We start from the raw sequence: 57,671 nt of genomic DNA on the forward strand, positions 1-57,671 counted from the left end.
TTGCCCCATTCGAGCACCGTTGGTGCTTTCCGGTGGAATAACAATCTCGTGTTGAAGGCGGCTGTCGTCGGGCACTACCATGTTAAAGCCTTGCTCTACAAAGTAGCGCCCGACAATGGGCTCTTCTCTTGGCTCTATCACTTGAGTGATAAAGGCTTCTTTGCGGCCTCTGCGGTCAGTGCCGCTGACTCTGGCTTCTACAATATCATCGTGCAGGAACATGCTCATTTGTCCTGCGCTTACGAATAAGTCGCCGCTTTTATCTTCAGGTCGCAAGAAACCAAAACCGTCGCGATGACCAATAAGTCGGCCTTTAAAAATTTCATCACGGTTTTGAAGAATGTACTTTTTCTGACGCGTAAACTGTACCTGCCCCTCGCGCTCCATGGCGCGAAGTCGTCGTTGAATACCAATGCGGGCATCTTCGTTTTCAGCATTTACTTCGGCGCAAATATCGAGAAATGACAAGGGTTTGTCATGCTCTTTCAATATGCTCATCAAATGTTCTCGGCTAGCTACCGGGTTTTCGTACTTTTCTTTCTCGCGCTGATAATGCGGGTCGTCACTCATGTATTTGTAAATTACCTTTTGTTTATTTGGTTTTGTTTTTCAATATCATTTCTAAAAAGCGGATATTTCAATTGGCTTTGCGTGATTGCATAGTGTGGAGTTTCATTCCGAAAACTATTTTGCTGTCATGTCATCACTGCAACCGCTTTGCCAGTTGGTTGTTTGATGCACAGTATAACAGTATTTATCACAAAAATATTGCGCTCAAGTGACAGCCCGATGCAGCGTGAGTTACCCAAGTAGGTACGTCACTTCTTTTCCTTAGTATTGACGACCAATACACCGTTGCATTTAAGCAGTTCATTGGTGATGTGACTCATTCATCTTGCTCACTACGCCAGCTATTGTGCCTGTCTTATTTGTTATGTTTTATGCCTGTCTCATTAGTAGTATGTTTTATGCCTGTCTCATTAGTAGCGATTGCGAAGCATTGATAAAAAAGTGAAACCTTCATGTCATATAGCCCCTGTATAACCGAGAGAGTTAGCTTTTCGTTAGCTGTAGTTGGGAGCTCTTAAGGTTGGAAGCACTTGCGCAGAAGAGAGCAATTACGTGGAGGCGCCGCTGTTTAGACACGTTTGTTCTGAAACGTTATCCCCAAAAAAACTGCAGTATTGATATATCACTTACTCTTTTTGGAAAACCAGGCACCATGGATAGAAGAAAATTTATTGCATTATCATCAGTTGCTGGCGTGAGCATGGCAATATCAAGTGGTCTAGCGGGCTGCGTTTCAAACGCTCGCCCATCAAGTAATGCCACTTTTACACATGGCGTGGCAAGTGGCGATCCGTTACAAAGCGCTGTTATCATTTGGACGCGGGCAGTTCCAGCAGATAATGCCTATTTAGCCGACGTTATTTGGGAGGTAGCCAGCGACAAAGCATTCAAGAGTCTTGTAGCCAGCGACAAAGTATCCGCCAAAGCATCGCAAGACTATACCGTTAAAGTTGACGTAAAAGGCCTATCTCCTAACAGTCAATATTATTATCGCTTTCGAAGTGCTGACAGCGTAAGTGCTATTGGTGAAACCCGAACTCTACCTTCCAATGACGTCAGTGAAGTGACTTTTGGGGTATTTTCTTGTTCTAACTATCCAGCAGGCTTTTTTACGCCTTATATGGAGGCTGCCAAGAACTCAAACATTGACTACGTACTTCATTTGGGTGATTACATCTATGAATACGATAGCGAAGGGTATGCCACAGAAAATGCAAAACAAATTGGCCGTACGCTTGAACCTGACAACGATACCGAGCTCTTTACTCTTAACGATTATCGCCGTCGCTATGCGCTTTATCGAACAGATAAAGGTTTGCTCGCGTTGCATCAAAATAAACCCTTTATTGTGGTTTGGGACGACCATGAAATATCAAATGATACTTACAAAGATGGCGCTCAAAATCATCAGGACGATGAAGGCGACTTTTTCAACCGCCGGGCAGCAGCGATACAAGCCTACTACGAGTGGCTACCGATAAGACCCACCTTTGGTGAGGCGCGTATGGAAATTTATCGACAGTTTACATTTGGTAAATTGCTTGACCTCTACATGTTAGATACGCGGGTACTCGCTCGCGATAAGCAGCTTGAATATGCTCATTACAGAGACAAAGATACCAAGGCGTTTAACCAAACGGCGTTTACTAAAGATATAAGTAACCCGCAGCGAGGTCTGCTTGGGGATGCGCAGCGTAAATGGTTGAACGAGACAATGAAAAACAGCAGTGCAAAATGGCAGGTGTTAGGCCAACAGCTTTTGATGGGTCGTATGCTGTTTCCGGTGTCTATATTTAATGGCGTGCCGCGGGAGCAAATTCCGGCTCACGTTAGCAATCTTGCCGATATAAAGCGTAAACAACAGCGCGGAGAAACGCTAAGCGAAAAAGAGCTGCAGCTAGTGGCCTCGGTTATGCCATACAATCTTGATGCATGGGATGGCTACCCCGTTGAGCGAGAGCGTTTGCTTACGCAACTAAAGCAGCTTAATAAGCCAGTCATAGCCTTAGCTGGAGATACACACAATGCGTGGCACAATACCCTTACTCTCGCTGATGGAACAAACGTCGCCGTTGAGCTTGCCACTCCAGGAGTCTCTTCGCCAGGGATGGAGAGTTATTTATCTATGGATAATGAAGCTGCCAAGGCAATGGCGAAGGACTTACCCATGCTTATTGACGACCTTCAATACTGCAACCTTCATCAGCGCGGATTTCTTACACTAAACGTTACCAGTGAAGAAGCGAATGCTACATGGCACTTTGTTGATGCCATTTTGACTGAGAGCGGAAAAGTAAGCCAAACCCATTCCATAACACTAAAGGCTTAGCAGTAAGGCTTTTAAAGCCTTTGGCGTAAAAATAAAAAAGGGGCAGAGTAAAAACTCTGCCCCTTTTTTTGTTTATTTAATGCGGTTCTGACGCCATTTGTTTAGAACTCGTAGTAGACGCGAACGCCGGCTATTCTTGGCATGCCGCGAACATTGGTAGGAATACCAAGGCCGCCGCCGGTGTTACCTGCATCAATTAAATACTCTTTATCGAACAGGTTATTTACGTACAGCTCGTAGGCAAACTGGCTGTCATTTTTATTCAACTTAATAGAGACATCGGTGAGTGAATACGTATCTTGCGATGAGCCAGGATAATTACTGCTTTCAAAGAACACGGAAGACTGAAAGCTCGTTAACCAATTCACATCAACAGTCCACGCATCTACATAAAACAGTTTGTTAATGTTAAATGCCCCACTTACCTCTGGCGCTAAGCGGAATTTGTTGCCTCCATACTCAAAGGGAGAGCCGTCTGCCGTATCATTTGCGAACTCAGCGTCAAGAAATCCTAAGCTACCTGTGAGCGTTAAGGTGTCGCTATAATTATAAACCGCCATCCCCTCAATACCTGACATAGTCGAGTCGCCCACCGTAACGGTGATCGATTGCAATGTTTCAGGGTCGGTAAAACTTTGCTGATAATTGCTATATTCGTAAGTAAATATGGCGCCAGTAAACATAAAGTTAGCGCTTTGATATTTAACACCCACATCAAAACTATCCACTATTTCAGCGTCGGTAATATTCACACCACCAGCATTAGCATCTACCACAGGAGAACGACGGCCCCGTGCGTAACTTGCGTAAACATTCCAGTTGTTTTGAATATCATAACTTGCTGCAAAACGAGGAAGGGTATCGCTAAAATCGCCCTCGCCTTCAAACGTAAATGGCCCATTCGCAGTGGCAAAGGTATTGCGCGTGAAGCGAGTCTCATCAATGTAGCGCATACCCGCAGTAATATTAAATTCATCAGTCACAAAGTAAGAAAACTCGGCAACATACGACCTAATATCTAATTCAGCCTCAAATACAAACGGACCTTGGATAACCGTAGAAGGAAAATCGGGATTTGAAATTGGCGTTCCGTCAGCATTAAACAACGCCGATACCAGCTGGCTACGAAGTGCTTGTATTTGCTCAAGTGATGCGTCGGTCGCTATATTTTGATTAAGCGGAATATCCGATGACGCCTCTAATTGAGCCTTTACCGCATCGAATGTACCGCGAACAAATGGGTCCACCATGATGTAAAAAGGCAAGATGGAATCGTCTTGCATAATAGACGCACCAACAAACCCAGAGAGCTTCTCACCAGAATCATACACTAGACGCATAGAGCCGCCTTTTAATGTGGCGTCGTTATCAAAATAAGCATCTTGAATTCGAAGTGCTGAACCATCAGCGTCAAAACCTTCGCTTACTTCGACATCTTTGTAAAAGCCATCTGCATGAAAACGCAGCGTGTCGTTGATGTCATAGTTAATCGTGAGATCATAAGCATACAAAGAACGTTCGATGCCCAAATCACTCCCCATACTAAATTCAGCTGCTGTGTAAGGGCTAGTATCACCATTTTTAGGTGCGATAGAGCCAGACTTAAAAGCAATGCCAGGTTGATCATTATATTCCATTGAAGCACGAGCAATAATTTCTAGTTGGTCATAATCTGCCTTCCACGTAGCGCGTAATGCCTGAACCGACACCCCCTGTAAATCTTCACCGCTACACGGAACGCTATTCCCTAGGTAGTTGATAACATTAGCTTTACCATAAAACGCCTCGTCGCTACAGGCTTTATTTTCCACAATGCCATCCATTTCCCGATACAACCCTGCAATGCGAAAACTATGGTTATCGTTTACTGGTTTGTTGTACATAAAGTCGAGCTCTCTTCCCTGCTCGCTGTTGTAGCCCAGCTGTACCTTACCTTCTTCTGTATCGGTAGGAAGCTGAGAGTGAATGCTAATAGCACCATTTGCCGCAGCGACACCGAAAAGAGTTGGCTGCGGCCCTTTAAGCACTTCAACTCGCGCAATATCGTAAAGCGCGACACTCGATACGGTTTTTTTACTGATATCAAACCCGTCTTGGTATACTGAAATTCGCGGTGTTGCAGAAACTGCTGACACGTCATCGGTGACACCGCGAATATTGAAAGACGGCAAACTCACCGCTTGCTCTTGAATTTGTACGTTAGGAAGGATGCGAGATAAATCGTCGAGTTCCATTATGTTGGTGCGTTCTAAAAACTCACTACCGATAACATCCATAGTTACCGGAACATCCATTACCGATTGCTCACGCATTTGGGCAGTCACGGTAATTTCTTCTATATAGTCATACGTATCATCTGACGTGTCTGGTGCCACAACACTAGACTCTTGTGCATTTGCTGACGCAAAAGCGGTTGCAGAGAGCGCGCATAAAACTGCGCTGGCTAACAATGAGCGGGGGTACATAGTTCATTCCTTTATGTGTGCAAGCTTTGTGTTTTTTGATTTCAGCGCTTATGAGTAAAGTGATTGATTTTTCTACGCTGGCGCTCATGAAGGTAGAGTGGATTTGAGACGTTTCGATGACACATACATGAAAGATAAAAGGCAGTTCTATGACAGTGCCTTTAACCATAAACTTTTGTAATTTATGTACATTATCATCTTGTATAGTAGTGCTATAAAAAGCATGCTAATCTGATAATAAGAACTATTCTCAGACGATTGGGCGAGCATTTAAAGCGTGTTCACGATTTACTAGGCTCGATGAATTTTCAGTAAAACCATTACCATGTTGAAGGAGAAACAATGAAAAAGGCGATAATGCTACTAACCGCGGTTGGCGCGGCCACACTGCTAAGCGCATGTAGTGCAGAGCACGGTACTACGATGTGTACAACGGCACCACAGGCAGATTGGCAAAATCAAGAAGCCTTTCAAGCACAACTTGTTGCGCAGGGTTATAAAATAAACGAGTTTAAAGTAACCGATGGTAACTGCTACGAAATCTACGGCTTCAACAAAGATGAAAACAAGGTAGAAATTTATTTCAACCCAGTAGATGGCAGCATTGTTAAAGAAGAAAGCCACTAACATTAAATCAAATACGTTGTAAGGTTTATATAAAAGCGCCACAATTATTATTGCGGCGCTTTTTTGTTTTCGACGCCGTGTATCCAAGCGAAGGCAAATGGTATGACAGAGCGCACAACACAACCTGTGAAAGATACACCACCTACAAATAACCACCGCAGTAATCACTACCCTAGAAATAACAATCATAGCAATAGCCTACAAGACATTAGTATTTGGGATGGTGTGGTAAGGCTATGTCACTGGGGCTTGGTTATCTGCTTTATCACGAATTACTTTATTGTTGAGCCAGGGCGTCTGTATCACGAAATTGCGGGTTACAGCGCCGTGTTTTTTATCGTCGTGCGCATCATTTGGGGATTCACACGCCCATCAGTAGAAAGTACTTATCAAGACAGGCATGTTTCTCATGCTTTTTATGACAGGGATATTTCTCATGACTGTCACAATACTTTTTATGACAGGCATAGCAGTGATGTTTATGACAGGCATAACAGTAATACTTTTTGTGACAGGCATAGCAGTGCTTTTTATGACAGGCATATCAGTAATACTGATAATCAAGGGGTCTGCGAGTCGAACTACGCTAGCTTTCGCACTGTTAACCTAAGTAGCCAAGCCTTTAAAGAACATCTACAGCACTTAAAACTTCGTAATGTGCCTGTCCAAACAGGGCATAATCCCTTTGGTTGGCTCATGATATTTGCGGTTATAGGTTTATTTTTTGGCCTCGGTATTACCGGGTTTCTGATGGAGGAAGTTGACGTCCTATTTGGCAATAGCACGTTGGAATGGGTGCACAGCATATTTGCTGATGTGTTATATGCGTGTGTATTGATACATATTGCAGCAGTGTTTTTTGTCCAATACAGAGGGCGCGTACAGTTACTGCGCCCTATGATAACGGGCTTACGGCGAAACTTGTCGCGAGATGATAAGTCTTAGGGCGTAATCTTTGCCGAGCATTTTCGCAACGGTCTTTGTGGTGTTAGACAAGGCAAATGATTGAAGGTCTAGTGGACTAAATCAAAACCATTTGACGCGGTATATACAGCACGCCAGCGCTACCCGAGAGGGGCTAAATTCCTATAGTAAAGGTTAACGTGCCTTAGCTATCCATAGGCCGTTTTGCAGCGCGAACTGCTTTGGGGTGCATTAGCGTTTCTAGTTCATCAAGGTAAGATGCTATTTTTTTGTGCTGCGCCTTGTCGTTAGTAATGGCGTTATGCAGCCAGTGGTAGGCATCTTCGTAATCATATGGACTACCGTAGCCAGCGAGGAACAGCTCTACTAATTGAATTTGAGCTTTTAAATTCTTAAGTGCTGACGCTTCTCGCAAATAAACAACGGCGCGCTCTTTATCTTCTTGTACCAGAGTTCCGTTTGCGTAATATCGGCCTAGCTGTTCTAACGCCGCGGGCAAGCCCTGGTTCGCCGCATCTTCTATATAGCCAATACCTCGTGCAGGCTCCTCATCAACGCATACTCCCCACGCCAGCATGTCACCCCAAAGAAACTGATAAGCTGGTACTTTTAGCACTTCCGCTCGCGCTTCAATATCTTGAACAAGCTGACAGCGATCGGCCAGCACTTTATCTAAATGCGTGTTTGCATTTATCATTTCAATAAGCGCATCTTGACTGTAAAGCTGAACGGCACGTATTTCTTCAATGGTTTCGCCTTCCAATGCATGAACACGCACAGAAAAATTAAGCAGTAAAAAAGTGATCGCGATAGTGATTAGAGAATATGGTTTCATAATTACGAATTCTAACAAAAGATAAAGCAAGCGTAGTTAAGTTATCGTCCAAGTATAGAATATCTTAACTACATTGCTTACTTCTTTGAAGCCACCACACTTTCCAAGCAACCTAGTTTAATGGCCACCTTTGGTGGAACATAAAGCAGACTGAATATGACGGGCGTGATCGGCGAGATCAATACCTAAATCGGTAAGATAACCTCCATCAGGCAGAGTGATAAGTCCTTTTGAGTATAATCGAGAGGCGGCGTTAACCATGGTTTGACTTGCGTCGTGGTGAATTTTTAAACCTTGTAGCAGGCTATTGTCGGGAAATTTGAGGAGTAAATTTAACTCGTCGAGCATGTCCTGATCGAATGTTGTCATACAACCACCTTAGGCAAAGGATTGAAAGTTATAGCGCTTATGTTTCTCTATTAGTTATAGCGCCATTTCCTATATCACACACAATTAATCGCACTGTCCAGATCATTTTCTCAAAATAACCACTATTAAACCTTTAATCTGGATTTCACACCGCGAACTGATCGGACTTTACCGCTAAATAGTATACTCTTGCCATAACATGAGTTCGTGGATGTGCAGCCCCAATGAAGTATAAAGATTTACGCGACTTTATTCGCCAACTAGAAAGCAAAGGCGAATTGGTTCGCATTAGCCAGCCGATTGATACCGACCTAGAAATGACTGAAATTGCCGATCGCACCCTGCGTGCCGGCGGTCCTGCGCTTCTTTTTGAGAACCCAAAAAATCATTCTATGCCTGTGTTGGCAAACCTGTTTGGTACACCTCAGCGTGTTGCGATGGGTATGGGTCAAGACTCGGTAGAAGCGTTAAGAGAAGTGGGTAAGCTTCTAGCCTATTTGAAAGAGCCTGAGCCACCAAAAGGATTGAAAGATCTGTGGTCAAAGCTTCCCGTGTTTAAGCAAGTGCTTAACATGCCTGCCAAGGTGGTTAGAAAAGCGCCCTGCCAGGAAGTGGTGCTAACAGGGGATGATGTAGACTTATCAAAAATTCCGGTTCAGCGCTGCTGGCCCGGCGATGCCGCGCCATTGGTAACGTGGGGGCTCAGCGTAACTCGCGGGCCGCACAAGAAACGTCAGAATCTAGGCATATATCGCCAACAGGTTATTGCTAAGAATAAACTGATCATGCGTTGGTTATCTCATCGCGGCGGTGCGCTGGATTTTCGTGAGTGGTGTCAGACTCACCCCGGCGAACCTTACCCAGTGTCAGTGGCACTAGGTGCCGACCCTGCCACTATTTTAGGTGCCGTTACGCCAGTGCCCGACACGCTATCTGAGTATGCATTTGCCGGGTTGTTACGGGGTGACAAAACGGAAGTGGTTTCTTCCATCAGTAACGACCTGCAGGTACCCGCAACCGCTGAAATAGTGCTTGAGGGGTATATTGCGCAGGATGAAACCGCGCCTGAAGGGCCTTATGGCGATCACACTGGTTACTACAACGAAGTAGACGAGTTCCCTGTGTTCACTGTAACGCATATAACCCACAGAAAAGATCCTATTTATCACTCTACCTACACCGGACGTCCGCCAGACGAGCCAGCCATTTTAGGCGTTGCCCTAAACGAGGTATTTGTCCCTATCTTGCAAAAGCAATTTCCAGAGATTGTGGACTTTTATCTGCCGCCTGAAGGATGCTCTTATCGAATGGCAGTGGTTACCATGAAAAAGCAGTATCCAGGCCATGCTAAACGCGTGATGATGGGCGTTTGGTCGTTCTTACGCCAGTTTATGTACACCAAATTTGTTATTGTATGTGACGATGACGTGAATGCGCGAGATTGGAATGATGTGATTTGGGCCATTACTACGCGTATGGATCCGGCCCGTGACACGGTATTGATAGAAAATACTCCTATCGACTATCTCGATTTTGCATCTCCAGTATCAGGGTTAGGATCTAAAATGGGAATGGATGCGACCAATAAGATGTTTGGTGAAACCGACCGCGAGTGGGGCGAGCCCATCGTTATGGATGAAGACGTTAAAAAGCGTGTTGATGATATTTGGGATGAACTTGGTATTATGAAATAATCAGGCTCAAGAGCAAAGGCGACACGCTAAACCAAAAGGTAAGAAGAGAATACATGCCACAGATTAATTGCAAGGTTGCAAGCATTACGCCTTTAACCGATGTAGTACAAAAAGTTGAGCTAACGTTACCAGAAGCAGTAGCGTTTAAAGCAGGTCAGTACGCCATGGTGGTGATGGGCGAAAAAGATATGCGCCCGTTTTCTATCGCTAACCCGGCCTACGACAATAACAGAGTAGAACTTCATATTGGCGCAGAGCCAGGTAACAGCTACGCTGGTGAAGTGTTAGCGCGCATGCAGCAAGACCGAGAAATAACGCTCAGTCTTGGCCATGGCGATGCATTCTTGCAAAGCAATGGTTTACCCATGGTGCTTATTGCTGGCGGCACAGGATTTTCCTACACCTACTCTATTTTAAAAGAGCACTTACAACGCGGCGATAAAACACCTTTAACGCTGTATTGGGGTGGTAAGCACGCAAACGACCTGTACTTAGCCAATGAGCTTAGCGCACTAGCCGAGGCAAACGACCATTTTACCTTTGTACCTGTGGTTGAGTTTGCTTCTGACGACTGGACGGGAAGAACGGGTTGGGTACACCATGCAGCAATGGCTGATCATGCCGACTTCGGTGAAATTCAGGTATATGTTGCTGGCCGCTTTGAAATGGCCAAAGTCGTTCGTGATGACTTCACGCAGCGCGGATTAAAGGTTGAGAACTTATTTGGTGATGCGTTCGCCTTTATTTAAAAACCAGCTACTTCTTTTAGTGTTTGAAAAGCCGACTGATCACTGTCGGCTTTTTTTGATTCCTTCAAATTCGATAACTAACTGCTGTACACGTTTACTCCAATTGTTCCTTTCTAACGTATCCGCTATGGTTGAGAAACTCTGTCACCTAGTGTTCAGTTAAAAGCACCCTTGGAGAAAAGAATGATAAAAAATATTCCTACAACATTTAAAAGCGTGGGTCTGTCTGCGCTTTCATTAGCACTTCCTATGGCAATTGTGAGTGCCACTACAATTGATAATGCTCATGCTGCAGACACCAAGCAAAAGGCAGCATTGTATGATATTGCCGCATCTATTTCACCAGAGAGAATAGAAGACGACATCACCACGCTGGTTAATTTTGGCACCCGCCACACCCTGTCTGAAACTGAGTCTGATACCAGAGGTATCGGCGCTGCAAGGCGTTGGATTAAATCTGAGTTTGAGAAAATTTCTGCTCAGTGCGGCGGCTGCTTAGAAGTATACTTTCAGTCTGAAACTATCAGCGGTGAAAAACGTATTCCTAACCCTACTGAGGTAGTCAGTGTTATTGCTATTCAGCGTGGCGCTACTGACCCTGGGCGCTATGTCATCATGTCTGGCGACATTGATTCTCGCGTATCCGATGTCATGGATTTTACGTCTGACTCTCCTGGAGCTAACGATAATGCATCGGGTGTAGCCGGTACGCTGGAAGCCGCTCGAGTACTGTCTAAGTACGAATTTAACGGCACCATTGTCTATGCCGCGCTGGCAGGTGAAGAACAAGGCCTTTTTGGCGGCCGTATTATGGCGAACCAAGCTAAAAAAGATGGCTGGCGCATAAAAGCGGTACTTAACAACGATATGATTGGCAATATTGAAGGGGTGAATGGGGTTATCAACAACACCACAGCCCGTATTTTTGCTGAAGGTACACGAGTTACTGAAACTGAAGCAGAAGCAAGACGCCGCCGTTTCACCGGTGGTGAAGTAGACTCGCCAAGCCGTAACCTGGCTCGCTACATCGACAAGGTGGCCGACCAGTATATTGAAAATCTCGATACCATGGTGGTATACCGTTTAGACAGGTTCGGTCGAGGCGGTCATCACCGCCCGTTTAACGACCTAGGCTATCCGGGCATCCGCATTATGGAAACCAACGAAAACTACACGCGTCAGCATCAAGATTTACGTGAAGAAGATGGCATTAAGTATGGCGATACCCTCGATGGCGTAAACTTTGACTATGCGGCCAAATTAACAGGCTTAAACGCCGTAACCTTGGCTTCTATGGCATGGGCACCTAACCCACCTGCAAACGTGTCGATAAAAGGCGCGGTTCAGCCTTCTACAACCTTGATGTGGGATGCGTTAAACGAAGCGCAAAACCCTCAGTTGAAAGGGTATAAAGTGTATTGGCGTCATACTGATGCGCCGCAATGGGAATTCAGTAAATTCGTTGGTGATGTTACTGAAGCTACCCTTGAGAATGTAGTGATTGACAATTACTTCTTCGGCGTTGCCAGTGTCAACAACGATGGCGTTGAAAGCGTGGTCGTTTACCCAGGCCCAGCCGGCAGCTTTGGTGAATAAAGTGCTAATATGGCCCACTGACTAAACTGGTCAAATAGCCACATGAGTAAAATAACAAAGCGCTGTGACTGTAATGAAGAGGCTTCATATCCACCTGTATTTAAGCCCCTCTTCACCAACGTGCAGCGCTTTTTTTTAAACATAGCTTTTAAGTCAGCCTTTAAGTCAGCTTTTAGAAAAGCCTTTAACACCTCCGCTTCGTGTACGCAGTGTTAATTGTCGTTAATATGACCGCGGTGGATTAAACTTTATATCTGCCTTAGAGTGTATAAACCATTATATCGGTCAAAGGGGAAAAATAACTTGCTCACAAAGCGTGTTAGTCGTTTTACGTTTACCACCACACTTGCATGTATCTTTTGCATGTCGGCCCTCTCTCACGTAAATGCCCAATTAGCTGAACAATCAAATGAAAAGCCAAATAAAGTCACTCTGGCCGCAGCCCCTTTCGAGAGTTACGTTAATGACGACGGTGAGCCTGCGAGAGTGAATGACCTAGTATTCACTGCGCTAGCGCAAAGTGGCACCGATGCTAATTTAAAAGTCATGCGTCAGGCTTTTTTAGGAAGCGCTGTTCGAGCAGGAAGAGTAGACGGTGAATATGCTTTTCTAAATATGGGCCAGCAAATAGAAGGCGTAATCACATCGAACGTGTTTTTACCCCTATATCTTTATGCCGCCAGTAAAGATGCCGAGGTAGAGCAAATCAAAATTTTTCAGCATTTGAAACGCAACCGCGTGGCGATTGAAAATCGCTTTGCAAACACCCCAAATTTCAGATTAATTAAAGACATTAAATGGTCGCGCAATCCGTCCACCTTTGACGCGTTTCGCCAACTTGCCGACGACAGAGCGCCCTATTTAATTACATCTGAGTTGCTGATAAGAGAGTTCAATACCTTACTCGCAAACGATAGAGAAGAAACTCTGCACTATTCTGCAAAGCCTTTGATGAAAAGTGGGTTTCAGCTAGCGATACGCGACGACGTGCCTAACGCGCAGAAGATTATTAACAACTTCAATACTGCTGTATCTGCCATGCAAACAAATGGGATGTATAATAAGCTCCTTCAAATAAGCTGGTTGCTTAAAGACATAAACCAAGACGGCATTGCCGATTACATTGGGCATTCCGATATTACCCGCACATCGAGCTTACTTAAAACCGCCTACAATCTAGATTCAACACCTGTTTCCAGAGATAGTCTATTTGTAATAGACGGCACCGTTTTTACCTCTAAAGCTGAGGCATTCAATGCGTTGCCGAATAGTGAAGAAAACGCTATTGAAGAAAACAGTATTGAAGAAGAAAAACGCGATGCAATGAACAAGGGAATTTCATTACTTGATGCGACTACCTACGAGACGCTTTTAAGGCGCTGGTAGTTTTTTGCGTTCTAGTGTTTTGCGTTCTGGTTTTTTCTTTCTGGATTTGTTGGTCACTTTAGAAAATGCCATCGCAATTGGCTTTTTAGAGCGCCGCAAGCCGTTTGATAACGACCCTTGGCGCCTACAATAGGGTTTCCCTACATATACATCTCTAAGATGGTGAGCAGCTCTTCGCCGTCAACAGGTTTAGATACGTAGTTATTAAAGCCCGCTTTCAGTGCTTTTACGCGGTCAGAAGTATACGCATACGCCGTCAGTGCTACTGCATTAAGTGACGATATTTGCGCAAACTCACTAGAGCGAATTTTAAGCACTAGCCCCAAACCGTCCAGCTCTGGCATACCGATGTCAGATAACACAAGGTCAAACGCCTCGGGCATTTCGTTAATCTCTTTCCACGCAAGCAAACCGTTTTTCACCACGTTAACCCGCGCACCGTTAGATTCTAGAAAGAGTTTGATAAAATCTCTGGCATCTTTTTCATCTTCGGCAACTAAAATCCGCAAACCGTTTAGTCGAAGCGATGGAGACAAGTCGCTTATTTCGGTGTTCTTCACCTCTATAATCTCATCGAATACATTTAGCGGCGCAATGGGCAGCGAGACAAAGAATGTTGTGCCGGTATCAGGACCGTCACTTTCTGCGTAAATTTCTCCGCCGTGCATTTCAACAAGGCTCTTCACAATAGAAAGACCTAACCCCAGCCCATTCTTGTTGTGCTCGTTTTTACCCTGATAGAAGCGCTCAAACACGTGAGAAATTTGCTCACGGGTCATGCCCTTTCCATTGTCTTTTACTTTGAAAAGGTAGTTTGAATGTTCCCGTCTACCTTTAATATGAACAGTGCCGCCTTTTGAAGTAAATTTAAGCGCATTACTTAACAGGTTATTAATAACCTGTTTAATCCGTAAATTATCACCGAGTATTTGCGTATGCTCATCCTCACAATTAATCGATAGCTGGATATTTTTGCCCGCGAATCCGGCTTCAAATGACTTAGCCACCTCTGAAATAGAATGAGTGATCTTTAACGAGTGAGTAGATAGCTTCATTGTGCCCGATATTATGCGCGACAAGTCGAGAATATCGTTTATCAATGCCGCTTGCGTAGACGCCGCGCGCTTGATAACACCTAAGGCATCCTTCATCCTATCGACGTTATCCACGTCCATCAGCGCCAGATCGGTCCAGCCTACTATCGAATTAAGTGGCGAACGCAGCTCATGAGAAATACTGGCTAAAAACTGGTCCTTTGCCTTATCAAGCTCTTCAAGCTTATTGATTTGCTTATCAAGAGACGATTTCAAACTTAACGCGTAAGGAATAAATAAGTGATCGAAGCCTTCAATAATTAACTTATCGTCTTCGGTCCAATCCATCGATTCATCTGCCACACTTTGCAAGTAAAGCTCAAAAGAGTTCCGAGGCGTTAGTGATTTCAGCTTGTCCTGTTTAGCGGCATCCCGACCTGCCCAACGAATAGTTTTATCCCGCTGCTCTCTGAACCACACCGTATAATAGCCAAGCTTTGCAGACACGCACGATATGTACATACCTCGAATACCATTGAGACTGCACGAGTCTGTCACCTGTTCCGCCAGTCGATTTAACGTAACGGACTGCTCAGAGTTTGGCGTGGCAAATTTCTCTAGCAGTTTCATTACTGTTGATTCTGAGGGGGTTTTGCCGACAAAGTAATTACTCGATGGTGTTATCACCGCCATGCCGCATGAGTCCGCAACCTGCAATAATTCTTTTTCTTTCTCTGTTATCGCATCGAGCGGGTTAGAATAAGAGGTTAGCTGGTGAACAATGTTATTCAATGAACGCTGACGATTCTGGAAACGTTCCTTTTTTTCATGAAGCGTCTTTGTATGTAGTTGCCATGCATAAAGGTGCCCGAGTGATTCACATACTAGGCGCTTCTTCTGATCGACATATACCGGCTGCTTGCTATGACAGGCTATTAGGCCCCATAGCTTGCCTTCAAACACCAAAGATACAGAAAATGATGAACGAACGCCCATATTTTTAAGATAGGTAATATGAGTAGGAGAAACTGAGCGTACCATAGACATAGAAAGGTCGAGTGGCGGGCGCTCCGACTCCTCAATACGAGGCAACAATGGAATTGCTGCTTCGTTAACATCGAGCACGCAGCGCACGCGATTCAATAAATAAAGCTCTCTCGCCTGCTGCGGGATATCCGTCGCTGGAAATTTAAGACCTTTAAACGATTTATTCTCAGATTCAGTTGCCTCACCGATGACTTCACCGCAATAGTCATCGTCGAATTGATAAACCATGACGGCATCAAAACCCACATAGTCTTGAAAATATCGCGCTATACTATCTGCCACATCGCCTATGGAGTCGCGGTCATCTACATCGGGCAATAGCGCACGCAAGTCCATATCCATGGGTACCCACTTCTGCGCTGCTTCATAACTTAACTGTGGCGTAGGTTCTAATTCAATAACCAGTAAGCCGTTAGATTCATACGCAACGCCACTGCCTTCTTTTTCCCAGTCTTCTAACCAGAGCGCGTTTTGTGCAAACTGCCATTGATAAGCGTGACGTACTTTGCCACCTTTTACCGCTTCAAAGATGGTTTTGAAAGTATGAGCTTCTGGGTTTGGAATGGTAAAAAGCTCAGTAATAAGTGTTTTACCCGGAACAATGTCTACTTTGAAAAGTCCGTCAATATTGCTGCTGACAACTTGAATGATTTTATCTGCCGGATTAAGGGCTATCACGTAACCGAAGCTTTGCACACTTTCGATAAGGTGAATGGGTTCGTCTGCACAATTCTCGTTTGATTGTGGCGAAGCTTGACTCATAGTGGAAACCTTTTTCTGATACGCCACTATCTAGCAAGAGATGAGGCGTCACTCAGGCGCAACATCATGAAAGCACCTGATAAAATAACTAATCGAGCATAGTAAAGCTTCTACCGTCAACAATCACTTTTTTGCTCATTTTTTAATAAAAAATACCGCAGAAGTAATAAAAACGTGGATGAACTAACTTTTCACCAAAACAGCAAATTATGTCCTAGCCTACTTTAGGAACAAGCAAGCAGTCACACTTAAAAGGCATAAGCCAGTAGCAATAAGAACGAAGGTATACGCAGGCAACATCAACAACGTGCTGCCTATATAAGCAACTAAGTAAGCGCCTGCGGCAGCGCCGGTTAAATGAAAAAAGCCCACCAATGCGGCCAAAAAGCCCGCTGATTTCGCTGAAAATCTCAGCATAATAGTGACGCTGCACGGCATAGCAATACCAATAAAAAAGAAAGTGGCATAGCTGTAAGCAAGCATCATAACTAATCCGTCAAACTTTAGAAGAAATGTCAGCACACTAATGAGTACCGATAGACTCAGTATGGCAACACTCGATAATCTAAATTTTAGTAAGGTTGACCACTTAGAAAGTCGAATATTAAGTATGCTGCCTGCAACAAAAGAAAGGGTTGCGAGCAATGAATAGATAGAAAATAACGTTTTGCTCAGCCCATGCTGCTCCATAATCATCGACGGCGCAATAGTGACGAAGCAAAACACGATTCCATAGAGCAATCCACTTGCCACGCCCACCAAGATGATCGGCGCACTACTCTTTTTAATCAACCTGAAGGTTTCACCTGAAACGTTAGGTGAAACCGCCGGGCTGTGAAGTGAAATAGTCTCAGAAGCTATTAAAAGAAGTAATAAGGCTACTCCCCCTATCGCTAAGACGAAATAGAAGATGGCAGAAACGCCTAATTGCTCTCCAATTATAGTGCCTAATAGAGGAGCAATCGCAGGCGCAATAGCAAATGCCATGTTGGTAATGGAGAGAGATATACTCAGTTGCTTTTCATCAAATATTTGCCTCGATAAACCCCGTGACACTGACACTCCGACGCCGCCGCCAAGGCCCTGCACAATTCGACCGAAAAGAAAGCTGCTGTCTGAATCAGCCAATGCAACCAAAAGCGTGCCGCCCATAAACACCAAAATTCCACATAATAGAAAATAACGTTTACTTATGTAATCGCAGAGAATGCCAGACAGTAACTGTGAAGCTGAAAAAGCGATTAGAAAGATAGCCACACTTTTTTCTATAAGGCTAATGTGACTGTCGTAGTTATGGGCTAGGTCGTGGAAGAAAGGAGTATAGATGCTAGTGGAAACCTGCCCCAGTACAGACAGTAACGTGAATGTACCTATTACCAAGTAAAAGTTGTGCCGGGAAAAAGTCGATGCCATGTAAAGATACCGAAAAGCGCTAAAATATCCTGTATAGCAGCTTACCTTTCTCGTATGACAGTTTAACTATCACTCCTATCTTGTATGCTTGCGCCCTTGAGTGAAGCGAAGCGGCATATTTATGAAACCATATTAATGTCAAAAAGATTGATCTGCATCAAATAGAATACTAAACTTTCAGTAATTTCTGAAACTTCAATAGGCACGCAAAATGAAGATGACACCGTTAATCACATCAGCTGTAATGCACTTTGGTGAAATGGGAAGTCGATGGGGCTTTAACAGAACAGTAGGACAGATTTTGGCTCTTATTGTGTTAAACGAAGGACCGATTTCAGCACAGGAAATTGCTGATGCGCTGAATATCTCCCGTGGCAATACCAGCATGGGGTTGAAGGAACTTCAGTCGTGGAGACTCGTCAAACAGCATTTAGTACCCGGTGAACGCAAAGAGTTTTTTATTCCTGCAGGCGATATTTGGACCTTGGCTAATCGCGTGTTTGAAGAGAGAAGAAAACGGGAAATAGACCCAACATTAAGCCTGCTACGAGACTTACTGCTCGATGAGCCTGCAAACGGCACAGAAGCCGGAGCACAAAATAAGCTGAGTGAAATACACGATTTATTGGAATCAATTACGGCATGGTCTGAAGAGCTACAAAATCTTGGACCTGAAAAACTTAATACGCTGATGAAACTCGGTTCTGGCGTAGGCCGTATGCTTGACCTTAAGGATAAGATTTTACCGGGTAAAAATAGCGTTAATTAAGGAGACGTTCTGTGGATGCATTCTTGTTGTCTCGATTACAGTTTGCTTTAAATATCAGTTTTCACATTCTATTTCCCACCATTACCATGGCGATGGGGTGGTTTCTTTTCTACTTTAAAATGCGCTCAAATACATCTGGTCACCCTGTATGGATGCGTATGTACCGTTTCTGGGTGCGGGTTTTCGCGCTAAGCTTCGCCCTAGGTGTGGTGAGCGGTGTAACCATGTCTTTCCAGTTTGGCACAAACTGGCCTGGCTTTATGGAAAAAGTAGGCAATGTCGCAGGCCCTCTACTGGGGTATGAAGTACTCACCGCCTTTTTCTTAGAAGCCACGTTCTTAGGTATTATGCTATTTGGTATTCGCAGAGTTCCTAATTGGCTGCATACCACTTCCACACTTATTGTCGCCCTTGGCACCACAACGTCTGCGTTTTGGATCTTGGCGCTGAATAGTTGGATGCAGACCCCACAAGGGTTTGAGGTCGTTGACGGTGTGGTTTACGCCACCAATTGGAAGGAAATAATATTCAATCCGTCGTTCCCCTATCGCTTTGTGCACATGATGTTGGCATCGGGGTTAACGGCAAGCTTCTTAATCGCCGGTCTATCCGCCTACAGAATGTTAAAAGGCGACGATAAACTTGCGCCTAAACTTGCCCTTAAAACGGCGACTTACACAGCAGCCGTGCTGATACCGCTACAGATTTTTGCGGGCGACATGCATGGGCTTAATACCCTTGAGCATCAGCCGCAGAAAGTAGCCGCTATGGAAGGACTGTGGGAAACCACTGAGGGCGCGCCGCTGCTGTTGTTTGCTATACCGGATGAGGAAAGCAGAGAAAATCATTTCGAAATTCCCATTCCCTATGCAGCCAGTTTAATTCTTACCCACGAATTAAAAGGCGAGATAAAGGGCCTTAATGAGTTTGAGGGGGAGCATCCTCCAGTAGCGCCCGTATTTTACGGCTTTCGGGTAATGGTTGGCATGGGCATATTAATGCTTGCAGTATCCTGGCTAGGCAGTATTTACTTAATGCGTAACCGTTCATTCCCCGTGTGGTTAAAGCGTACTTTTGCCGGTATGGCATTTAGCGGTTGGGTAGCAACCCTTGCAGGTTGGTATGTTACAGAGATAGGCAGACAGCCTTATCTTGTTAGCGGCGTACTAAAAACGACTGACGCAGTAACGCAGCTACCTCCCAGCAATATCGCGATATCATTTACTCTGTATGCCGTCATTTATAGCGGGCTACTTATCGCCTACATCGGCACCCTAATGCTGATGTGTCGCCGAGCGGTTGAGATTGAGGAAATCACCACCGAGGAGCGTGAGATCGCAAAAGCGAAAATGAGCGCCAACAATAACCCTGTGACGGTGTAAGGAGTGACTATGTTTGAACATGTTTCACCTGAAATGCTCGGTAATATCTATGTGGGTTTATTGGGCTTGTCGGTTTTACTTTATGCCATATTAGACGGCTACGACTTGGGTGTGGGCGTGCTTATACCGCCTCGCACCGAAGCCTTTAGAGACGACATGATAGCCTCTATTGGCCCATACTGGGATGCCAATGAAACCTGGTTAGTACTTGCCGTAGGCCTGTTGCTTATTGCCTTTCCTGAGGCGCACAGCGAAGTACTGCAAACCTTGTATCTGCCGGCAACTTTTATGCTGTTAGGGCTTATTTTACGGGGCGTTGCCTTCGACTTTCGCGCAAAGGTAGTGCAAGTGAATAAACGTAAGTGGGACTTAGTGTTCAAGTATGGCTCTTTGCTTACCACGCTTGCCCAAGGCTATATGCTTGGTATTTATGTTACCGGACTTCGCACCGATTTGTGGGCACAAGCGTTCGCCGTATTAGCAGCACTTGGCGTCACTGCAGCATATGCATTTATTGGCTCGTGCTGGCTTATCTTAAAATCGGAAGGTGAGTTACAGCAAAAGGCCTATTACTGGGCTAAACGAGGGTTAGGGATATTGGCGCTGGGTATTGTGTCGGTGAGTATTGCCAATCTATCTTTACATGAAGAGGTGCGCGACTTATGGCTATCGGCGCCGTGGGGAGTCATGCTATTTGCTATTCCGGTTACCTGCTTTGCGCTATTAACACTGTGCGGTGTGCTGCTTAAAAAACTTCCCCATAGCGATGGCAAAGGAGAATGGCTACCGTTCTTCATCGCATTGTTAGTCTTTCTACTGTGCTTTACCGCATTTGCCATTAGTTATTACCCGTTCATTATTCCAGGGCAAATGATGATATCTGACGCGCTAAGTGATGCCAGCTCACTGAGGTTTTTATTAGTTGGCGTGGTGGTTGTAGTACCTGTTATCTTGGCTTACACCGTGATGGTTTACAAAATATTCTCTGGGAAGTCAGAGAAGCTGTCTTACTACTAATCAGAGCGGGTGCTGACATAACACGATGTTGAGATGGAGCGGAGCTAGTATGCTTGTTGCGTGGAAGAATTTCATCACACTATAAATGTGTGAGAGGAACCGCAGTGGTATATTTAATCTGCTCCATAGCAAAACTAGAGGTGACGTCTGAAAAGGCGATACCACTTACCAAGCGTTTATAAAAGTGATCGAAACAGGCCATGTCAGTTACCAGCACTTTTAACAAATAGTCATACTCGCCCGACATACGGTAGCACTCAACGACTTCGTCAAAAGAGGACGCGTGCTGCGAGAAGGTCGACAACCATTTCCCATCGTGGTTACTCGCTTTAACTTGCACAAACACAGTCATTGTTAAGCCCAGAGTTTGTGCCTGCAGTAACGCTACTCGACGAGAGATAACCCCGCTTGCTTCTAACTTTTGTATTCTGCGCCAGCAAGGTGTGGAAGTTAACCCCACTTGCTCAGCTATTTGTGCAACAGGCGTTTCTGAATCTTGTTGTAAAATACTTAAGATGGTGCGGTCAATAGCATCAATGTTGGTGTTTTTCATACATTACATATTTTCGTTTTGTTGCTGCTTTATCAATGCCATTCTAAGCGCGGCGTTAGGCCGAAAGCCACTCCAACGCCTATTACAGCCACCACGGCTGAGCAAAATTAATATTATCTTCAGCTAATTCGTACTGATACGGGGGCGTAAACGGCGTCCAAAAACCGTCGGCAAGCCCCTTATCGAGGATGGTAAATTTACCTGTTTGCTCATAGTTTTTAAGCATTTTGTAATAGGCTCCAACGGGTAGCTGTGGGTTAGACTGGCGAAACACGACCTCGCCGCCATAGGTGTTGTACATATGCTTTTCTGCTAGAAAAATCATAACTTGGCGCTTTGCAACATCGTCGCTAATGCCATCTTCACTGGCGCTACCCGCAAATTTAGTTTTAAATTTTTCTACCAACGCTGCATCAACAGCGAGGTTATTTTGTACGAAGTAGTGGTCGAGCACCCCTTCAATAATAAGTTCTGACAATTTTGTCAGGCTGGCAAGTGCCATCATGGCATTTTGTTCTTCACTGCTATTCGCTTGAGAGGCCATTTCAGCTAAAACTTCGTCATTTGGAGTAATATCTTTTGCGGTGATAGGCTTATCAAAAAGCGTGGCGACTACAGCCGACGGCTCCCCATCACTCGACTCGCTGCTTTGTGACGATTCAGATAAGGGTTCAGACGCTGATGAAGGTGCTAGTGTAGATGCAGATTGGAATGTTGATGTGGGTGCTAATACCGACGCTTGGGCGATAGTGGCCGTGCCAAAAACCGAACCCAGACTCAATAAAGCGCCTATCGCCGTAGCTCTCCCAACACCTCTTTTGGCCATTGTCAGATTAGAGATTGAGAAAAGTTGCGAACCAACCATACGAATAATCATAATGAATCCCCTAATAACCAAATGTGAAAATATGAGCAAAAATAAGGCTTTTATAAGATTGTTTATGCTCTAGAGATATTCAGTCAAAACCTACCGCAGAACCTAAAGCTCGCAGCGCGTGCTATAAACATCATCAAACTACTATTGAGTTAGTAGAACACTTTACACAAGGAAATAGCAATACATAGCAAGCAATGCAGAAAGTGAATTTTGGTTAACGAGAGCGTTTTCTTGAAATTGGCAAATTAAATTTTGTTTGACGTGGCTATGAGAACAAGCACAATAAACACATTGCCGAACAAAGAGATTGTCGATGGAAGTATAGTAAAGCGGAAAGAAAAATGGCGGTCAATTTGACCGCCATTTTTGAATTTCTTAGATAGCTTGCACGTTAGCAGCTTGAAGACCTTTTTGACCTTCTTCAACTTCAAATTCTACGCGCTGACCTTCTGGAAGAGTCTTGTAACCTTCAGAGATAATTGCACGGAAATGAACGAAAACGTCCTTGCCGCCATTATCTTGAGTAAGAAAACCATAACCTTTATCAGCGTTAAACCACTTAACGGTGCCTGTAACTTTAGACATGTCGTATAGACCTCAAATATCGTAATAAATTGCGCAAAAAGCGCGTGTAACTGTGTTTCTGTTGGTCTTTAAATTGGCGGAGTATTGAGGCTTACTTACGAATGGACTAACAACAAACACAAATTACTGGGTAACTCGAGCAGTTTTTACTTGTAGCAACATATAGCAAATAATACAAATCTCGTCTATTTAAAGACTCTGGCAAACAGCCGCAATCACTATAACACTCTTGGGAACAATTAACATACTAATTAATGACTTATTAACCAGATTCATAAAAAGTTCATTATCGCTTTGACGTTATTGCCGACTATTTCGCCAAGACAAGAACCAAAAAACAGTACCAATAACACCGCTAAATGCTGGGAAATACCACGAAATGCCGTAAATTGGCAGAATAGCGGCAAGTAGAATAAATGTACCACCAACCACACTTAAGTGAGTGGTCTGAGTAGTTCTTTTCTGTTCTTGAAGAAGCGCTGCAGACGCCTTTTGCTGCTGTAGCGGCATCCGTTTAATATGCTGTAAACTGTCGTAAAGTAGGTCTGGCATCTCGGGCAATTTTTCTGACCAAAACGGCAAATTGGCTTTCACCTTCCCCATCATGGCAGAAAAACCAATCTGTTCTTTCATCCAGTTTTCTAAAAACGGCTTCGCGGTTTTCCATAAGTCTAGCTGTGGATATAACTGCCTTCCTAACCCTTCCACATACAGTAAAGTCTTCTGCAGCAGCACCAGCTGAGGCTGCACCACCATGTCGAAACGGCGGGCTGTATTAAATAGCTGCAGCAGTACGTTACCGAATGAAATCTCAGCTAGCGGCTTTTGAAATATGGGTTCGCAAACTGTTCTAATGGCCATCTCAAATTCATCGATGTTGGTGTCTTGGGGTACCCAACCAGAGTCGGCATGTAACTGCGCTACTTTGCGATAATCTCGATTGAAAAAGGCAATGAAGTTCTCGGCTAAATAGCGCTTATCTTCTTTGTTTAAAGTACCCACAATGCCAAAGTCGATAGCGATATATTTTGGGTTATCTGGATGTTCGGTGGAAACAAAAATATTACCAGGGTGCATGTCTGCATGAAAAAAACTGTCGCGGAACACCTGAGTAAAAAACACCTCTACACCGCGCTCTGCTAACTTTTTTAAATTGGTATTCTGCGCTATTAACGCATCGATATTCGAAATGGGAATACCGTAAATTCGCTCCATTACCAGCACATTGTGACGGCAATAATCGCTGTAAATTTTAGGTACATACAGGGCATCAGAGCCCTCGAAGTTACTGCCCAACTGAATACCGTTTGCCGACTCACGCAGTAAATCAAGCTCATCGACAATCGTCTTGCGATACTCCACCACCACTTCAACCGGGCGCAGGCGCCTGCCATCGGGAAGCCAGCGTTGAATAATATTGGCAAAGCTGAACAACAGCTCCATGTCTGCCACTATCGTGTCGCGAATATCAGGGCGCAGTACTTTTACCACAACGTCTTCGTTATTCGCCTTTAATTTTGCCGCATGCACTTGGGCGATAGACGCTGATGCCAAAGGCTCTTCTTCAAATTCACTAAACAGTTCGCTCAGTTCGTTTAAGCCTAAAGAGGACCTGATAATCGCTTGGGCCGCTTGTGAAGGAAAAGGAGGTACTTTATCTTGCAAACGAGCCAGCTCATTAGCAATAGAGGGCGAAAGCAAGTCACGGCGTGTTGACAGCATTTGGCCAAACTTAATGAATACAGGCCCTAAGCTTTGTAGCGCGAGAGTAATTCGCTCGCCTTGAGATTTACCCTTATGCTTGTTGCGCACCCAAAAAATACTGTGCCGCAATAATCGTGCATACCAAGGTAACCACTTTGCAGGAATTAGTTCGTCGAGGCCGTGTTCTAGCAGCACTCGATTAATTTTATACAGCCTAACAATTCGCATGCAAGTCTCTTATTTAAGTCGTTCTTCTAAATCACGTAGCCTAGCATCTAAACGCTCTGTGCTATCTCGCAACGCACTGACTTCATCGCTAAAATGCATAACCGCCAGCTTATGTGCAGCCAACTTTTTCTCTTCCACCAAGGCGTTGCCAAACACATCACCCGTATTGGCAAACATCGACATGGATTTTTCATGAAAGGCTTTTACCGTTTTCACAGATTGGTGAGCAAAAACGTCGTTCGTTTTAAGGGCGATAATCTCTTCTACATCGATTTCGAGGTCTTTGAACAGACTGCTTACCCGCTGCGCCACATTTAACTCACCTTCTAGAAAGAGCGCTTTTTGCTGAATAAGGCGAGTTAACTGACTGGTTTCTTTAAGCGCTGGCAATGTATCGAGTGAGGTTTTAATGCAACAATCTTTGGCACCTAACTGCGCCTTTATCTCTTCAAAATCACCATGCTCTATCAACACGTCAACCTTGTCGGAAAACACCAGGGTAATGCCAAATGGAATAGGAGATAAAAACGCTGTCATCCGCGAACCGTCAAGGGCGTTGAGCCTCGCCTTACTGTCGCTATCCAGCGCTAGCAGTTTATTGATAGAAGACTCTAGCGTAGCCGCAAAAAGTGCAGATGCAGGCATTAAAATTTATAACCTCGGTGAAGCGCTACAATACCGCCCGTTAAGTTCTGATAGTCGCACTGCTCAAACCCGGCTTCTTCAAACATGCCTTTCAAGGTGTCTTGGTCTGGGTGCATGCGGATACTTTCAGCTAAGTACTGGTAGCTTTCTGCATCGTTCGCAACCAATTGCCCCATTTTGGGAAGTAAGTGAAATGAATACATGTCGTAAAGCTTACTGAGCTGCTCTGATGTTGGTTTAGAAAACTCTAGCACCAATAAGCGACCGCCAGGCTTTAGCACGCGGTAAATTGAATTAAGCGCGTTTTGTTTTTCCGTCACATTTCGCAAACCAAATGCCATGGTAACCACATCAAAGTGGTTGTCAGGAAATGGCAGGGCTTCTGCATCAGCTTGAACGTAGTCGATATTGCTCACAAGCCCGCGATCGCGCAGCTTATCTCGACCCACCTGAAGCATGGATAAATTAATATCAGCAAGGGTTACACGGCCATTGGGGCCAACTAAGCGAGAAAATTTAGCAGTTAGGTCGCCAGTGCCACCCGCAATGTCGAGCACCTTATTGCCCGCGCGCACACCTGAACAATCAATAGTGAATCGCTTCCATAAACGATGAACGCCCATGGACATCAGATCGTTCATCACATCGTATTTCGCTGCAACAGAATCGAAAACGTTGGCAACTAAAGACGCCTTTTTTTCTTTTTCTACTTGCTTAAAACCGAAGTGCGTCTTTTGCTCTGCCGTTTGTTCCACATCGTTTTCTAGCACATGCTTCTCAGAAAGAGAATGCTCGGATGAAGAGTGCACATCACCCGCTGATGAGGTCTGATTGTCGCTCATAACGTTCCTATTGCTAACTGTATTTCACAAAGCTGAAGTGTATAGGATTGTGAGGGTAAGCTAAAGCCTTAAAGCACCCGCGAATTGGTACCCCAGCTGTAGGCCACCGTAGTGCTAATCTCTTGCAAAGACAGGCCACTTTCTTTGTGCCAACTGGCAAACCTATCATTCGCTGCCCTAAGACTTTTCTTCGAGGTAAGGCCGCCATCCACAATATTGTTTTTACGCAAATAGTCTTCAACGTCACGGGAGAACAAGAAGGTATCAATGCCTAAGGAGCGAAGTGTATAAGGCCCAGTATTTCCGCCAAGCCGTGCGCCTCGCTTTTTCAAAAAAGCCCATAGTTCGGTGATGTTTTCGGGGCCAAAAGACGCCGCAAACTTTCCAAAACTCCCGTATTCTAACGACACATCCTTAATCATGATGGCGTTATCTCTCACGGTCATTACTTTTTTATAATTTCTTACAATGCGTTTATCAGATGCTTTTTGCTCTAGCATCTCATCAGGCATCAACAATACTTTGTCGATATCGAAATTAAAGAAGACTGTTTCAAAGTCGTCCCACTTATTTTCGATAACTCGCCACACAAAACCCGACTGAAACACTTTTTTCGTCATTGCGGCCAAAAAGCGATCGTCCGGAATAGTAGCTACATCAGAAGCTGACAAGGGTGCGTGAAGCATAGCTTCAAGCACCCTTTTTCCGCCTTTTCGCTCACACGCTCGCTGGTATATAGAGTGAAACGATTCAGCCATAGCCTGTGTTATCCTTTTATCCCACTGTGACGCAGTAATGCATCCACTTTAGGCTCTCGACCTCTAAACGCGACAAATAGCTCCATTGGCGGTTTGCTTCCCCCCATTTCTAAGATATTTGTAAGAAAGGCTTTTCCAGTTTCACGATTGAAAATACCGTCTTCTTCAAACTTGCTGTACGCATCGGCAGATAATACCTCAGCCCACTTGTAGCTGTAGTAGCCCGCTGCATATCCACCAGCAAAAATATGACCAAATCCATTTTGGAAACGGTTGAAAGAGGGTGGTACAGATACGGCCACTTCGTCTCTCACACTATCGAGCACACCTTGCACGTCAACGGTGCTGCCTTTTTCACTGTGAAGTAAGAAGTCAAACAAGCTGAATTCTAACTGTCTGACCATCTGCATGGCAGATTGATAGTCTCTAGCTGCTAACATACGTTCTAGTAAATCTGCTGGGAGTGGCTCGCCAGTCTCATAGTGTCCAGAAATAAAGTTAAGCGCGTCTTCTTCCCAGCACCAGTTCTCTAAAAACTGACTTGGTAGCTCCACCGCATCCCACGGTACGCCATTGATACCAGATACACCCGCCACGCGCATTTTAGTTAACATATGGTGGATGCCGTGACCAAACTCATGGAAAAGCGTTACCACTTCATCGTGGGTGAATAAGGCAGGCTTATCGCCAATGGGCGCGTTAAAGTTACACGTTAAGTAGGCGACAGGAAGCTGTAGTTCGCCATTGCTCATTTCGCGACGCACGCGACATTCATCCATCCACGCACCGCCGCGCTTTTTCGCTCGTGCATACAAATCTAAATAGAAGCTTCCGCGAAGTACGTCAGCTTCATCAGTAATGGTGAAGTAGCGCACATCTTCATGCCAAGTATCTACACCAGGTTGCTCGACAATCGATAGGCCATAAAGTTTGTGAACCACATCAAATAACCCGGACAGCACTTTGTCTTCTGGGAAATAAGGGCGCAGCATTTCATCTGATATCGTGTATTTCTCTTGCTTCAGCTTTTCACTGTAATAAGGCAGGTCCCAAGACGCTAGCTCAGTCACATTGTGCGTGTTGCGGGCGTACGCTTTTACTTCGTCTAACTCTCGTTCTGCCTGAGGCTTCGACTTAGCCGCTAAGTCTCGCAAGAAACCAATGACCTGCTCGGTAGAGTCAGCCATTTTAGTGGCTAGCGAACGCTCAGCGTAACTCGAGAATTCGAGTAACTCAGCTAACTCAGTACGAAGAGATAATATCTGTTTGATGATATCGGTATTGTCCCACTTCCCCGCGTTCGGCCCTTGGTCAGAGGCTTTCGTTGAATACGCGCGATACATTTCCTCACGCAACTCTCGGTTATCTGCATACAGCATTACAGGAAGGTAAGAAGGAATATCTAGCGTAAATAAATATCCCTGGAGATCTTTTTGATGGGCAGCCTGCGCCGCCGCTTCTAAGGCAGACTCTGGCATACCCTCTAACACACTTTTATCACTAACGTGTTTAGTCCAACCCATGGTGGCATCCATCACATTATTTGAAAACGTAGAAGACAATTCACTTAACTTTGCCTGTATTTCTGCAAAGCGCTTCTTTTGCGCGTCAGGTAATGCCACGCCAGACAGCGTAAAATCTCTAACCGCGTTTTCGACTACTTTTTGTTGTTCATCGTTTAGGCTGCTGAACTCTTCTGAATTTTGTAGCGCTACATATGCATTGAACAGACCTTCATGCTGCCCAACCCAAGTGCCATATTCTGACAATAATGGTAAGCAGGCATCGTGGGCCTCTCGCAGCTCATCACTGCTAACCACACTGTTCATATGTGACACTGGAGAAAATATTTTGCTAAGTCGGTCGTCAACTTCTTCTAGACGAAGAACCACATTTTGATAAGAATAATCTTTAGACGCGACTACATCGTCAATTTCTGCTTTGCAGGCCTCAATAGCGCGCTCAACGGCTGGTTTTATCGAATCGGCCTCAATGCCAGAAAACATAGGTAAACCGTCGACTAATTCAATTGCTGGGGTCGTCATAATATATTCACTCTTATCGTTGTATGCATAATCTTAATTAAAAATAAGGTGGGGGTTTTTCATCGAAAAACAACATTCATTCTTAGCCAAGCTTCGTCTAAATAGCATTGCCACACTTCGCTGCTTTATGCCTAACTTGAAGTGATTTGACTTAATCTGTAAGTACAACTATTTTTTAGCCAGAGATCAAAAGCGATTGGCAGTGACGTCGGGCGCTATGTACAGTTACCAAACCGTTACAGACCAGAATGTCACTATTGTCACATTTAAACCTTTTGTCTACTTTGTCTTCTGTACATATGACGCTATAATTCACAAGGATATGAAAAAGGCGAATTTATGAAGACACTTACATCAGGCGAAATAGCATCATACTGCGATGTCAATTTGCGTACCGTAATCAGATGGATAGAAAACGGTAAACTTAAAGGCTTCAAGCTTCCCGGCCGAGGGAACAATCGCGTGCTTGTTGAAGATTTCATTGAATTTTTAGAGCGCCACGACATGCCCATCCCCGACTCGCTGAAGGGTGATGCAACACCTTCAATACTTATCGTCGATGACGAAATGCCTGTTGCAAAATCGATTCAGCGGGTAGCACGCAGAGCCGGGTTTGACAGCTACATCGCTACCGGCGGCTTTCAAGCGGGCATACTGCTTAGCCAGCATGAGCCTAGAGTAATGACACTCGACCTTAGTATGCCAGGAATGGATGGATACAGCGTCATCGAATTCACACGTGAGCAAAACAAATACAAAGAGCTAAAAATTGTTGTTATTTCTGCACTCGATGATATTAGCCTTGAGCGTGCTTTAGAGTTAGGTGCTGATGCATCACTTCAAAAGCCGTTTTCTAATCACGATCTCACTATGGTACTCGAGCAATTTATGTCGATGTAGGACATAAGAGGATACGGAGCGTTTTCATGGTTAGAATATTATTTATAATGTGTATCGCAATCTCGCTGTTAATATCGCACGCAGTGAACGCGAGAACCCTCACCTTTGGTGTTGTGCCTCAACAATCTGCAAAAAAAATGGCGAAGTCGTGGCAGCCCCTTTTCGACTACATTGAAAATTACACGGGGTTAAATATCGATTTTCAAACCGCCAAAGATATTCCGACCTTCGAAGCTAACCTTGCCAATGGGGAATATGATATTGCCTACATGAATCCGTTTCATTTTGTCGTATTTAACTCGTCGGTGGGTTATCAGGCGCTTGCAAAGCAAAAAGATAAACGTTTGCAGGGCATTATCGTTGTACATAAAGACAGCGCCATTCACTCTTTATCTGAACTGAATGGAACCGAGCTGGTATTTCCAGCGCCTGCAGCATTTGCTGCGAGTATTGTGACAATCGCCAAGTTAAAAAACGAAAATATCGCGTTCACTCCTCGCTTTGTGAAATCGCACGACTCCGTTTACCTAAACGTAGAAAAACGTTTTTTTCTCGCTGGCGGGGGAATTCACAGAACGTTAGGTTCATTCCCAGCTAAACAGTCGTTAAAAGTATTATGGGAAAGTCCTCGTTACACTCCTCATGCTATCGCAACTCACCCAAGACTAACCGAGGATGAAAGGCAATCGATAATCAATGCCTTAATCTCAATCTCTAGTGATGCCAGCAGTACTAATATATTAAAGAACTTGGGTATGAACGGCTTTGTTGAAGCCGATGACTCTCATTGGGATGATGTTCGTAAACTTGGCATATCATCGCTGTCTCAACCCCTTAACCAACCACATAGTTAAAGGAATAACTGTGCGATTTTCATTGCGAACAAAAACCATAACAGGCGTGGTATCAATAACCGCAATACTACTTATCATTTTAGTCGTCACTATATTTCAGTTTTTAAACGACCTTGTTGATAATACCGTTGAGAAATCAGCGAGTACCAGTGCGGCGCTTTTTGTCTCTACCACAAAGAACGCATTTTTAAGTTACGATCTTTCCTCTCTTGACGCCGATGTCACGGAAATATTAACCAACCCCAATATTGCTTACGTTAGGGTTAAGGACAAGAACAACAGAGTGTATGTTGAAAAAGGTGATGCTGCCGCTTTGCAAAACGTGTTTGAAGAAGATACATCGGCATCACACACCGACGATGGTATTTACGACACACGAGCCCCCATTTTGGTGAACGATACACGCTATGGTTATGTAGAAATGGGCTTAAATATCGCCTCGGTTACAGACTCTGTGTCGCGAGTGAGAAGCTGGACGCTTACCCTTGCAGCACTTGAATTCGTGCTCGTTGGTTTGTTGTCCTATTTACTTGGCTCATACTTGATGAGACAGCTTCAATCACTTCACACTGGTGCTAAACACCTTGGTGAAGCCATTGAAAATAATCACTATCAGAATATTTTTATTGAAGTTAGCGGTAAAGATGAACTAAGTGATTTGGCAGAAGCTTTCAATCAGTTAGTAGAGCGTTTGCGGGAAGAGCACGGCCAGAGACAGCGCTTTGAAGATGAGCTTAAAGAGTTTAACGCGTTACTCGAAGACAAAGTAAAAGACAGAACCGCAAAACTTAACCAAATGAATATTGAGCTTAAAGAGACAAACAAAAACCTAAAAGAGACTCAGGTGCAATTATTACAAGCAGAAAAAATGGCCTCTGTTGGTCAGTTAGCTGCGGGTGTTGCTCACGAGATAAATAATCCCGTTGGCTTTGTGAGTAGCAACGTCTCAACGTTAAGCGACTATGTCGCCACCTATCAAATGCTGTTCGCGCAAACCACAGCATTATTTAACTGCGAGGATGAGTCACAGCGCACAACACTAATTGCCGACTTACAGCAAAAAGTCATTGATAAAGATATGGAATTCATTAATGAAGATATTGGCGATTTACTTAAAGACTCCACTGAGGGGCTTTATCGCGTTACAGAAATAGTAAAAGGACTAAAACTTTTCTCCCGCGTAGACAGCGACCTAATGCAGCGAAGTAATTTAAATGATTGCATACGCACCACGCTAGCAATGGTCAATAATCAACTAAAATACGTTTGCAACGTAGACACTAATTTAGGCCGAGTTCCATTGGTTGAAATGAATATTGGCAAAATTTCGCAAGTTATCACTAATTTACTCATCAATGCAGGCCAAGCGATAGAAAGTACAGGTAAGCACGGTAGCATCATCATTACCACGGTAACGATTAACGACGTTGTTGAGCTAAGAGTAAAGGACACGGGGTGCGGAATTCCTAAGGCCAATATAGACAAACTTTTTAATCCGTTTTTTACAACAAAGCCAGAGGGGCAAGGTACGGGATTAGGTTTGTCTATTTCGTTTGGAATAGCACAGGAGCATGGCGGTCGTTTAAGCGTTACAAGCACAGAAAATGAAGGCAGCACGTTTACATTGACGTTACCCATTCCTAAAGATGAAAGCGAAGAATCGGATACCCAGTAATTCAAGGCTACGCATTGACTAGCCGTCGAGGTGGCAAGAATTGGTTAGTCTATTAGCAGTAGATAGTATAGTGATAGTAAACAGTGTATTAAGAAAGACTCGACGTAGGCACCGCAATGCCGACATTGTGAGAGGCAGCGTTTTAACAGGATTACGTTTTTTATGACAGCAAATAATAAAGAAAAGCCGACGAAATACACTGTCTTATTTGTCGATGACGAGCCCAATATATTGCGCGCGATTAAACGTGCTCTATTTACAATGGACATCAATTTGCTGCTCGCTGATGGCGGCTCAAAAGCCCTAGAGCTTATGGAGAAGCAGCCCGTTCATGTCATCATCTCGGATATGAAAATGCCGCAAATATCCGGCGCTGAACTGCTAGAGCAAGTTGCTAAGAACTATCCAGAAACCTTTAGAGTCGTCCTCACCGGCTATGCCGATATTGAATCTACGATTAAAGCCGTAAATCAAGGTAAAATTCACCGTTACTTGCAAAAACCATGGGATAACCAAGAACTCATTTCAGTCATCAATGAAGGGCTAGAGCGAGTTAGATTAAAAGAAGAGAACGCTCGATTATTAACGTTAACAGGCTTACAAAATAAGAAGTTAAAAGAGGTAAATGCGACTCTTGAGACTGTTGTTCAAAAAAGAACGCGACAAATAAGAATTGCCCTCAACAGAGTTGAAAAGTATAGCCTAGCACTAGAGCAAGTACTTTTTAATGTAATCAGTATTAACCCCCACATTGACGGCCAGTTCGCCATTGAAGTTAGTAGGTTAGCGGCGAAAATTGCGCGTATGGCGCAATTAGAAACAAGCGACATAAAAACCATTAAATATGCTGGCCTTATTTGTGAAATTGGTATTTTAGGCCTTCGCACACAGGACTACGTAGAGCCTTTCGCAAAACTTAAATATCAATTGCAAAAAGACTATTTGTCACAAACTCAAAAAGCAGCGATGATTTTAGAGCCCGCTCAAGACTTAAAGCAGGTGTCGGAGATAATTGAGCTACAGTTTGAACATTTTGATGGTTCAGGACAGTATAAAAAAGTGGCTAAAGAAATTCCATTAGGCGCAAGAATAGTGGCCATAGCAAGAGACTACTGGCGATTAATAACAGGTCGCCTCACTGGAGTTGAAATGCGCCCTGAAGATGCAAAAATAGAGATGAAAAAGCATCGCAACACGCGCTATGATGGCGAGGTTTTAGACTTACTCCTCAATGCTGACGATATAGGTTCCTCTCCAATACTTAACACCGCCCTACAAGCATCTCAGCTAGAGGAAGGCATGGTTTTAGCGCAAAATTTATACAACGAAAATCATATACTTATTTTGCCTGAAGGCCATGTCTTTAACCAAGTAACAATCGACAAATTGAGGCTTTTTGAACGTAAGCAAGGCAAACCATTTGCAATTGAAATTGAGCAAGAAAATGCCGCAGAGGAAAAAAGCGAATAGCAAGCATCCAAATAATAGAGTGCTCTCTAACGTTTCGTCACGATAACAATTAGTAAGTTAGCGCGTTGATGGATATTTATCGCATGTACTGTACGTATAGTACTTTTTGAGTGTTGTTAGCATAAAATTCATGTGAGAATAGAGACCAAGAATTGGCTCAACGAATCTAAAAAGGCTTTTGTATGAAACATTTTGATTATATTTCTATTGGCGGTGGAAGCGGTGGTATTGCATCTGCTAATCGCGCAGCAAAGCACGGCAAAAAAGCGGCAATAATCGAAGCAAAAGATATTGGCGGAACCTGTGTAAACGTGGGCTGCGTTCCTAAAAAAGCGATGTGGTACGGGGCTCAAATTGCAGAAGCAGTACACCGTTACGCGCCAGAATATGGATTTGATGTTTCAGTGAATCACTTCAGCTGGGATGGTTTAATCGCAAGTCGCCAAGCGTACATTGAACGCATTCACGCCTCATACGATCGCGTGCTAACGGCTAATGACGTAACATTAATTCACGGTTTCGCTACGTTTATTGACAACAATACGATTGAAGTAAATGGTGAAAAAATCACGGCAGACCACATCACTATTGCAGTAGGTGGCCGCCCTTCTATTCCAGATATCGAAGGGGCGCACTATGGTATCGACTCAGATGGTTTTTTTGCCCTAAAAGAGCAGCCTAAGCGCGCAGTCGTTGTAGGTGCTGGCTATATTGGTGTTGAATTGGCAGGAGTACTTCATGCGCTAGGTACCGAAACTCATTTAGTTGTACGTAAGCATGCACCACTTAGAAACTTCGACCCTATCATCCACGAGACGTTGGTTGATATGATCAATACCGAAGGCTGTAAATTACACACCTTCGCCAGCGTTGAAAAAGTGGAAAAAGCTGACGATGGTGAATTGACAATATCATTAACCAACGGCGAGCAATTAAAAGCAGACTGCTTAATTTGGGCCATTGGCCGCGAGCCATCTACCGATAAAATCGGCCTAGAAAATACCGACGTCGAACTAAGCGATGCCGGTACGGTTAAAGTGGATAAATACCAAAACACAACAGCCAAAAACATTTATGCCGTTGGTGATATTACTGGTGAAGCAGAACTTACTCCTGTTGCAATAAAAGCCGGCAGGCTATTGTGCGAGCGCTTATTTAACGGTCAAAAAGATGCACATATGGATTATTCACTCATTCCAACGGTGGTGTTTAGCCATCCGCCTATCGGCACCATTGGAATGACAGAGCCTGAAGCCATTGAGGCGCACGGCGAAGACAATGTTAAAACTTATACATCAAGCTTTGCATCTATGTACACCGCCGTAACCCGTCATCGCCAAATGACAAAAATGAAGCTTATCTGCGCAGGTAAAGATGAAAAAGTCGTTGGGTTGCATGGCATTGGACACGGCATGGATGAAATTTTACAAGGTTTCGCAGTGGCAATAAAAATGGGCGCAACAAAAGCCGACTTTGACGCCTGTGTAGCTATTCACCCTACCAGCGGTGAAGAATTTGTTACTATGTAGCACAGTAACTAGCAAGACAATAGCAAATAACACCTTGCGTAACTAAGTCAATGAAAGTGACACAACTTGCTGAATGACTTACATCTCGCTTGTTACACGCCAGCATTTTTACGGCTTACAAAGTGTAAAGACAAGTCCTCTATAAGCAGTTGCCTTTGGGCAGCCTAGAAGCAGTTGCCTTTGGGCAGCTGCTTTTTTGTTTCATTGCGTCGCGTGAGCTGATGGTTTGGAAAATACAGCGAATGCTTGAAAAAAATTGTTAAAATTAATTTCAACGTGAGCGCTTTGTTTCGTACATCTTTTTATCTGCTGCGCTGAGGAGTTCATCTAGCGTGGCTCCCTCAGTAGGGTAGTAGGATACTCCTAGACTGGCACCAACTGATAATTCAACGCCACCATATTGAATTGGAGCCGTAAAACCGTTGTGTATGCGTGATATGAAATGGGTAGCATCCTCGTGCTTGTCAATGTCACTCAATATCACAACAAACTCATCGCCACCAACCCTAGCGGCGCAATCAGAGGGACGTATAGCCTCGACAAGGCGTTTTGCAACCTGAATAAGCACTTCATCGCCAGCGTGGTGCCCATAGGTATCGTTAATCGGTTTGAACTTGTCTAAGTCGATATACAGGCAGTACATAAGCGTGTTGTTGCGCAAATTTCTCGCAACTTCACGTTCAAAATACTGAAGTAGCGCGCTTCTATTCGCCAACTCGGTAAGTGCGTCGGTTAATGATAGGCGCTTCGCTTCCTTCTCTGCGACCACTCTTGCCGTAATGTCCATATTAATGCCAAACATCTTAGTGCCCTCGCACACGCCGTCCACTTTAATATAGCGCACCTCATTGTTTGGAGTTAATGCTCTAAATTCAGAGTGAAACTCCCCACTTTCAGCAAAAGCATTCTCCAGTTTTGCAGATACAACAGGCAAGTCTTCCGGGTGTAAGGTTGCGGCCCAGTCTTCATAGTCAGAAAATTGTTGAGTATCTGGAAGCTCGTAAATCCTATGCATCCACTCATCCCAAATTATTTCGTTAGACTCGGCATCCCACTCCCAAAAACCTATCTGCGCAGCATCTGCCGCCATGGCCATGCGTTTATTAGCACGTTCAAGCGCTTGACGGGTAGACCTAAGGTCGGTGACATCTTCAATTACCGTTAATAAGAATCGTGGCGTTTTTTTATCTACACCACCAAAAATGGGCGTCTTTTTGGTGGTTAAGTAGCGGATTTTGCCATCAATTGTAACCGACTCATCTTCAATTGCAGCGGGTGTGAGCGTATCAAGCACTGAAGTATCTGAATTAGTGATACGTGCGGCATCGTCGAGATTGAAAATGTCAAAATCGTTTGCTCCGATTAACTCTGCCTTTGTTTTACCGAGAATTTTTTGAGCTGCAACGTTAACATGTACTATAGAGAGATCGGTGGCCTGTTTCACGATAATAGCTAGCGGTAAGTTGTCGAAAATACTTTGGGTGAAAACCTCCTGACGGTTTAAATCGGTTAGGTCTCGCACCGTACACACAAAACTTTGTTCAGCGTGCACGGCATGCGTAATAGTCACCGAAATAGGAAAACGGTCACCATTGCTGTGCCTTCCCGTTAGCCGCTCAGTCACTTGTTCTGAAGTTTGCGCTGCCATCAGCGATAGCACATTGTTTAATATGGCAGAGCGACTTCCAACATCATCGACAAGTAAGTCATGTATGTATAGCTGCGAAACAGTGCTCTGTTGGATGCCAAACAATTGCGCGGCCGCTGGATTGATGTAGTTCACCTTTCCATCGGCCCCAAAGTTAATAAAACCTTCCTGAACGCAATTCAACACACTGTTTAAGCGTGCACTAGCGAGTACTCGAGAGCGGTATTCGATAAGCCCCAGTAATGCAAGACTCGCGACAATCACAACGGCTAAAACTACACGAATAAGCGCCTCTGGCGGTGTGCTAACCACATGGGAATGCGCAGCCCCCGTATCGACAACGTACATGGCGTACATACCAATGTAATGCATGCCTGAGATGGCAACTCCCATAATAATTGAGGCATAAAGAGTTTGTACTGAATGAAGCGAGGACACCGTCGCTTTTTGATGTTCATCAACATACAAAGCCACGCCAGAGAGTAGTACCGCTACCACTATTGATAAACCAAACAACCAAGGGTCGTATACCATCATTGCGCTCGTTTGCATCGCCATCATGCCAACATAATGCATACTGCCAATGCCCGCCCCCATAAGTATGCATCGCACTATAAAGGGGACATTTTTTAACTGCTGTGAAGACACCACTATGTAACTTGCTAATATAGCAGGCAACATTGAAAAAAGTGTTATAGGCATGCTGTAGCTAATAGGAATGCCGAATTTATAAGCAAGCATGCCGACAAAGTGCATGGACCATATTCCAATGCCTAAAAAGACTGCGGCGCAAATACGCCAGACGTTGGCCTCTCGAGCAAACTCATTGTGCGACACACGATGAGCCGTTACAAAAGCAATGTATGATGCACTAATGGCAATGAGAATAGACACGAAAATGAGCCATGGCTCATACACCGGAGGTATAACTGTATAATTCTCTGAGATCGGCATAGAGAAATTAAAATGAGAGTGCTGAATATCAGTCACTATGCGCTTCCTTAACTTTGCGTACTGCGTGTCCGTAAATTGTAATAGCTGTTTTTTGAACTGCTAATTTCAACAGAAGCCCGTCCAACACGTGTTGCTTTACATCATTTTTTGTTTATTGACTGTAGCTCTAAATCCTCGTTCTTGAAAGATTCGGTGACTTTTTTTCAGCATTTACGTATTAATTAGTTAACGGCAATGAGTGGTATTGAATTACGCTCAATACTTAACGAAAGCTTCGCCGCTATTGCGCTAGATTTTGAATTTTTTATAGTCTGCATAACATAATACTTTAGTCTAAATTGCTACCTTCCCTGTTAACATTACACTTAATTAACACTGCCCCATTTTATTATTTAGCCAAATCCCATAGCTAAGTGCATGTGGCAGAGAGAGCTTCGCTACTAGAGATGAGACCGATTTGGTCGCAGAAACTGACCTACGCTTAATATTGCTAAACATCGTAAACCTAATTTTAACGGGCATTCGTCATTTAATCAAAGCGACTAATCGCGTTATGTTTATATAACGTTTATGTTGTAACGTATGATATCAACAAATAATGCTGTTCTTGTTTACGGGCCTGACGAAAAAGAAACAACAACACGCACACTATAAAAACTAACGACATAAAAAGTTGGAAATAAATACAATGAAAAAATTATCACTGAGTCTCATCGCATCAGCGATGCTGGCATCGGGCATTGCTCCTACCTTTGCACAGGAAGCTACGTCTCAGAGCAAAGAAGAAAACGGCTACGATGTGGAAAACTGGGATGTTAATAACCCGCCCTATGCGCTAAACGAGGTGGCAATTAGCACCACTGAAACCACGTGGTCGAGCCTCGATGTGGCACCTAGCGGCAAGTTTATGGTTTTCGATATGCTTGGCGACCTATATAGAGTCGATATCGATGGCGGTGATGCGTCGCCACTTACTCAAGACTTTGCATGGAATATTCATCCTTCCATATCGCCAGACGGTAAGCAGGTCGCCTTTATTTCAGACCGCGATGGCCTAAGTAATGTGTGGATTATGGATATCGATGGCGAAAACCTTCATCAAGTGACGAGTGAGAAGAACAACCTTATTCACTCCCCTAAATGGAGCCCTGATGGCGAATACCTTGTGGTAACAAAAGGTATTATGTCGAGTCGCAGTATTCCTGCGGGCGAGATTTGGATGTATCACAAGTCAGGCGGTGACGGCCTGCAAATTAAAGCGAGAAACAGCGGAAAGCGCGACCAGCAAAACATTGCAGACCCTGTTTTTTCCCATGACGGCAAATACATCTACTTCACAGAAAACACCGTTCCTGGCAGCCGCTTTGAATATAATCGCGACCCGCTAGAAGGCATCTTTGCCATTACCCGTTTTGATCGTGAAACCGGTGAAGAAAGCCGATATATCAGCGGTACTGGCGGTGCAGTTGTCCCTACTCCGTCACCAGATGGCAAGTACATTGCGTTTGTTCGCCGCGTGAAAGACAGAACTGCGCTATTTATAAAAGACGTTAAAACGGGAATTGAAACGCCCCTCACACTGGAACTTGAAAGAGATATGCAAGAAGGCTTTGGTTCCGAAGGCTACTTCGCGTATTTCGACTGGATGCCCGATAGCTCTAAAATCGTGTATTGGACAGGCGGAAAATTCCACACCATCGATATTGCTGACAAAAGCACATCGACGATTGAAATTAGTGTAGACGCCAAAGTGCAATACGCCGACGCCCTTCGTTTCGACGTTGACGTGGCTCCAGACAAGTTTGATGTCAATATGATTCGCTGGTCTCAAATGTCACCCGATGGCAAAACCGTTTTGTTTCAAGCACTAGGTAAGCTGTACGTTCGCGACGTGAAGTCGGGCAACATTAAGCGTTTAACCAAGCAAAGCGACCACGACGAGTTTTACCCACGTTTTTCTAACGACGGTAAAAAAGTGGTCTATACAACGTGGGACGACCAAGATTTAGGTACCGTTCGCATAGTGTCAGCGAGAGGCGGTAAAGGCAAAGTCGTTACCGAACAACCGGGCCATTACATTGAGCCATCATTCTCTGAAGATGGAGAAAAAGTGCTTTTCCGTAAATTTACGGGTGGCTATTTGCTTAACCCTAAATACTCTGTAGAGCCAGGTATTTACGTGGCTGACCTTGAAGAAGATACCGTCAATAAGGTGACCGACGGTGGGTATAATGCCCACTTTGCAGGCGGTGACGAACGGGTTTACTTTACTGAGTCTGCGGGCGGTGAAGCCTATTACGAAACGCAGCTATCGAGTGTAAACCTTAAAGGCAATGACAAGCGAACTCACCTATACGGCAGTACTAAGGTAAGTGAGTACAAACTTTCTCACGATAAAAAGTGGATTGCCTTTGTCTATCAGTTCAAAACGTATGTGGCGCCGTTTGTTGATAATGGCAAGAAAATTACCATTGGTCCAGACATGACCTCACTTCCAGTAACACAGCTTTCAAGCCGTGCTGGAGAGTATCTAACGTGGTCGCCTGACAATAAAACACTAAGCTGGTTTAACGGCCCGACGCTGTTTAAGCGCTCTCTTGATGAAGCCTTCGCCTTCGTTGACGGAGCATCAGACACATTACCAGAGCCAGTGGCACAGGGCATGGACCTGTCGTTCTCTACCGACGCTGACAAACCATCAGGGTATAAAGCACTGGTAGGCGGCAAAGTGGTCACCATGCGCGATGCCGATAACACCCAGGAAGTTATTGAAGATGGTATTGTGCTTATTAAAGACAACCGCATTGAAGCTGTCGGTAAGCGAGGCGATATCGAGATTCCTGCCGACGCGATGCAAATAGATACCAGTGGAAAAACCATTATTCCAGGCCTTATCGATGCTCATGCTCACGGTTCGCAGGGAAGAAATGAAATCATTCCACAGCAAAACTGGAGTCAGTACTCGAATGTGTCTTTTGGTGTCACCACTATTCACGATCCGTCAAACGACACTACTGAAATATTTGCAGCGTCTGAACTACAGCGCAAAGGTAAAATTGTAGCGCCACGTATTTACTCTACCGGCACCATTTTATATGGCGCAGAGGGACTAGGATACAAAGCCATCATTAACGATTATGACGATGCTTACTTCCACGTTGAGCGCTTAAAAGAGGCAGGCGCGATTTCAGTCAAAAGCTATAACCAGCCACGTCGTGACCAACGTCAACAGGTGTTATGGGCGTCTAAAAACCAAGAAATGATGGTAGTGCCTGAGGGCGGCGGTAAGTTCCAGCAAAACCTAACCATGCTCGTTGATGGCCATACAGGTTTAGAGCACAGCCTACCGGTGGAAAAAGGGTACAGCGACGTAACTCAGCTTTGGAAAGCCACAGAATTTGGTTACACCCCCACGTTCGTTGTGTCTTATGGCGGAATGATGGGCGAGGAATACTGGTATGACAAAACACAAGTGTGGAAAAACCCTCGCTTACTGCGTTATACCCCGTCAACCATATTAGATAGACGTGCTATTCGCAGACCGAGCGCACCAGAAAATCAATATAACCATCAAAACGTGGCTAGCTACGCGAAAGAGCTTCGCGACAATGGAGTAAGTGTGCATATTGGTGCTCACGGGCAGCGTGAAGGTTTGGCCGCTCACTGGGAGCTGTGGATAATGCAACAAGGCGGCTTTACTCCTTGGGAAGCATTACGCGGTGGTACTATTGACGGTGCCAAACACTTAGGTATGTCGAAAGACTTAGGCAGTATTGAAGCCGGAAAACTAGCAGACTTAGTGGTAATAAATGGCGATGTACTCAGCGACATCAAAAAGAGTGAGTATGTTGAATATACCGTGCTAAATGGCCGTATTTATGAGTCGGCAACAATGAATGAAATGGGTAGTAAGAAAAAGCGCGAGCCATTCTTTTTCGAGCAAGACAACGCCACCTTTATGCCACAAGCAACGGCTGATGCGGTTGAAGCAAAAGCGCACCATTTCCATTGGGAGCATTAATTTTTCTGAGAAATAATTAGCGCCAACTGACGGGCTATATAGCCCGTCATAATTTGTAACACTTAAAAGCCAGCGATGAATGAGGTGATTCCTCGAGTCGCTGGCTTTTTATTTGCCCTTCTGTTTTTTAGACGCGTAAAAAGTGCTATAAGTAATGAGTGAGTAAAAGTATCGCTTTTCTACTTATCACACCTTTTTATTACAGCTTTTGGCTTTCAATCTTAAAAGGACTTATGAACGTGAATCGAAATGTTCCCAGTATTCTCATTATTGTCGTTCTTTTATGCATATCAAAGCTTGGGCAAGCAGAAGGCACCCCCATCTATTTTCAAGACTGTTCATTCATAGATTTCGGCGAACAGGACACCTCTCTAATGACTGAGGCAGAAAAAATTGAGGCTATGGATAAGTCTCTTTTTAGCGTACTTGATCAAACCGAAGAGTGCATGAACAATGCCGCACAATCTGCTGCGCAAGGTATTGCTGATGCCGCGGGCAGTGTTGCTGGTAGCGGATCAGGCGCACTTGGCGCAAACGGTACCGGCAGCGCGGGAGCAGGCACTTCAGGTGAGAGTGCGGAAAAATCCAATGCACAGTCTGCATCAACCAACTCCCAAGCCTCGTCCACTAAATCGACCTCGGCGACGTCGAAAACCACCGTTGGTGGCCCCTCGCAAGGCGGAAGTTCTGCCGTGTGCGACGCGGTAAATACCGGGCTACAAGGTGCAACCACTGAGTCGGAAAAAACACACTTTAAAGAATTAAAAGAACAATACGGCTGTAAATAACACTAAGAAGAAGGAAAGGAAATGTCTTCATTAAATAAAAAATTAATTACCGTGGTAGCTACCGCCTCGCTTTTATTTTTAGGCGGTTGTGGCTCAACACAAACTAAGGTCTCTAGCGTAGGGCCTTCTATGGTAGGTCCAGGCTCAGGGCAGCCATTAGGTTCATCGTCTAACTCGTATAACTACAACTCTTCTATTTTTATGGATGTTGCGGTTCCGATCTTCGACCCGGGTTTTCCTACTGAAAGCGATGGAAGCATTGACTATGACGAAATTGAAGAAGAAGGTATTTGGCCTCAAGTCCGACGCTTAGAAGCGAATCGCTTTGCCGTAGCGACTAAAGAAGCGCTGGGTAAAACAAAATCCTTCGGCAGTATCAATGTAACTCCCGACGCCTCTGCATTAGCAGACGTTTATGTACTTGGAATCATTAACTACTCAGATACTGAAACGGTAGAAATTGGTGTAAAAGTGATGGACGCCAAAAACACCGTTTGGGGCGAAGAGGAGTTTGAATATAGGGTAAGCGAAGGATGGTACAGAGACGCCATGTCTCGTGGTGAAAATCCGAATGGTCCTGTTTTTGACGACATTGCTAAATTTGTATATGGCCTGCTGAAAGAAAAATCTGAGGCCTATAAAAAAGAAGTACAAACCATTTCTGACCTTCGCTACGCTCAAATGTACAGCCCAGAAAGCTTCGGGCAGTATCTTGAACAAGGCCGCAGAGGCACAATTGAATTAGTGAGTGCCCCATCTGAAAGCGACCCTATGCTACGTCGCGTTCGTGCCATTCAAGCAAAAGACGAACAGTTTATAGATAGTCTGCAAGAAACTTACGACTCTTTTTGGGTGACCACTGAGGAAGCATACAGAAAATATCAAAAGGAAACCTTGCCTGAAGCAAAGAAAATACGCGAATTAGAAGCCGAGCGTACCACCAAGCAAGTAACTGCGGGACTGTTTGCTGTTGCCTCTGTTCTACTTGGGTCAAACTCAAGCTCGACAGCGGGACAAGTAGCTGCAGCGGGTGCTGGCATTGCCGCTATCGGTTCGCTCAGCCAGGCAATTCAAACTAATAAGGAACTGCATGCCCAGCGTGATTTGTTCGACGAAATGGGGCAAAACCTGGATATACAAGTCGCCGACCAAATCGTTGAAATTGACAATCAACGCATTGAACTACAGGGCACGGCGAGCGAACAGTACTATCAACTGCGCGCTAAGTTAAAAGACATTTATGATATGGAAGCCACTCCGAAGACAGCGCTTTAAGCGCTGCATAAACGAGAAGCCTATGCAAAGCGTAGAAAAAGCGATAGAAGAAAGTCGCGCAAAAAAGAAAGCAATAATTAAAAAGTCTTTGCTTAGCGCGTTAGTGTTAATTGTTGTTATCGCTGTGGGTGGGTTTCTCGTTTTTATGTTACCGGTGACATCAACCGAAGAGCGGGATCCTCGCTATGAAAATGACACGACGTCCTCCCCTTCTTCTATCGAGGCAAGCCAAAAAGTTTTTAGTGAAGCGCAGCGAAAAGCCTTACAAGTTGCATTGAGCAAAACCAAAGAGCAGATAGAAGCACTGTCTGCTCGCGTCAGCTATTCAGAGCGCTTTCGTGAGGCGGCAACGACTGTAAAGAATAAGCTCGACGAAGCTTTTAATGAGTATGCTTCGTCTAATTATGCCCGTGTGGAACAGCTTATCAATGAGATAGATGATGACAGTAGTGCTTTGCTAAACGCGTTTGAATTAGCTTATACCCAACCTTATGAAAAAGCACTGGCCGCGTTTAATCAAAACGACAACGGCACTGCGTTTAATTTAAATCGAGAGTCGTTATCCATAAACCCTCAATACCCGTTAGCTAATACCCTTCAGCAGCGCATAGACGTATTTGAGCAAGTTCAGGATGCCTATGAACAAGCTCGAATAGGTAAAATTGAAAACAATATTACTAAGCAGCAACAAGCCTACGCTACCATCGTAAAGCTCGATCCACTCAGAGAGGACGCCTCACTGGCGCTTGCGGCACTGAATAAGCAGCAGACGGATACTCAATTTGCCTCTTTATTAGCACAAGCAAATCGAGCTATAGAGGATAAAAATTATGCCGTTGCTAATCGGGTATTAACCGACGCTGCTGCCATTAAGGCAAACAGCGAAGAAGTGAGAGTTATTTCCCAGCGACTTAAAACACTTATTGCTGGTGAAAACCTTAATAAGGCTGAGGAGCAAGTGGCTATTTTTATAAGCGCAGATGAGTGGGAGACCGTATCGCTGCTTGCCGCTAAAGGGTTAACTCAATTTCCCACCAGCACCTCACTTTTGAAGGCTGATAAAAATGCAAAAGCAATTATTGAAAGTCGTCGACAAATCGCAAACTTTCAACAAAGACCTGAGCGCTTAGCAGATAGCAATATAAAGCAGGCTGCCATGCTGGCATTAAAAAATGCAGAGCCTTATTTTAGTCAGAGTGGAAAGCTACGAGCACAAGCAGACACACTCAAAAAAATGATAGACGACGTAAATACACCACGGGCCGTGACTATCACCTCAGATAACGATACCTACATAAAAGTATTAGGCGTTGGCATAGTCGGGGAAGTAAAAACTAAAACTATCCAGCTCAAGCCGGGCACATACCGCCTAGAAGGAAGCCGTGAAGGATACCGCTCTGTTATCGAAAATATTCAGGTCACACCTTTGACTACAGATTTATCTGTACACATCATTTGCACAGAAAAAGTATAAGGAAACCATTTTGAGTAGCATTGATGAAGCCATTGCCAAGGGAAAACGACGCCGAAAAAGCGTAGCGATTATTTCCCTTATTGGGCTGTCGATTATTATAGCCATCTATTTTAGTTGGCTATTTTTAACCAAAGGGTATGCCTTTGCTGTTTATCCTGAAGATGCTGCAAAAGCGCCTCAGTTTTCTGTGCTTAACGGCAATGCTTTTTTTATTAGCGACAAACTGTATGTGATTGGAAGTTCTGCGGATGTTGCGGTATCGGCACCTAAGTATAGGCCAACCGAACTTACTGTTAACAGTCAATCGCCCAGCACCATCGAGGTAGAGCTTGTGCCGCTACCTGCCACATTAACTATTTCCACTAAGCCCGAGTTGTCAGATATTAGTTGGTATATTAACGGCGAAAAAATAGCGGTCGCGAGTGTATTAAAAACCGAATTGCCGGAAGGGCAATACGATATATCTGCGGTTCATCCTTTCTTCAGTAAAGCTGCACTGAGCGTCACTGCAGACAAAGCCGAGGTGATTGAAAAGAAAATAACGCTAGAGCCAGTTGAAGGTAGTATTATTATAAATTCACTACCCAGTGGCGCAGCCGTTTCAATAAACGGTGAGACCGTAGGCAATACCCCTTTAACAATCGCTAAGTTTGGCGGCCGCTACGATGTGTCAGTAACAAAAGATGGATTTGAGCCGTTACATGATGCTATTGAAGTTAGCAACCAACGTCTGTCACCCCGTCGAGATTACAATCTTCAACTGTTGCAGGCAGAGCTTGCCATTGACGTAGCACCAGCTGGGGGAGTTATTAGTATCAATGGTAAGCCAGCAAAGTCGAATGCTAGCGTAAACGCTGATGTTACCCACGTAATAACGTATGAAAAGCCCGGTTTTATGCCACAACGTGAGCGTGTAACGCTCACCCCGGGGGAACAAAGAAACATTCGCTTTGAGTTAGCCCGTGAAATGGGCGACGTCAGTATTACCTCATCGATTACGTCTCAGGTAGTTATTGATGGCGTAAAAAAAGGTGAAACCCCCTTGCGCCTTCAGCTTCAAACCCTTCCAACTCGGGTATCTTTTCAGCGAAGAGGCTATAGAACGGTAGAAAAAAGCATAACGCCTACTCACAACAAGCTCACTACCGTAAACGCAGAAATGCTGACAGAGTTTGATGCCAGACGCCGAGACGGCACTCCTTTATTTGTATCTTCCTTAGGCATTCAGCTGGCGCTAGTGTCTCCTAAGGAGTTTACAATGGGCTCGCCACCTAATGAGCAAAACCGAAAGCGAAATGAGCATCAGCTGACTGTGGATTTCTCACGGCAAGTTTGGGTATCGCGGCACGAAATTACTCAAGGTCAATACGCTGCTTTTAGTGGTCAAAATAATGGCCAAGGACAGGCCAAAAGCAGCAAGCAGCCTGTGACTAACGTTTCTTGGGAAAACGCGGCAGCCTTTACTAATTGGCTAAGCGAAAAAGAGGGGCTTACACCTTTTTATCTGATGCAGGGCAAGCGCGTCGTGGGCATTAACGCTAACGCGAAAGGCTACCGACTGCCATCAGAAGCCGAGTGGGAGTTTATCGCCAAAATGAATCGAAGAGCCTCCCCTACTACCTTTGTATGGGGAAATCAGCAACGAATACGAGACAAACAAGGCAACTTTGCCGATGCCTCGTTAAAGGGCAAACAAACCTTTATTTTAAAAGACTACGACGATGGGTTTGCCAATGCAGCGCCAGTGGGTTCGTTTGATGCTGAGCGCGGTGGCTTTTTTGATTTAGACGGCAACGTTCGTGAGTGGGTGCATGATGTGTATTCTGTAACACCCCCTCAAACTAGTGGCACGGCAGTGGATTACTTGGGCCCAATGAATGGCAGTAAGCACGTTGTCAAAGGCGCCTCGTTCAAAATAGGCAGACTAAAAAATATAAGAGCCAGTGTGAGAAGTGGCGAAACTAGCCCACAAGATGACATTGGTTTTCGCATAGCAAGGTATGAAAACTAATATGAAGAAAAAATTTATCATTGCGGCCATTCTTTTGATCGTTGCCGGAACAGCAAGCGCATACTTAGTGTCGTTAGACGCCCCCCAAGACTTTCCAACAAATATTTAGCGCCAAGGATTTACTATGAATAAAAATAATGCGTTATCAATGAATCCAAGCTTTCTCTTTAGCGGCGGCGTTTTTCTGCTTATTTTCGCCATTGTTCACTTTCTATTTGCTGGGGTTATTAGGCCGGCAGCGGAAAAGGTTATTGCGAGCACAGGCACAGCCTCACTGTCATCTATCTGGGTTATTTTGAAAGATATTGAGCAGCAAGTGTGTATTTCCTTAATGCTATTTTGTATTTTTTTGATGGTATACAAACTTTGGAAGTTGCTTGATGAAGAAGAAATTTATTCTCGCGATCTGCTGCCAGAACACGATAAAGATACACCGTTAGATATTGATGAGGCAATTAACGAACTATCTTCTTCCTCCTATAGTGACACTCCCGCTTACAGCACTTGGATAAACTGCATTCGACGTTACAAAAACACAAAGAATGTTCAGCATGCTGCCGATGCTATTCATTCATCCATTGATAACATTGCTGCACAACTAGAAAGTGGCAATAACGTTATTCGATACATCATTTGGGCGATTCCCTCTATTGGCTTTGTGGGTACTGTGCGCGGTATAGGTGCTGCTCTTGCTCAAGCTGATGCGGCGCTTGAGGGCGATATTGCTGGAATGACCGCCTCGCTTGGCGTGGCATTTAACTCTACGCTCGTTGCCCTGTTTATCTCCCTTATCTTAATGCTGTTAATGCACCTGCTTAACGGTCGCCAAGATACTATGGTGATCCGCACTCAGGCATCATGTGAACGTCACTTGCTCTCACATTTACATAACTAATAGAGCAACAAAAGCATGCCAAAAGCCCGTAAACCCGTAGACGGATTTAATCTTGCCTTTCTCGATGTCATGGCATGCGGGTTAGGCGCCGTCATCCTTATATTCATTTTAGTCGATTTTAACGCGTTCACTCCCACTCCTACTGATGAAAAAGAAAGGCTGGAGCAAGAATTAGCGGCAGCACAAACCGAGCAGCAGCAGCTTAAAAAATCAATAGATGAAGTGAACGATAAAATTGCCCTTGAATCGGCCAAGCAGGACGATGTTGAGCAAGCCCAAAAAGATAGCACGCAAGATCAGTCCAAGCTGTTACAAGATATGTCTACCGAAATGGCTGTAGTGGCCGACCTTGAAAATCAGCTAGCTGCGCTATCTAAAGAAGTGGAGAAATCGGCCAATATTCAAATGCAGGGCACCGGCGAACAGAACTATATAACGGGTCTTAAGATAGAAGGCTCAGATATAGGTATATTGGTTGATAAAAGCGCGTCAATGATGGGAGATAACCTGCTTGATGTGTTGAGCAAACTGGCGTTAAGCGACGGACAAAAAGTGTCTACGCCCAAATGGGTGCGTACAAAACGAGTGGCACAATGGATGCTTGCAAGAGTACCTCAAACATCAAGGCTTTCTGTTGTAACCTTTTCTGATACAGCTGAAACACTGGGGATCAGGAAAATCATTAGTGCAAAAGTCAGTGGCTCTATGAATGCAATTGTTAAAGATTTAGGTGCAGTGGTGCCAAGTGGAGGAACTAATCTCCAAGAAGGGCTTAACGTGTTGTTTGACGCTAATCCAAACATAACCGATGTTTACATTGTGACGGACGGACTGCCAACACAAGGTGATGGTTTGCCACTGAGCTGCAGAAACTTTATCAGTAGTAAAAAATCCATTTCGTCTGACTGTAGAAAAGCACTGTTTGTAGAAACCGTAAAGCGCGCGAAGAAAGGGGTACATTACAACGTTATTCTATTGCCCATTGAGGGCGACCCTTTTGCTACACCTATGTATTGGGAATGGACTCGAGTGACAAGCGGCACTTTTCTTTCACCAGCACCGGAGTGGCCGTAATGCGGAAAATTCAGCGAGCTCCTGTAGAAGTCTTCAACATTGCGTTTTTAGATATTATCTCTTGTGCCTTCGGCGCGGTTATTATGCTGGTGTTGCTTGCAAAAAATGGTACTGAAGATACTGAGCGAGGCCCGAACAACGTCAGCATTCTCATTGACCAGGTTTTACAAGCACAGGTAAGTGTGGAAACCCTGAAAGGTGCACTTTCAGATAAGCAACAAGAGCTTAAATCGGCTCAAAGCAAGACGGCCTCGGTAACCGATAAACAAAAAAACTTAAACTCCTCCATACCTCGTGCCCAGCAAACAATAACGCAGCTACAAGACAAGGCATCATCACTGAGAGCTGAAATTCGTCACGCCACCGCCATGTTAAATACGCCTAATTCAACAGATACTCCCGATGATGATGTAGGCGGTATACCCACAGACGCGGAATATGTCATTTTTGCCATTGATAACTCAGGCTCCATGTCTAATGGAAGTAGCTGGAACAGAGTCATCACCATTGTTAACGATATTCTGCAGAACCACCCAAAGATGAAAGGCTTTCAAATAATGTCAGCCGACGGCGGCTTTATGTTTTCAAGTAAAGCTGGGCAGTGGCTGGACGATAGGCCAACGCTCAGAAAAACAGCCATGAACCAAATGCAAAGCTTTAAAGGTGGTGCGAGCCAGCCTGAAGCGGGTATTTTAAAAGCAATAAAGCTCTACAAAAACACTAAAGGGAAAGTGAGTCTTTATGTATTTGGTGATGACTACCAGCTAAGCAATTTTGACCGAACGGTAACCCAAATAACTCAGGCAAATGCTGGTGCAGATGGTAAGCCAATCATACGTATCCATGGGGTTGGTTTTAGTCGCAGTAATGGCAATGCGCAACGCTTTGGTGCTTTTATGCAAGCGGTTGCTAAGCGAAACCGCGGTGCGTTTATAGGTCAGTATTTTTAATGAAGCACCTTACCAAAATTCCAAGCTTCTCCCACCCAATTGGCTTCTACTGCTACAAAAAGAAAAAGTAAACCAACCTATTTTTTCGAGGTTAGGAGGTAAGCCTTCCTCATCCACATTAAAGAAAATTGCTTATGCCAAGCTAATGCCTTACTTTTAAACCACTCATTTGCCATTTAAAGGTAATGTATGCGCGGCCTTAAATACTCCTTACTATTGGTTAGTTTGTTATTCACTTTGCCATCAATCGCTGATAGCTCTCGGCTGAAAAACTTCAGTGAACTCAGAAATTACACCCAAGAAAATCAACAACAAATATTGCAAGATTTTTCGTCTCTCTTAGCCCTTCCCAATGTGAGTGCTAACACACAGGACATGCTGGTTAACGCCAAGTGGATAACCAACTATATTGCGCAAAGAGGGTTTACCTCTGAAGTCGTATCGGCAGGTCGTGCACCGTATATTTTGGCAGAGAAAAGCGTACCGGGTGCTACCAAAACCATCCTGATTTATGCCCATTTTGATGGACAACCAGTGGAGCCTGCTAACTGGGCAACACCGCCTTTTACACCTACGCTTATCGATAAGCCCATAGAGCGTGGTGGTAAACCCGTTGATTGGGATGGCAAATCGCCACTAAACCCAGAATGGCGACTGGCGGCTCGCTCTGCTGGCGATGACAAAGCCCCAGTCATTGCGCTAATGGCAGCCCTAGACGCTATGAAAGCTCATAACGTAGCGCCTAGCGTAAATATAAAACTGATTTTAGACGGTGAAGAAGAAGTAGGCAGTCCAACATTAGAGGCTATTTTGCAAGAACACGGCGACAAGATGACTGCCGACCTCATGCTATTTTGCGACGGTCCAATGCACCCTAGCAGAAATAAGCAGCTAGTGTTTGGTATGCGCGGCAGCATGACTGTAGATATCACCACTTACGGTGCGTTAAGCCCATTGCATAGCGGCCATTACGGTAATTTTTCCCCAAACCCTACCGATGGATTAATGCGCCTGCTCACCTCAATGACCGACGAGCAGGGCAATATTCTAATCGATGGCTATAACGATGAAGTGCGCCCTATCAGTGAAGTGGAGCGACGGGCAATCGCCAACATTCCTCCTGTGGATGAGCAGCTTAAATACGACTTAGCCATTGCCGAAAGTTTGGGTAAAACAGTACGAGTAGAGGAAGGCGTGCTGAGTCCAGCAATTATTGTTAAGGGACTGCAAGCCGGTGGCGTAGGTAATCAGGCGCGCAATATAATACAGTCAGAAGCCACGGCATCCATTAACATGCGATTGGCTGCAGACCAAACGCCCGCATTCTTGCGCAAAAAAATGGAAGCGCACATTAAAAATCAGGGTTACACCATTGTGCATGAACCGCCTAGTGTTAAATTACGCCGGGAAAACAGTAAGGTTGTGATGCTAGATTGGCGCGCTGGTGCCTACCCTGCCTTTCGCTCAAAAGTAGATAGCCCACAAGCAAAAAAATTAACAGCTATCATGAATAGCATGGACGAACAGCCAACTATCCTCACGCCAACTCTCGGCGGCAGTTTACCCATATATTTATTTGAGCAGGCTCTTGATATGCCCATTATTATTCTGCCCATCGCTAACCATGATAATAACCAACATGGTCGCAATGAAAATCTGCGGTTACAGAACTTGTGGGATACGGTAGCAATTTACGCCGCTATTTTATCGGAATATGATCGCTAAGCGGGTTTGATCTGGGCAATGTGCGCTGTGCAAGTAGATGCAACAACGTGAGTAAGGGTGAAGAGACTCCCGCTTGTTAAGCGCGACTCTCTCACCTAATGAGTAAGCGGGCTTTGAGCATGCCTTAATAGTGATTTTAAGCATGCCACAACCGTACGTTTTCTATTAGCACCTTAGCTATCTGTTACGTCCATACTGCTCGTGAGACGATACCCAGTCTGACGAGCTTATGGCCGATGCCAGTGATATCTCACCTGCCAATACTACCGATGCAATGATTTCAGCGAACTTATACACGCGGTCGCGGCCATAGCAATCAAGCAGCTCTAAACATTCTCTTTGCGTACCAATGCCAGTGCCGCCTCCGTAGGTGGCCACAATTAGCGAGGGAATGGTAATAGAGACATACAAGTCTCCCTCTTCGGTTAGCTCTGAGTACATAATTGCTGCTGATGACTCGGACACGTTGGCTACGTCTTGCCCCGTGGCTATGAACATTGCAGTGATACCGTTGGGTGAATGCAGGCCAGTGTTGTTTACGCCAGATAAGAATGAGCCTACACCCGCCACTCGTCCGTGATAATCAATCTGTTTAGGGTCAACCCGCATTACCTCTAATAAATGCTCACGCTTGATGGTGGCCTCTGCAGTTACGCGCTTACCTCGGGTACGCATAATATTAATTTGTGATGCTTTTTTATCGGTAGCGAAATTCGATTCAAGATAGAAGTTCTCAATACCTTTGTAGTGGTCCAGTATCCATCCGCAAGCAGCAAATGTGGCTCTACCCACCATGTTTTGACCGGCTGCGTCGCCCGTACGGTAGTTAAAGCGAAGGAAGGCAAATTTGTTTGAGAGAAAATGGTCGATATACGTTAACTTGGCAATGCTAGACGTGGCCTCAGCTTCTTCACGTATTTTTTCAATATTTTCCTGTACCCATTTCACAAAATCTCTTGCACTTCGGGCATTTTCAAATATAAACACGGGCGCACGCTGCATAGCATCGTCAACAACGGTCGCGGTTACGCCGCCGCTCATGTTTAACAACTTCATACCTCGATTATACGAGGCCACCAATGTACCTTCTGTGGTTGCTAAAGGCACAACAAACTCACCTTTTGCGTGCTCGCCATTTATTTTTACAGGGCCAGCAATGCCAATTGGCACTTGGGCTACGCCAATAAAGTGTTCGATGTTGCCTTTCAAATCATTGGGGTCGATAGAGTATTTCCCTACATGATCAACTTTATTACCGGTGGCACTTTCAAAATACTGCTGACGAGTTTTTATAATAGATTCGCCATAATCGTCTAAGTCATCTCGAGGAATATGCGCACTGCGTTGCCCAGCTAACGTAATATTGTCCTCTACCTCAAACTTCAACTTTCCAAACGGCGATGCAGAAAAACATATCCCGAGTTTTCGCTTTTCTGGGCACGCGTCTTTTTCGATATCTAGATGTAGCGTGATGGTTTGCCTTAGCGCAAAGGGCTTACCGTCAGATTGATTAAGTTCAGCTGCAGGTAAAAACGTATCGTGAGTAAGTTGAAGTGAAATTTTATCCTCTGGAATTTTTTCTCCATCTAAAGAAACCCAATGGAGCTTTTCGATGGTTGCGTCTTTTAATCTATTTTTAAGCGAGAACGATAACCCCGAGCTCGTTTTTGAGAGGCTGGCGCGTGTGTAAAGTTGTTTTAATAATATGCTGGGCACAAACATGAGACTTCCTTATTAGCGTATATTTTTTCTGATTCTTATTTGTCGCTTTGGTATTTATGTTCTATTTTTTCTTTTCCACTTTTTTGGCATTTCTTAACTTACCCTTCGGGCTACTGCAGATCTCTGATGTTTTTTATAGCACATTCTTTATACAGATCTATGACTACTTGTTATTTAATGTAGGTCAATCTTTGCTGCTTTTTACACATTTTCTTATCTATTTTTGCGCCACGCTTTTCAAAAATGAGCCAAACACCCATTTTTATTGGCCTTCAAAGCACTGGGCCTTCGCTAAATTACACACTACTAATCAATCACCTAAAGTTTATGTGTCGTCGCAACAACGATGACTAGAAGGTATCTGGCAGCAATAAGGGAGGCGTCATGGAATGGGATGCCAGGGATAAAACGTCTGCACGGAAGAGACAGCCAGATACCTTTTTCACCAAGGCATATTCGGTGAGCTAATCACACGAAATAGGCCCTGTTTAATACACCTTAGTGAAGGGAAAAAAGGAGCAGTAATGAGAAAGGGATTATTCCGAAAGGAAGCAATTGCTCATCAATCGGCGGCTATTACCGGTCGTTTATTGATGACACCAAAACCAGCCTTCATGGTTATTGCCGCAGTTTTAGTCGTTTGGTTTATGGTGCTTATTGTTTTTCTGATGCAAAGCAGCTACGCCAGAAAAGCCTCTGTTAAGGGGTGGTTAGAGCCCCATGGTGGTGTATACAAACTCTACGCCGATCCGCGCGGAGGACAGGTAGCAGATATCTTCGTTAAAGAAGGTCAGTATGTTGAGCGCGGTGCATCGCTTTTAAGGGTAAGTTACAGCAATAAAAATGAGTTAGGGACGCCGGTGAGCGAAAGGCTTCTCAAAGAACTAGAAGAAAAGCGAAAAAGAACACAAGGTATTATCGAGCGCTTACACACCCTTCATAGCAATTCGTTGTACAAGCTCGATGTGTCAATTACTCATGCGGGAGAAGAGCTGGCAGAATTTAAGGACATCGCACGTATTACACGCTCACAGTACGACGTTACGCTAACCCATTTTGAGAACACTCAATCCCTTTATCACGACGGGCACGTTAGTCATATTGCTTATCAAGAGCAAAATTTACGAAAGCTCGCTAGCGAAGAGCAGCTAAAGCGCGCTATTCAAAACCAAAATACTGCGAACAACAAGATTTCATCGCTGACTCAGGAGCGAGCATCTTTGCCCATGCAGCAGAGAAATGAACTCGCCAATTATCAAAATGCCCTTAGCGATCTGAATCAACAAATAGTGGCCCATCACAACACTCACGAAGAAACGATTTATGCGCCTCAAGGAGGGGTCGTATCGGGCCTGCATATTAAACCTGGCTACGACATAAAAAGTAATAATCTATTGCTTACTTTGGTGCCAAAATCTTCCTCCATGCAGGCCCACATGTTAATTCCGGTTCACTCAGCTGGGTTTATCGACGAAGGACAATCACTCAATATTCGTTACGATGCGTTTCCCTATCAAAAGTTTGGTATGCAGTCGGGCCACATTCTTCGTATCTCTAGAACCTTAATTTTGCCTGGCGAATTAAACGATGCTCCGATCACTGCAAACGAGCCTGCTTATTTGGTTACAGCCGAGCTTATTAACGAGACGCTTGTTGCCTATGGTGAGCATATTCAATTAAAAGCAGGAATGACTTTTTCTGCCGATATCGAGCTAAGTCAGCGCACACTCATAGAGTGGTTGTTAGAGCCTCTTTATAGTCTTTCAGGGAGGTTATAAGCATGTTCGCACAAGCAAGTACACCACTAAATATCTCGTTTCTCCAGAAAAACAGAGTACCACTCATTTTACAAAGTGAAGCGGCAGAATGTGGGTTGGCCTGCATGAATATGATTGCACAGTTTTACGGCGACAAGCGAGACCTTAACCACCTTCGGCAAACCATGTCGGTATCGATGCGGGGCTGCACACTACTTGATGTAATGAGCATTGGTCAACATGTTGGCCTGCAGTGCCGTGCGCTGAAAATCGAAATAGACCATTTGCGTCAGTTGACTTGCCCCGCCATTTTGCACTGGGATATGAAGCACTTTGTTGTGTTAACCCACGTTGATAATAACAGAGTCACTATCAACGACCCCGCACAGGGAGAGCGCACTTTAACGCTCAGCGAGGCCTCAAAGTCAATGACGGGCATTGCCCTTGAAGTCTCTCCTACTAACAGCTTTACGCCAGTGAGTACCGCGCCTACGCTCACACTCAAAGACTTCTTCGTCAATGCTATTGGTTTCAAGCGCAATCTCGTTACGCTTATTGCGCTGTCCATTTTGCTGCAACTTTTTGTACTGGCCAGTCCGTACTACATGCAAACGGTAGTAGACGATGTGCTGGTTTACAGTAACGATGCGCTTCTCAATGCGCTCGCGCTTGGCTTTGCCTTGTTGCTACTTATTGAAATTTTCACCTATGTATTGCGCAAACTACTCGTATTATCTGTGTCTATGCGCTTGCAGCTACAGCTTTCCGCTTCCGTATTTAAACACCTTCTTTCACTGCCTTTAGACTATTTTGCCAAACGCCATGTGGGTGATGTGGTCTCTCGATTTAGCTCACTAGGACAGATAAGAGAGTTTTTAACTACTGGGGTCGTTACCGCTCTGCTCGATGGTTTATTAGCCGTTATCACACTGGTGGTCATGGTGGTGTATTCAATACAGCTTACCGCGTTAGTTGTTGGAGCTATGGCGTTGTACGTAGCTTGTCGCCTCGCTGTGCTTTCGTTTATGAAACGGTTAACAACAGAAAGAATTGGCTTAGCGGCAACGGAGCAAAGTCACTTCATTGAAAGTATGCGCGGTATTTTACCCATTCGGGTATATAACCAAGAAGCACAGCGCCACAGTCATTGGCAGAACAAGCTTGTTGCCACGTTGAACAAAGATATTAGTCTGGGCAAGCTCAACATTGGCAATGATGCAGTGAATAAAGCCTTGTTTGGCCTTGAGAATCTCGCGGTTATTTACGCCGGCGCTCTGCTTGTGATTGACAGCACCATGAGCATTGGAATGCTGTTGGCCTTTATAGCCTATAAAGTTCGCTTTACCAGCGCCGTAGATGGCGTCATCAATAGTATTATTGAATTTAAAATGCTGAGCGTTCACTTTACTCGCTTAGGCGATATTGTGTTGACCAAACCCGCCTCTCACTCAGTTGGGGCTTCAGCAGAGCTTTATCCTCAGAGCCACCAACCTCAAAAGCGTGAAGCACTCGACAACCCCAAAGCCAGTGGTATAAAAGCCGGCGATATAGAAACAGCACAAGCTGAAACATTGAGAAGCGCGAGCGTTTCTTTAGACAGTCCGACTAGCACAAAGAGTCACAGCACAGCGCTACTGGCGAAAAACCTGAGTTTTCAGTACAGCGAAGCGAGCGAGCCTGTTTTTAAACACATCAATTTAGCGGTAAACCGCGGCGACATTATTGCCATTACCGGAGGCAGTGG

Annotated in this window: 42 protein-coding genes (2 of these 42 cut by a window edge); 26 read left to right on the plus strand and 16 right to left on the minus strand. The window is 44.6% G+C overall.

The genetic code is table 11. The features are described 5' to 3' along the window. On the minus strand, positions 1–570 hold the start of the coding sequence (gene rnr / locus V7R39_RS12145; RefSeq protein ID WP_334030955.1) for a ribonuclease R. It extends 1,812 nt beyond the left edge of the window; only the first 570 of its 2,382 coding nucleotides appear in the window; it begins with the start codon at positions 568–570; the stop codon falls past the left edge of the window. A 652-nt stretch (positions 571–1,222) separates the two neighbouring features. Here rnr and V7R39_RS12150 point away from each other — a divergent pair. Next, positions 1,223–2,899 (plus strand): alkaline phosphatase D family protein, encoded by a 1,677-nt coding sequence (locus V7R39_RS12150; protein WP_334030956.1) that lies wholly within the window; start codon positions 1,223–1,225, stop codon positions 2,897–2,899. A 101-nt stretch (positions 2,900–3,000) separates the two neighbouring features. Here V7R39_RS12150 and V7R39_RS12155 read toward each other — a convergent pair whose 3' ends face one another. After that, positions 3,001–5,364 carry a TonB-dependent receptor gene (locus V7R39_RS12155; protein WP_334030957.1) on the minus strand — a complete coding sequence of 788 codons (2,364 nt, stop codon included), beginning with the start codon at positions 5,362–5,364 and terminating at the stop codon, positions 3,001–3,003. 342 nt (positions 5,365–5,706) lie between these two features. On the opposite strand from V7R39_RS12155, the gene V7R39_RS12160 reads away from it, so the two are divergent. Both V7R39_RS12160 and V7R39_RS12165 read left to right on the plus strand, forming a co-directional pair. Then, entirely contained in the window at positions 5,707–5,991 is a 285-nt protein-coding gene (locus V7R39_RS12160; protein ID WP_032094903.1) for a PepSY domain-containing protein, read from the plus strand. Positions 5,992–6,093: 102 nt separating this feature from the next. Further along, positions 6,094–6,936, plus strand: a complete 843-nt coding sequence (locus V7R39_RS12165) for a cytochrome b/b6 domain-containing protein (protein WP_334030959.1) — start codon at positions 6,094–6,096, stop codon at positions 6,934–6,936. A gap of 163 nt (positions 6,937–7,099) precedes the next feature. Here the strand turns inward: V7R39_RS12165 and V7R39_RS12170 are convergent, their stop codons facing one another. Beyond that, on the minus strand, positions 7,100–7,750 hold the full coding sequence (locus V7R39_RS12170; RefSeq protein ID WP_239060093.1) for a tetratricopeptide repeat protein: 651 nt from the start codon (positions 7,748–7,750) through the stop codon (positions 7,100–7,102). A gap of 117 nt (positions 7,751–7,867) precedes the next feature. After that, on the minus strand, positions 7,868–8,119 hold the full coding sequence (locus V7R39_RS12175; RefSeq protein WP_032094905.1) for a TIGR02647 family protein: 252 nt from the start codon (positions 8,117–8,119) through the stop codon (positions 7,868–7,870). Between the two features lie 224 nt (positions 8,120–8,343). On the opposite strand from V7R39_RS12175, the gene ubiD reads away from it, so the two are divergent. From ubiD to V7R39_RS12195, 4 genes are all read left to right on the plus strand, one after another. Further along, the gene (gene ubiD, locus V7R39_RS12180) at positions 8,344–9,813 is read left to right on the plus strand and encodes a 4-hydroxy-3-polyprenylbenzoate decarboxylase (protein ID WP_163106883.1); all 1,470 of its coding nucleotides are present in this window, start codon (positions 8,344–8,346) and stop codon (positions 9,811–9,813) included. A 53-nt stretch (positions 9,814–9,866) separates the two neighbouring features. Beyond that, positions 9,867–10,562, plus strand: a complete 696-nt coding sequence (fre, locus tag V7R39_RS12185) for an NAD(P)H-flavin reductase (protein WP_334030961.1) — start codon at positions 9,867–9,869, stop codon at positions 10,560–10,562. 249 nt (positions 10,563–10,811) lie between these two features. Beyond that, on the plus strand, positions 10,812–12,158 hold the full coding sequence (locus V7R39_RS12190; RefSeq protein WP_334031084.1) for a M28 family metallopeptidase: 1,347 nt from the start codon (positions 10,812–10,814) through the stop codon (positions 12,156–12,158). A gap of 303 nt (positions 12,159–12,461) precedes the next feature. After that, on the plus strand, positions 12,462–13,544 hold the full coding sequence (locus V7R39_RS12195; RefSeq protein ID WP_334030962.1) for a hypothetical protein: 1,083 nt from the start codon (positions 12,462–12,464) through the stop codon (positions 13,542–13,544). 140 nt (positions 13,545–13,684) lie between these two features. Here the strand turns inward: V7R39_RS12195 and V7R39_RS12200 are convergent, their stop codons facing one another. Further along, positions 13,685–16,387, minus strand: coding sequence for an ATP-binding protein (locus V7R39_RS12200; RefSeq protein ID WP_334030965.1), 2,703 nt, complete (start codon positions 16,385–16,387; stop codon positions 13,685–13,687). A gap of 219 nt (positions 16,388–16,606) precedes the next feature. Continuing rightward, positions 16,607–17,800: an MFS transporter gene (locus tag V7R39_RS12205; protein ID WP_334030966.1), complete on the minus strand. Its 1,194-nt coding sequence runs from the start codon at positions 17,798–17,800 to the stop codon at positions 16,607–16,609. Between the two features lie 211 nt (positions 17,801–18,011). Between V7R39_RS12205 and V7R39_RS12210 the strand changes: the two genes are divergently transcribed. Genes V7R39_RS12210 through V7R39_RS12220 form a run of 3 tightly spaced genes read left to right on the plus strand, consistent with a single transcriptional unit; the run spans position 18,012 to position 20,968 of the window. Continuing rightward, complete coding sequence (locus tag V7R39_RS12210; protein WP_334030967.1) at positions 18,012–18,569, plus strand: GbsR/MarR family transcriptional regulator; 558 nt, start codon at positions 18,012–18,014, stop codon at positions 18,567–18,569. An 11-nt stretch (positions 18,570–18,580) separates the two neighbouring features. Further along, positions 18,581–19,951, plus strand: coding sequence for a cytochrome ubiquinol oxidase subunit I (locus tag V7R39_RS12215; RefSeq protein ID WP_334030968.1), 1,371 nt, complete (start codon positions 18,581–18,583; stop codon positions 19,949–19,951). A gap of 9 nt (positions 19,952–19,960) precedes the next feature. Continuing rightward, positions 19,961–20,968, plus strand: coding sequence for a cytochrome d ubiquinol oxidase subunit II (locus V7R39_RS12220; RefSeq protein ID WP_032094912.1), 1,008 nt, complete (start codon positions 19,961–19,963; stop codon positions 20,966–20,968). 79 nt (positions 20,969–21,047) lie between these two features. Here V7R39_RS12220 and V7R39_RS12225 read toward each other — a convergent pair whose 3' ends face one another. The 8 genes from V7R39_RS12225 to prlC all read right to left on the minus strand — a co-directional run bounded on the left by V7R39_RS12225 (position 21,048) and on the right by prlC (position 29,205). After that, on the minus strand, positions 21,048–21,521 hold the full coding sequence (locus V7R39_RS12225; RefSeq protein WP_334030971.1) for an Lrp/AsnC family transcriptional regulator: 474 nt from the start codon (positions 21,519–21,521) through the stop codon (positions 21,048–21,050). Between the two features lie 82 nt (positions 21,522–21,603). Next, complete coding sequence (locus tag V7R39_RS12230) at positions 21,604–22,398, minus strand: hypothetical protein (RefSeq protein ID WP_334030973.1); 795 nt, start codon at positions 22,396–22,398, stop codon at positions 21,604–21,606. Positions 22,399–22,773: 375 nt separating this feature from the next. Then, complete coding sequence (gene cspE, locus V7R39_RS12235; RefSeq protein ID WP_032094913.1) at positions 22,774–22,983, minus strand: transcription antiterminator/RNA stability regulator CspE; 210 nt, start codon at positions 22,981–22,983, stop codon at positions 22,774–22,776. 300 nt (positions 22,984–23,283) lie between these two features. Next, positions 23,284–24,915 (minus strand): ubiquinone biosynthesis regulatory protein kinase UbiB, encoded by a 1,632-nt coding sequence (ubiB, locus tag V7R39_RS12240; RefSeq protein WP_334030974.1) that lies wholly within the window; start codon positions 24,913–24,915, stop codon positions 23,284–23,286. A gap of 9 nt (positions 24,916–24,924) precedes the next feature. Continuing rightward, the gene (locus tag V7R39_RS12245; RefSeq protein ID WP_334030976.1) at positions 24,925–25,560 is read right to left on the minus strand and encodes a ubiquinone biosynthesis accessory factor UbiJ; all 636 of its coding nucleotides are present in this window, start codon (positions 25,558–25,560) and stop codon (positions 24,925–24,927) included. Continuing rightward, entirely contained in the window at positions 25,560–26,402 is an 843-nt protein-coding gene (gene ubiE, locus V7R39_RS12250) for a bifunctional demethylmenaquinone methyltransferase/2-methoxy-6-polyprenyl-1,4-benzoquinol methylase UbiE (protein WP_334030977.1), read from the minus strand. Before ubiE ends, V7R39_RS12245 begins: the two co-directional genes overlap by 1 nt. A 68-nt stretch (positions 26,403–26,470) precedes the next feature. Continuing rightward, the gene (locus V7R39_RS12255; protein WP_438823541.1) at positions 26,471–27,160 is read right to left on the minus strand and encodes a DNA-3-methyladenine glycosylase I; all 690 of its coding nucleotides are present in this window, start codon (positions 27,158–27,160) and stop codon (positions 26,471–26,473) included. Between the two features lie 8 nt (positions 27,161–27,168). Next, entirely contained in the window at positions 27,169–29,205 is a 2,037-nt protein-coding gene (prlC, locus tag V7R39_RS12260; protein ID WP_334030978.1) for an oligopeptidase A, read from the minus strand. 339 nt (positions 29,206–29,544) lie between these two features. On the opposite strand from prlC, the gene V7R39_RS12265 reads away from it, so the two are divergent. The 5 genes from V7R39_RS12265 to gorA all read left to right on the plus strand — a co-directional run bounded on the left by V7R39_RS12265 (position 29,545) and on the right by gorA (position 35,633). Then, positions 29,545–30,105, plus strand: a complete 561-nt coding sequence (locus tag V7R39_RS12265) for a response regulator (RefSeq protein WP_334030980.1) — start codon at positions 29,545–29,547, stop codon at positions 30,103–30,105. Positions 30,106–30,131: 26 nt separating this feature from the next. Then, positions 30,132–30,959: a phosphate/phosphite/phosphonate ABC transporter substrate-binding protein gene (locus tag V7R39_RS12270; protein WP_334030984.1), complete on the plus strand. Its 828-nt coding sequence runs from the start codon at positions 30,132–30,134 to the stop codon at positions 30,957–30,959. A gap of 10 nt (positions 30,960–30,969) precedes the next feature. Then, a complete protein-coding gene (locus tag V7R39_RS12275; protein ID WP_334030986.1) occupies positions 30,970–32,634 on the plus strand; it encodes a sensor histidine kinase in 1,665 nt (554 codons plus the stop codon). A gap of 162 nt (positions 32,635–32,796) precedes the next feature. Further along, a complete protein-coding gene (locus V7R39_RS12280) occupies positions 32,797–34,104 on the plus strand; it encodes a response regulator (protein ID WP_334030988.1) in 1,308 nt (435 codons plus the stop codon). Between the two features lie 182 nt (positions 34,105–34,286). Beyond that, a complete protein-coding gene (gene gorA, locus V7R39_RS12285; protein ID WP_334030990.1) occupies positions 34,287–35,633 on the plus strand; it encodes a glutathione-disulfide reductase in 1,347 nt (448 codons plus the stop codon). Positions 35,634–35,904: 271 nt separating this feature from the next. On the opposite strand, the gene V7R39_RS12290 is transcribed toward gorA, so the two are convergent. Then, entirely contained in the window at positions 35,905–38,271 is a 2,367-nt protein-coding gene (locus tag V7R39_RS12290) for a sensor domain-containing diguanylate cyclase (protein ID WP_334030991.1), read from the minus strand. Between the two features lie 643 nt (positions 38,272–38,914). Here V7R39_RS12290 and V7R39_RS12295 point away from each other — a divergent pair. The 9 genes from V7R39_RS12295 (at position 38,915) to V7R39_RS12335 (ending at position 52,448) form a co-directional block, all read left to right on the plus strand. Beyond that, positions 38,915–42,256 carry an amidohydrolase family protein gene (locus V7R39_RS12295; protein WP_438823543.1) on the plus strand — a complete coding sequence of 1,114 codons (3,342 nt, stop codon included), beginning with the start codon at positions 38,915–38,917 and terminating at the stop codon, positions 42,254–42,256. 233 nt (positions 42,257–42,489) lie between these two features. Then, entirely contained in the window at positions 42,490–43,044 is a 555-nt protein-coding gene (locus V7R39_RS12300) for a hypothetical protein (RefSeq protein ID WP_438823542.1), read from the plus strand. Between the two features lie 21 nt (positions 43,045–43,065). Then, on the plus strand, positions 43,066–44,319 hold the full coding sequence (locus V7R39_RS12305) for a hypothetical protein (protein WP_334030995.1): 1,254 nt from the start codon (positions 43,066–43,068) through the stop codon (positions 44,317–44,319). A 22-nt stretch (positions 44,320–44,341) separates the two neighbouring features. Further along, a complete protein-coding gene (locus tag V7R39_RS12310) occupies positions 44,342–45,793 on the plus strand; it encodes a hypothetical protein (RefSeq protein WP_334030997.1) in 1,452 nt (483 codons plus the stop codon). A 10-nt stretch (positions 45,794–45,803) separates the two neighbouring features. Then, complete coding sequence (locus tag V7R39_RS12315) at positions 45,804–47,804, plus strand: PEGA domain-containing protein (protein ID WP_334030999.1); 2,001 nt, start codon at positions 45,804–45,806, stop codon at positions 47,802–47,804. Between the two features lie 124 nt (positions 47,805–47,928). Beyond that, on the plus strand, positions 47,929–48,699 hold the full coding sequence (locus V7R39_RS12320) for a MotA/TolQ/ExbB proton channel family protein (protein WP_334031001.1): 771 nt from the start codon (positions 47,929–47,931) through the stop codon (positions 48,697–48,699). Between the two features lie 15 nt (positions 48,700–48,714). After that, positions 48,715–49,773, plus strand: coding sequence for a VWA domain-containing protein (locus tag V7R39_RS12325; RefSeq protein WP_334031002.1), 1,059 nt, complete (start codon positions 48,715–48,717; stop codon positions 49,771–49,773). After that, positions 49,773–50,723: a VWA domain-containing protein gene (locus tag V7R39_RS12330; protein WP_334031003.1), complete on the plus strand. Its 951-nt coding sequence runs from the start codon at positions 49,773–49,775 to the stop codon at positions 50,721–50,723. Before V7R39_RS12325 ends, V7R39_RS12330 begins: the two co-directional genes overlap by 1 nt. 189 nt (positions 50,724–50,912) lie before the next feature. Then, positions 50,913–52,448, plus strand: a complete 1,536-nt coding sequence (locus V7R39_RS12335) for a M20/M25/M40 family metallo-hydrolase (RefSeq protein WP_334031005.1) — start codon at positions 50,913–50,915, stop codon at positions 52,446–52,448. A 177-nt stretch (positions 52,449–52,625) separates the two neighbouring features. On the opposite strand, the gene V7R39_RS12340 is transcribed toward V7R39_RS12335, so the two are convergent. Beyond that, positions 52,626–54,170, minus strand: a complete 1,545-nt coding sequence (locus tag V7R39_RS12340; RefSeq protein ID WP_334031007.1) for a hydroxymethylglutaryl-CoA reductase — start codon at positions 54,168–54,170, stop codon at positions 52,626–52,628. A 524-nt stretch (positions 54,171–54,694) separates the two neighbouring features. Between V7R39_RS12340 and V7R39_RS12345 the strand changes: the two genes are divergently transcribed. Then, entirely contained in the window at positions 54,695–55,948 is a 1,254-nt protein-coding gene (locus V7R39_RS12345; protein ID WP_334031008.1) for an HlyD family secretion protein, read from the plus strand. Between the two features lie 2 nt (positions 55,949–55,950). Beyond that, positions 55,951–57,671 carry the 5' portion of a peptidase domain-containing ABC transporter gene (locus tag V7R39_RS12350; RefSeq protein WP_334031010.1) on the plus strand. 583 nt of this gene lie beyond the right edge of the window, so 1,721 of the gene's 2,304 nt are visible here — the first part of the coding sequence; its start codon is at positions 55,951–55,953; the stop codon falls past the right edge of the window.

Origin of the sequence: Alteromonas sp. P256 (assembly GCF_036864455.1) — a bacterium.
Taxonomy (GTDB): Bacteria; Pseudomonadota; Gammaproteobacteria; order Enterobacterales; family Alteromonadaceae; genus Alteromonas.

Bases quoted from the DNA above. Each gene is read 5' to 3' on its own strand.
- V7R39_RS12150 (WP_334030956.1), top strand. From the start codon at position 1,223: ATGGATAGAAGAAAATTTATTGCATTATCATCAGTTGCTGGCGTGAGC.
- V7R39_RS12155 (WP_334030957.1), bottom strand. From the start codon at position 5,364: ATGTACCCCCGCTCATTGTTAGCCAGCGCAGTTTTATGCGCGCTCTCT.
- V7R39_RS12160 (WP_032094903.1), top strand. From the start codon at position 5,707: ATGAAAAAGGCGATAATGCTACTAACCGCGGTTGGCGCGGCCACACTG.
- V7R39_RS12165 (WP_334030959.1), top strand. From the start codon at position 6,094: ATGACAGAGCGCACAACACAACCTGTGAAAGATACACCACCTACAAAT.
- V7R39_RS12170 (WP_239060093.1), bottom strand. From the start codon at position 7,750: ATGAAACCATATTCTCTAATCACTATCGCGATCACTTTTTTACTGCTT.
- V7R39_RS12175 (WP_032094905.1), bottom strand. From the start codon at position 8,119: ATGACAACATTCGATCAGGACATGCTCGACGAGTTAAATTTACTCCTC.
- ubiD (WP_163106883.1), top strand. From the start codon at position 8,344: ATGAAGTATAAAGATTTACGCGACTTTATTCGCCAACTAGAAAGCAAA.
- fre (WP_334030961.1), top strand. From the start codon at position 9,867: ATGCCACAGATTAATTGCAAGGTTGCAAGCATTACGCCTTTAACCGAT.
- V7R39_RS12190 (WP_334031084.1), top strand. From the start codon at position 10,812: ATGGCAATTGTGAGTGCCACTACAATTGATAATGCTCATGCTGCAGAC.
- V7R39_RS12200 (WP_334030965.1), bottom strand. From the start codon at position 16,387: ATGAGTCAAGCTTCGCCACAATCAAACGAGAATTGTGCAGACGAACCC.
- V7R39_RS12205 (WP_334030966.1), bottom strand. From the start codon at position 17,800: ATGGCATCGACTTTTTCCCGGCACAACTTTTACTTGGTAATAGGTACA.
- V7R39_RS12210 (WP_334030967.1), top strand. From the start codon at position 18,012: ATGAAGATGACACCGTTAATCACATCAGCTGTAATGCACTTTGGTGAA.
- V7R39_RS12220 (WP_032094912.1), top strand. From the start codon at position 19,961: ATGTTTGAACATGTTTCACCTGAAATGCTCGGTAATATCTATGTGGGT.
- V7R39_RS12225 (WP_334030971.1), bottom strand. From the start codon at position 21,521: ATGAAAAACACCAACATTGATGCTATTGACCGCACCATCTTAAGTATT.
- V7R39_RS12230 (WP_334030973.1), bottom strand. From the start codon at position 22,398: ATGATTATTCGTATGGTTGGTTCGCAACTTTTCTCAATCTCTAATCTG.
- cspE (WP_032094913.1), bottom strand. From the start codon at position 22,983: ATGTCTAAAGTTACAGGCACCGTTAAGTGGTTTAACGCTGATAAAGGT.
- ubiB (WP_334030974.1), bottom strand. From the start codon at position 24,915: ATGCGAATTGTTAGGCTGTATAAAATTAATCGAGTGCTGCTAGAACAC.
- V7R39_RS12245 (WP_334030976.1), bottom strand. From the start codon at position 25,560: ATGCCTGCATCTGCACTTTTTGCGGCTACGCTAGAGTCTTCTATCAAT.
- ubiE (WP_334030977.1), bottom strand. From the start codon at position 26,402: ATGAGCGACAATCAGACCTCATCAGCGGGTGATGTGCACTCTTCATCC.
- V7R39_RS12255 (WP_438823541.1), bottom strand. From the start codon at position 27,160: ATGGCTGAATCGTTTCACTCTATATACCAGCGAGCGTGTGAGCGAAAA.
- prlC (WP_334030978.1), bottom strand. From the start codon at position 29,205: ATGACGACCCCAGCAATTGAATTAGTCGACGGTTTACCTATGTTTTCT.
- V7R39_RS12265 (WP_334030980.1), top strand. From the start codon at position 29,545: ATGAAGACACTTACATCAGGCGAAATAGCATCATACTGCGATGTCAAT.
- V7R39_RS12270 (WP_334030984.1), top strand. From the start codon at position 30,132: ATGGTTAGAATATTATTTATAATGTGTATCGCAATCTCGCTGTTAATA.
- V7R39_RS12280 (WP_334030988.1), top strand. From the start codon at position 32,797: ATGACAGCAAATAATAAAGAAAAGCCGACGAAATACACTGTCTTATTT.
- gorA (WP_334030990.1), top strand. From the start codon at position 34,287: ATGAAACATTTTGATTATATTTCTATTGGCGGTGGAAGCGGTGGTATT.
- V7R39_RS12300 (WP_438823542.1), top strand. From the start codon at position 42,490: ATGAACGTGAATCGAAATGTTCCCAGTATTCTCATTATTGTCGTTCTT.
- V7R39_RS12305 (WP_334030995.1), top strand. From the start codon at position 43,066: ATGTCTTCATTAAATAAAAAATTAATTACCGTGGTAGCTACCGCCTCG.
- V7R39_RS12310 (WP_334030997.1), top strand. From the start codon at position 44,342: ATGCAAAGCGTAGAAAAAGCGATAGAAGAAAGTCGCGCAAAAAAGAAA.
- V7R39_RS12320 (WP_334031001.1), top strand. From the start codon at position 47,929: ATGAATAAAAATAATGCGTTATCAATGAATCCAAGCTTTCTCTTTAGC.
- V7R39_RS12325 (WP_334031002.1), top strand. From the start codon at position 48,715: ATGCCAAAAGCCCGTAAACCCGTAGACGGATTTAATCTTGCCTTTCTC.
- V7R39_RS12330 (WP_334031003.1), top strand. From the start codon at position 49,773: ATGCGGAAAATTCAGCGAGCTCCTGTAGAAGTCTTCAACATTGCGTTT.
- V7R39_RS12335 (WP_334031005.1), top strand. From the start codon at position 50,913: ATGCGCGGCCTTAAATACTCCTTACTATTGGTTAGTTTGTTATTCACT.
- V7R39_RS12340 (WP_334031007.1), bottom strand. From the start codon at position 54,170: ATGTTTGTGCCCAGCATATTATTAAAACAACTTTACACACGCGCCAGC.
- V7R39_RS12345 (WP_334031008.1), top strand. From the start codon at position 54,695: ATGAGAAAGGGATTATTCCGAAAGGAAGCAATTGCTCATCAATCGGCG.